45 protein-coding genes (1 of these 45 running past the window's edge) are annotated in these 57,671 nt (G+C 72.0%); 21 read left to right on the top strand and 24 right to left on the bottom strand.

Annotation, left to right across the window (positions count from 1 at the left end; translation table 11 throughout):
* On the bottom strand, positions 1 to 796 hold the 5' portion of the coding sequence (locus tag ACFYPJ_RS25175) for a sensor histidine kinase (RefSeq protein WP_389021329.1). 479 nt of this gene lie to the left of the window's left edge; only the first 796 of its 1,275 coding nucleotides appear in the window; the start codon lies at positions 794 to 796; its stop codon lies off the left edge, out of view.
* A gap of 183 nt (positions 797 to 979) precedes the next feature.
* Here ACFYPJ_RS25175 and ACFYPJ_RS25170 point away from each other — a divergent pair, with 183 nt between their 5' ends.
* Positions 980 to 3,517, top strand: coding sequence for an ABC transporter permease (locus tag ACFYPJ_RS25170; protein ID WP_389021327.1), 2,538 nt, complete (start codon positions 980 to 982; stop codon positions 3,515 to 3,517).
* Between the two features lie 182 nt (positions 3,518 to 3,699).
* Here the strand turns inward: ACFYPJ_RS25170 and ACFYPJ_RS25165 are convergent, their stop codons facing one another.
* From ACFYPJ_RS25165 to ACFYPJ_RS25155, 3 genes are all read right to left on the bottom strand, one after another.
* Positions 3,700 to 5,964 (bottom strand): ATP-binding protein, encoded by a 2,265-nt coding sequence (locus tag ACFYPJ_RS25165; protein WP_389021324.1) that lies wholly within the window; start codon positions 5,962 to 5,964, stop codon positions 3,700 to 3,702.
* 143 nt (positions 5,965 to 6,107) lie between these two features.
* Positions 6,108 to 8,912, bottom strand: a complete 2,805-nt coding sequence (locus ACFYPJ_RS25160) for a LuxR C-terminal-related transcriptional regulator (RefSeq protein ID WP_389021321.1) — start codon at positions 8,910 to 8,912, stop codon at positions 6,108 to 6,110.
* A 312-nt stretch (positions 8,913 to 9,224) separates the two neighbouring features.
* Positions 9,225 to 9,656, bottom strand: a complete 432-nt coding sequence (locus tag ACFYPJ_RS25155; RefSeq protein WP_389021319.1) for a DUF3806 domain-containing protein — start codon at positions 9,654 to 9,656, stop codon at positions 9,225 to 9,227.
* A 401-nt stretch (positions 9,657 to 10,057) separates the two neighbouring features.
* On the opposite strand from ACFYPJ_RS25155, the gene ACFYPJ_RS25150 reads away from it, so the two are divergent.
* Together ACFYPJ_RS25150 and ACFYPJ_RS25145 are read left to right on the top strand one after the other, a co-directional pair.
* Positions 10,058 to 10,435 (top strand): nuclear transport factor 2 family protein, encoded by a 378-nt coding sequence (locus ACFYPJ_RS25150; RefSeq protein ID WP_389021316.1) that lies wholly within the window; start codon positions 10,058 to 10,060, stop codon positions 10,433 to 10,435.
* Between the two features lie 24 nt (positions 10,436 to 10,459).
* A complete protein-coding gene (locus ACFYPJ_RS25145) occupies positions 10,460 to 11,017 on the top strand; it encodes a carboxymuconolactone decarboxylase family protein (protein ID WP_389021313.1) in 558 nt (185 codons plus the stop codon).
* Positions 11,018 to 11,093: 76 nt separating this feature from the next.
* On the opposite strand, the gene ACFYPJ_RS25140 is transcribed toward ACFYPJ_RS25145, so the two are convergent.
* Positions 11,094 to 11,480, bottom strand: coding sequence for a hypothetical protein (locus tag ACFYPJ_RS25140; RefSeq protein ID WP_389021310.1), 387 nt, complete (start codon positions 11,478 to 11,480; stop codon positions 11,094 to 11,096).
* 152 nt (positions 11,481 to 11,632) lie between these two features.
* The gene (locus ACFYPJ_RS25135) at positions 11,633 to 12,133 is read right to left on the bottom strand and encodes a MarR family winged helix-turn-helix transcriptional regulator (RefSeq protein WP_389021573.1); all 501 of its coding nucleotides are present in this window, start codon (positions 12,131 to 12,133) and stop codon (positions 11,633 to 11,635) included.
* Positions 12,134 to 12,445: 312 nt separating this feature from the next.
* Between ACFYPJ_RS25135 and ACFYPJ_RS25130 the strand changes: the two genes are divergently transcribed.
* A complete protein-coding gene (locus ACFYPJ_RS25130) occupies positions 12,446 to 13,018 on the top strand; it encodes a TetR/AcrR family transcriptional regulator (protein ID WP_389021307.1) in 573 nt (190 codons plus the stop codon).
* A gap of 279 nt (positions 13,019 to 13,297) precedes the next feature.
* Here the strand turns inward: ACFYPJ_RS25130 and ACFYPJ_RS25125 are convergent, their stop codons facing one another.
* Complete coding sequence (locus ACFYPJ_RS25125; RefSeq protein ID WP_389021304.1) at positions 13,298 to 13,669, bottom strand: winged helix-turn-helix transcriptional regulator; 372 nt, start codon at positions 13,667 to 13,669, stop codon at positions 13,298 to 13,300.
* 109 nt (positions 13,670 to 13,778) lie between these two features.
* Between ACFYPJ_RS25125 and ACFYPJ_RS25120 the strand changes: the two genes are divergently transcribed.
* Positions 13,779 to 14,618, top strand: a complete 840-nt coding sequence (locus ACFYPJ_RS25120) for an SDR family oxidoreductase (RefSeq protein WP_389021301.1) — start codon at positions 13,779 to 13,781, stop codon at positions 14,616 to 14,618.
* A 300-nt stretch (positions 14,619 to 14,918) separates the two neighbouring features.
* Here the strand turns inward: ACFYPJ_RS25120 and ACFYPJ_RS25115 are convergent, their stop codons facing one another.
* From ACFYPJ_RS25115 to ACFYPJ_RS25105, 3 genes are all read right to left on the bottom strand, one after another.
* On the bottom strand, positions 14,919 to 16,154 hold the full coding sequence (locus ACFYPJ_RS25115) for an epoxide hydrolase family protein (RefSeq protein ID WP_389021298.1): 1,236 nt from the start codon (positions 16,152 to 16,154) through the stop codon (positions 14,919 to 14,921).
* A 296-nt stretch (positions 16,155 to 16,450) separates the two neighbouring features.
* Positions 16,451 to 16,912 carry a nuclear transport factor 2 family protein gene (locus tag ACFYPJ_RS25110; protein WP_389021295.1) on the bottom strand — a complete coding sequence of 154 codons (462 nt, stop codon included), beginning with the start codon at positions 16,910 to 16,912 and terminating at the stop codon, positions 16,451 to 16,453.
* Between the two features lie 471 nt (positions 16,913 to 17,383).
* Complete coding sequence (locus ACFYPJ_RS25105) at positions 17,384 to 17,581, bottom strand: hypothetical protein (RefSeq protein ID WP_389021292.1); 198 nt, start codon at positions 17,579 to 17,581, stop codon at positions 17,384 to 17,386.
* A gap of 445 nt (positions 17,582 to 18,026) precedes the next feature.
* Between ACFYPJ_RS25105 and ACFYPJ_RS25100 the strand changes: the two genes are divergently transcribed.
* The 7 genes from ACFYPJ_RS25100 (at position 18,027) to ACFYPJ_RS25070 (ending at position 34,953) form a co-directional block, all read left to right on the top strand.
* On the top strand, positions 18,027 to 21,800 hold the full coding sequence (locus ACFYPJ_RS25100) for a S8 family serine peptidase (RefSeq protein ID WP_389021289.1): 3,774 nt from the start codon (positions 18,027 to 18,029) through the stop codon (positions 21,798 to 21,800).
* A 316-nt stretch (positions 21,801 to 22,116) separates the two neighbouring features.
* Positions 22,117 to 26,214, top strand: a complete 4,098-nt coding sequence (locus tag ACFYPJ_RS25095; RefSeq protein WP_389021286.1) for a discoidin domain-containing protein — start codon at positions 22,117 to 22,119, stop codon at positions 26,212 to 26,214.
* Positions 26,215 to 26,670: 456 nt separating this feature from the next.
* Entirely contained in the window at positions 26,671 to 28,086 is a 1,416-nt protein-coding gene (locus ACFYPJ_RS25090) for an amidase family protein (protein WP_389021283.1), read from the top strand.
* Positions 28,087 to 28,338: 252 nt separating this feature from the next.
* A complete protein-coding gene (locus ACFYPJ_RS25085; RefSeq protein WP_389021280.1) occupies positions 28,339 to 28,770 on the top strand; it encodes an Ohr family peroxiredoxin in 432 nt (143 codons plus the stop codon).
* A gap of 202 nt (positions 28,771 to 28,972) precedes the next feature.
* On the top strand, positions 28,973 to 29,617 hold the full coding sequence (locus tag ACFYPJ_RS25080; protein WP_389021277.1) for a TetR/AcrR family transcriptional regulator: 645 nt from the start codon (positions 28,973 to 28,975) through the stop codon (positions 29,615 to 29,617).
* A gap of 504 nt (positions 29,618 to 30,121) precedes the next feature.
* The gene (locus tag ACFYPJ_RS25075; RefSeq protein WP_389021274.1) at positions 30,122 to 33,784 is read left to right on the top strand and encodes a S8 family serine peptidase; all 3,663 of its coding nucleotides are present in this window, start codon (positions 30,122 to 30,124) and stop codon (positions 33,782 to 33,784) included.
* A gap of 251 nt (positions 33,785 to 34,035) precedes the next feature.
* Entirely contained in the window at positions 34,036 to 34,953 is a 918-nt protein-coding gene (locus tag ACFYPJ_RS25070) for a TIGR03619 family F420-dependent LLM class oxidoreductase (protein WP_389021271.1), read from the top strand.
* Between the two features lie 142 nt (positions 34,954 to 35,095).
* On the opposite strand, the gene ACFYPJ_RS25065 is transcribed toward ACFYPJ_RS25070, so the two are convergent.
* The 5 genes from ACFYPJ_RS25065 to ACFYPJ_RS25045 all read right to left on the bottom strand — a co-directional run bounded on the left by ACFYPJ_RS25065 (position 35,096) and on the right by ACFYPJ_RS25045 (position 38,959).
* Positions 35,096 to 35,719 carry an HAD-IA family hydrolase gene (locus tag ACFYPJ_RS25065; protein WP_389021268.1) on the bottom strand — a complete coding sequence of 208 codons (624 nt, stop codon included), beginning with the start codon at positions 35,717 to 35,719 and terminating at the stop codon, positions 35,096 to 35,098.
* Positions 35,720 to 35,728: 9 nt separating this feature from the next.
* Complete coding sequence (locus ACFYPJ_RS25060; RefSeq protein ID WP_389021265.1) at positions 35,729 to 35,956, bottom strand: hypothetical protein; 228 nt, start codon at positions 35,954 to 35,956, stop codon at positions 35,729 to 35,731.
* The gene (locus ACFYPJ_RS25055; RefSeq protein WP_389021262.1) at positions 35,953 to 37,395 is read right to left on the bottom strand and encodes a dihydrolipoyl dehydrogenase family protein; all 1,443 of its coding nucleotides are present in this window, start codon (positions 37,393 to 37,395) and stop codon (positions 35,953 to 35,955) included. The genes ACFYPJ_RS25060 and ACFYPJ_RS25055 overlap by 4 nt, the downstream gene beginning before the upstream one ends.
* Before the next feature lie 194 nt (positions 37,396 to 37,589).
* A complete protein-coding gene (locus ACFYPJ_RS25050; RefSeq protein ID WP_389021259.1) occupies positions 37,590 to 38,036 on the bottom strand; it encodes a VOC family protein in 447 nt (148 codons plus the stop codon).
* Positions 38,037 to 38,083: 47 nt separating this feature from the next.
* Positions 38,084 to 38,959: an alpha/beta fold hydrolase gene (locus ACFYPJ_RS25045; RefSeq protein ID WP_389021256.1), complete on the bottom strand. Its 876-nt coding sequence runs from the start codon at positions 38,957 to 38,959 to the stop codon at positions 38,084 to 38,086.
* A 576-nt stretch (positions 38,960 to 39,535) separates the two neighbouring features.
* Here ACFYPJ_RS25045 and ACFYPJ_RS25040 point away from each other — a divergent pair.
* On the top strand, positions 39,536 to 40,432 hold the full coding sequence (locus ACFYPJ_RS25040) for an SGNH/GDSL hydrolase family protein (protein ID WP_389021253.1): 897 nt from the start codon (positions 39,536 to 39,538) through the stop codon (positions 40,430 to 40,432).
* A 278-nt stretch (positions 40,433 to 40,710) separates the two neighbouring features.
* Here ACFYPJ_RS25040 and ACFYPJ_RS25035 read toward each other — a convergent pair whose 3' ends face one another.
* The 3 genes from ACFYPJ_RS25035 to ACFYPJ_RS25025 all read right to left on the bottom strand — a co-directional run bounded on the left by ACFYPJ_RS25035 (position 40,711) and on the right by ACFYPJ_RS25025 (position 43,901).
* Positions 40,711 to 41,676 carry an RNA polymerase sigma factor gene (locus ACFYPJ_RS25035; protein ID WP_389021250.1) on the bottom strand — a complete coding sequence of 322 codons (966 nt, stop codon included), beginning with the start codon at positions 41,674 to 41,676 and terminating at the stop codon, positions 40,711 to 40,713.
* A 170-nt stretch (positions 41,677 to 41,846) separates the two neighbouring features.
* On the bottom strand, positions 41,847 to 42,740 hold the full coding sequence (locus tag ACFYPJ_RS25030; protein ID WP_389021247.1) for a Bax inhibitor-1/YccA family protein: 894 nt from the start codon (positions 42,738 to 42,740) through the stop codon (positions 41,847 to 41,849).
* 276 nt (positions 42,741 to 43,016) lie between these two features.
* On the bottom strand, positions 43,017 to 43,901 hold the full coding sequence (locus ACFYPJ_RS25025) for an alpha/beta hydrolase (protein ID WP_389021244.1): 885 nt from the start codon (positions 43,899 to 43,901) through the stop codon (positions 43,017 to 43,019).
* Positions 43,902 to 44,505: 604 nt separating this feature from the next.
* Here ACFYPJ_RS25025 and ACFYPJ_RS25020 point away from each other — a divergent pair.
* From ACFYPJ_RS25020 to ACFYPJ_RS25000, 5 genes are all read left to right on the top strand, one after another.
* The gene (locus ACFYPJ_RS25020; RefSeq protein ID WP_389021241.1) at positions 44,506 to 45,567 is read left to right on the top strand and encodes an alpha/beta fold hydrolase; all 1,062 of its coding nucleotides are present in this window, start codon (positions 44,506 to 44,508) and stop codon (positions 45,565 to 45,567) included.
* A 244-nt stretch (positions 45,568 to 45,811) separates the two neighbouring features.
* Entirely contained in the window at positions 45,812 to 46,570 is a 759-nt protein-coding gene (locus ACFYPJ_RS25015) for a creatininase family protein (RefSeq protein ID WP_389021238.1), read from the top strand.
* A 195-nt stretch (positions 46,571 to 46,765) separates the two neighbouring features.
* Complete coding sequence (locus ACFYPJ_RS25010) at positions 46,766 to 47,362, top strand: TetR/AcrR family transcriptional regulator (protein WP_389021235.1); 597 nt, start codon at positions 46,766 to 46,768, stop codon at positions 47,360 to 47,362.
* A 388-nt stretch (positions 47,363 to 47,750) separates the two neighbouring features.
* Positions 47,751 to 48,980: an epoxide hydrolase family protein gene (locus ACFYPJ_RS25005; protein WP_389021232.1), complete on the top strand. Its 1,230-nt coding sequence runs from the start codon at positions 47,751 to 47,753 to the stop codon at positions 48,978 to 48,980.
* A 68-nt stretch (positions 48,981 to 49,048) separates the two neighbouring features.
* A complete protein-coding gene (locus ACFYPJ_RS25000) occupies positions 49,049 to 49,435 on the top strand; it encodes a nuclear transport factor 2 family protein (protein ID WP_389021229.1) in 387 nt (128 codons plus the stop codon).
* A 241-nt stretch (positions 49,436 to 49,676) separates the two neighbouring features.
* On the opposite strand, the gene ACFYPJ_RS24995 is transcribed toward ACFYPJ_RS25000, so the two are convergent.
* The gene (locus ACFYPJ_RS24995) at positions 49,677 to 50,291 is read right to left on the bottom strand and encodes a TetR/AcrR family transcriptional regulator (protein WP_389021226.1); all 615 of its coding nucleotides are present in this window, start codon (positions 50,289 to 50,291) and stop codon (positions 49,677 to 49,679) included.
* Between the two features lie 73 nt (positions 50,292 to 50,364).
* Between ACFYPJ_RS24995 and ACFYPJ_RS24990 the strand changes: the two genes are divergently transcribed.
* Positions 50,365 to 51,429: a hypothetical protein gene (locus tag ACFYPJ_RS24990; RefSeq protein ID WP_389021224.1), complete on the top strand. Its 1,065-nt coding sequence runs from the start codon at positions 50,365 to 50,367 to the stop codon at positions 51,427 to 51,429.
* Positions 51,430 to 51,504: 75 nt separating this feature from the next.
* Here ACFYPJ_RS24990 and ilvC read toward each other — a convergent pair whose 3' ends face one another.
* Entirely contained in the window at positions 51,505 to 52,503 is a 999-nt protein-coding gene (ilvC, locus tag ACFYPJ_RS24985) for a ketol-acid reductoisomerase (protein ID WP_389021221.1), read from the bottom strand.
* Between the two features lie 785 nt (positions 52,504 to 53,288).
* Between ilvC and ACFYPJ_RS24980 the strand changes: the two genes are divergently transcribed.
* A complete protein-coding gene (locus ACFYPJ_RS24980) occupies positions 53,289 to 54,254 on the top strand; it encodes a hypothetical protein (protein ID WP_389021218.1) in 966 nt (321 codons plus the stop codon).
* A gap of 202 nt (positions 54,255 to 54,456) precedes the next feature.
* On the opposite strand, the gene ACFYPJ_RS24975 is transcribed toward ACFYPJ_RS24980, so the two are convergent.
* Positions 54,457 to 55,005, bottom strand: a complete 549-nt coding sequence (locus ACFYPJ_RS24975) for a CGNR zinc finger domain-containing protein (RefSeq protein ID WP_389021215.1) — start codon at positions 55,003 to 55,005, stop codon at positions 54,457 to 54,459.
* A 182-nt stretch (positions 55,006 to 55,187) separates the two neighbouring features.
* Here ACFYPJ_RS24975 and ACFYPJ_RS24970 point away from each other — a divergent pair, with 182 nt between their 5' ends.
* Positions 55,188 to 55,613, top strand: coding sequence for a hypothetical protein (locus tag ACFYPJ_RS24970; protein WP_389021212.1), 426 nt, complete (start codon positions 55,188 to 55,190; stop codon positions 55,611 to 55,613).
* A gap of 216 nt (positions 55,614 to 55,829) precedes the next feature.
* Here the strand turns inward: ACFYPJ_RS24970 and ACFYPJ_RS24965 are convergent, their stop codons facing one another.
* The 3 genes from ACFYPJ_RS24965 to ACFYPJ_RS24955 form a co-directional block, all read right to left on the bottom strand.
* A complete protein-coding gene (locus ACFYPJ_RS24965) occupies positions 55,830 to 56,576 on the bottom strand; it encodes a hypothetical protein (RefSeq protein ID WP_389021209.1) in 747 nt (248 codons plus the stop codon).
* On the bottom strand, positions 56,569 to 57,099 hold the full coding sequence (locus ACFYPJ_RS24960) for a SigE family RNA polymerase sigma factor (protein WP_389021206.1): 531 nt from the start codon (positions 57,097 to 57,099) through the stop codon (positions 56,569 to 56,571). The genes ACFYPJ_RS24965 and ACFYPJ_RS24960 overlap by 8 nt, the downstream gene beginning before the upstream one ends.
* 371 nt (positions 57,100 to 57,470) lie before the next feature.
* The coding region (locus tag ACFYPJ_RS24955) for an SDR family oxidoreductase (protein ID WP_389018736.1) at positions 57,471 to 57,671 on the bottom strand (201 nt) is incomplete at its 5' end.

The raw sequence follows: 57,671 nt of genomic DNA, 5'->3' as shown, positions 1-57,671 counted from the left end.
GCAGGTCCCCGAGCCCGCCCGGCTCCGCCGTGGGCGCCGTCCCGTCCGGACTGCGCAGGACCGCCACCATGCCCCGCATCGACTGCATGGCCTGCGAGCCGGCCTCCTCGATGGCCGCGAGCATGCCGTCCAGTTCCTCGGGGCCCGGCGGGCGGCCGGCCGCCGTCGCGAACCGCACGGCCTTGGTCTGGGCGATGATCGCGGTCACGTGGTGGCCGACGAAATCGTGCAACTCCCGTGCGTAGTCGAGGCGTTGCGCCTGGAGTCCGGCTTCGTGCTGCTGCGCCCGGTACCGGTCGAGCAGCCGCAGGTACAGGCCGAGCACCGCCGCCAGCGCGAAGGCGAACCAGAGGGCCGGAACCACCAGTGGCGCCGTCGCACTCAACTCCTCCGGCGTCAGCCGCAGGACCAGTACCGTCAGGGCGGCCAGCGCTCCCCCGGCCAGGGCCACGGCCCGCAACGGCGGACGCAGCCGCACCGTGCGGACGACGACCAGCAGGAGGGCGCACGCCTCGACCATGCCGAAGGTCACCTCGGGCCGGGCCGCCACCTGGCTGTTCACCAGGGTCACCAGGCAGGACGCGCAGATCCCCGCGGCGGCGGCCGGCCCGAGCCGGTCCCGGCGCACGGTGACGGCCGCCAGGACGAGACCGCCGGACACCGTCCAGGCCGCGGCCAGCGGCACCGAACCGGTGTCCGCGCCCTCGGTCGCCACCGCGGCCAGCAGCAGCACCGCCGCGCACACCGCCGCGAGCCGCCTCCTGCCGCCCGCCGGAACGTCGAAGAACTGGTTCATGACCACGCAGGCTACGCGGATCCCGCCGTCCGCCGCCTCGGCCGAACGGCCGAGGCGCGACGGTCACCGGTGCCGGCATTCGGTCGTCCGGCTGATCCGCCGCGGCCCGGGCACGGCCAGGATCGGGACGTCCCGTCGTCCGCACGGCGTCGAGCCCAGACGCCCGCAGCGCTGGAAGGCCTCATGCTCCGTACCGTCGTCCGTTCCCTCTACCGCGACCGGCACCGTTTCGTGCTGCCCGCGCTGGCCGTGCTGATCGGGGTCGCCTGTGTCAGCGGCTCGCTGCTGTACACCCAGGCCCAGTCCCGGGCCGCCGCGCTCCTCCAGCGCGCCTCGCGCCCGGACGTCTCGGTGGAGGTACGCCCGGTCCGACCGGACGGCCCCGAGCCCGGCGAGACGGCCGCCGTACCGGACGAGGCACTGCGGGGGCGGCTCTCCGCCCTGCCCGGGGTGGCCGCCGCGCGCGGTACCTCGCAGGGGCGGGCCTTCCTCGTGGCCCGCGACGGCAGCCTGGTGGGGCCGGCGTCCGCCGCGGCCGGCGTGGACTTCGTACCGGACCGGCGCGGAGCCGATCCCCGCTACCCCCTGACGAGCGGCCGCGGCCCGCACGGCCCCGGCGAGGTGGCCGTCGACCGATCGGCCGCCCGGCGCGGCGGGTACCGCGTCGGTGACCAGGTGCGGATCGTCGTCGCCGGTCAGGTCCGCCCGGCCCGGCTCACCGGTGTCTTCACGGTGCACGACCCGCAGGTCGCGGCCGGCGGCACGCTCGTCGCGTTCGACCGGGCCACCGCCCTGGACCTCTTCGCGCCGGCGCCCGGTCAGTACCGGGCGGTGACCCTCACGGCCGGCGCCGGCACCTCCCCCGCGGCGCTCGCCGAGCGGGTCACGCGGGTCCTGCCGCACGGTCTGGAGGCGGTCACCCGTTCCCAGCTGGACGCGGAGGCCGCCCAGGCGCCCGACCGCAAGAAGCTCGGCACGCTCCTGCTCCTCTTCGCCGGCACCGCCCTGTTCGTCTCCGCGTTCCTGGTGGGCAACACCTTCACCATGCTGAGCGCCGTACGTGCCCGCGAGCATGCCCTGCTGCGCGTGGTGGGCGCGAGCCGTGGCCGGGTGCTGCGGACGGTGCTCGGCGAGGCGGTCCTCCTGGGCGCCGTGGCGGCCACCGCCGGATACGCGGTCGGCGTCGGCGTGGCCGCGGCGCTGACCAGGCTGTTCGCCTCGTCCGCCGGTGCCGCGGGCCCGGCGGCGCCGGACGTGTTCTCCCCCCTCCCGCTGCTGACGGCCCTCGGCGTCGGTGTGGCCCTCACCGCCGCCGCCGCATACGTGCCCGCGCTGCGGGCCTCCGCCGTCGCCCCGATCGCCGCGCTGCGCACCGAACTCCCCGCCGCGGCCGTGAAGTCGAAGCGCCGCGACCTGACCGGCCTCGGCGCCACCGGCGCGGGCGCGCTGCTGCTCGCCGCCGGCGGCGACCTCACGGTCCTGGCCGTCGCCCTGCCGGTGCTCCTGGCCGGGCTGATCCTGCTCACCCCGCGGATCGTGCAGGTCCTCGACGGCGTGCTGCGGGTCCCGCTGAGGTGCCTGGCCGGGGTGCGCGGGACGCTCGCGCTGGCCAACGTGCGCCGCAATCCCCGGCGCACCGCCGCGACCGCCGGGGCGCTGACCGTGTGCGCGGCGCTCGTCAGCGCGGTCACCGTGGCACTGTCCTCGCTGGGCGCCACGGCGGGACGGAACGCCGAGGCCGCCATGCCGACGGACCTCAGGATCACCGCGGTCGACTTCGCGGAGATCGGCGCGGACACGGCCGCGAAGGTGGCGCGGCTGCCGCACGTGGCCGCGGTCAGCGCGGTGCGCGAGGCCGGGTTCGGCCTCTCCGACGGTTCCGCGCTGTGGACCGCGGTCGTCGACCCCGGCGCCGTGGGCAAGGGCCGTCTCGCCGACCTGACTGTGCACGCCGGCAGCCTGGACGACCTGCCCCGGGGCATCGCGGTCACCCGGGACCTGGCCGCGGAGAACGGATGGCGGCTGGGCGACCTGGTCACCGGCAAGGAGCTGACCGACGAGGGAGACCCGGACGGCCCGGCACTGCGGCGCAGGGTCGTCGCGATCTACGACGGCCCCGAGGCCCTCGGGCCCGCGCTGCTCCCCGAGAGCGCCGTGCCCGTGGCCGATGCGGCGGACAGCGCCACGGTGACCTCGGTGCTGGTGCGCTCCGAGCCGGGGCACACCCCCGACCTGAAGGAGGAGATCCGCCGGGCACTGCACAATCCGCTGCTGCTGGTGCAGGACCGGGCGGACGCGGGACGCGACGCGTCCGCGGGGTACGCTCCGCTGCTGTCCGTCCTGTACGCGATGCTCAGCGTCACGGTCGTGGTCGCGGCACTGGGGGTGGCGAACACCATGGGCATGGCGGTGTTCGAGCGGACGCGCGAGATCGGTCTGCTGCGCGCGGTCGGTCTCGACCGCGCGGGTGTGCGCTCCCTGCTGCGGGTGGAGTCGGTGTTGGTGTCCTCGCTGGGATCCGGGCTGGGCATCCTGGCGGGCGCTGCGGCGGCGGTCGCGGCGGTGGCCGGCCAGGGGGGCGCGGTGATCTCGGTGCCGTGGGCGTCCCTGCTGGCACTCTTCGCCGGGGCGGGAGCCGTCGGTGTGCTCGCCGCGCTCGTCCCGGGGGTGCGGGCGGCAGCGGTCCCGGTGCCGCAGGCGGTCAGCGGGGAGGTGGGGTGAGGGGGCACAGGCGCCGAGGAGCGGGGGCGGAGGCGCCGGGGTGGCCCGGCGCGTCCGCCGGTAACGGAACCCGGCGGACCGCGTCCTGACGGCCGCGCCCTCTCGTCAGCCCCCTCGCCGGCATCCGCGCCCGTCCCGTCACTGTCTCTCGCCGGGCGCACGGAGCCGGCCGACGAGCCGGCTCAGCCGACGACCGGATGGGTCTCGGGATGCGGCAGGGGCAGAGCCGCCGCCTTGGTCCGCATCTCCGCGGCGCGCGCGATGCGAAGGGCGCTGAACAGTTCGGCGGACCGGCGCCAACTCGCCCTGGCCTGCTCGGTGTCCCCGCGCTCCAGGTGGGCGGCGGCGAGGTAGTCCAGTGCCTCGGCCTGGCTGTACGGGTCGTCGACCGCCTCGAAGATCTGCAACGCCTGGTGGTGGCCGGCGAACGCGGCGTCGAGGTCGCCCAGGCACTGCTGGGCGTAGCCGATGTTGCTCCAGGCCACCCCCTGGTTGCGGCGGTCCCCGACCTCGCCCAGGACGGCGAGCGCCTCCTCGCACAGGGCGATGGTCCGGCGGTGGTCGCCGAGCATGGCGAGGACCCAGCCCAGCTGGGTCAGGGCGAGGCCCATCTCGTGGCGCTGGTCGAGCGTGCGGGCGATCGACAGGGCCCGGCGGCCGTGCGGCAGGGCCTGCGTATAGCGCTTCTGGTGGGCGCGCGCCCAGCTGACGCTCCGCTCGGCACGGGCCCGCTGTTCCAGCGGGATCCGGTGCAGGTGCTTGAGGATCAGGGCGACGGGCTCGTCGGCCAGCCCGTACTGGCCCGTCTCGCACAGCGCACGCGCCAGATGCCGGCCGCTCCTGACGACGGCGACCGGGTCGTCGAGCACGAGGGCCGCGTCGAGGCCGATGCGCGAGGCCCAGATCTCCTCGGTCCAGCGGCCCGCGACCGCGTTGTAGGCCATCCATTCCTGCGTGACGTTGATGCGGTGGCCCAGCAGCCGGGGGTCCGCGAGAAGGCGTACGGCGGCGGCAGCGGCCGATTCCTCCTGGCGGAACCAGTCCAGCCCCTCCTCGCGGCTGTCGATCGCGACCTGCACCACGCCCGCCACCGGGGCGTCGGTCAGTTCGGACGTGAACTGGGTGGCGAACCGGTTGGCCGTACGGGCGTTGTCGTACAGGTAGTCCAGCAGGCGCGTCTCGGCGGCCAGGCGGTCGTCGTCCTCCTGCTCCATGAGTTCGACGCCGTAGGCGCGCACCAGGTCGTGCAGCACGTAGTGGCCCTCGGCGTCCCGGGACAGCAGGCTGGCCGAGATCAGCTCGTGCAGGTGCCTGCGGGCCGCGGGCAGTTCCACACCCGCGAGGGAGGCCGCCGCCTCGGCGGACACGGCCGGGCCGGGGTGCAGGGCCAGGTGCCGGAAGAACCGCGCGGTCTCCTCGGTGAGCGCCCGGTACGACCAGGAGAACACGGCCCGGACGTCGACCCGCCGGTCGTCGGCCGTCAGCGCGTCCAACCGCGGCCGGGCCCGGCGCAGTTCACGCACGCCCAGCCGCAGCGGCATCCCGGGCGTGCTGCTCAGCTGCGCGCCGACGACCGCGACCGCCAGCGGCAGGTACCCGCACAACGCGACCAGTTCGGCGGCGGCCTCGGGCTCCGCCCAGCACCGCTGCTGGCCGATCCGCGCCGCCAGCGCGGCCACCGCCTCGGCCGGTGTCCACACCTCCAGGCCGATCGGCGAGGCCCCCTCGCTCGCGACCAGTCCGGACAGCCGGTTGCGCGACGTGACGATGGTGAGGCATCCCACGGACGCCGGCAGCAGCGGTCTGACCTGCTGCGAGTCCCGGGCGTTGTCGAGTACGAGGATCAGCCGCCGGGACGCGGTCCGCTCCTTGAACAGGGCCGCCCGCTCCTCGGTACCGGACGGGATCTCGCTGCTGGGGACCCCCAGCGCGGTCAGAAACCCCCCGAGGGCCACCCCGGGCTCCAGCGGCCGGTCCGAGTCCTCGAAGCCCCGCAGGTTCACGAAGAGCTGGCCGTCCGGGTAATGCTCCGCGACCTCGTGCGCCCAGTGCACCGCCAGCGTCGTCTTGCCCACACCGGCCATGCCCGCCACCGCGGCGATCACGACATGTCCGCCGCCCACCGCGGCGCTCTGCGCCGTGACCCCGTGGGCGGCCCGCAGCGCCTCCTTGCGGCCGCGGAAGACCGCGGGGTCGGGCGGCAGTTGCTGCGGCACCCGCCGCACCCGCCGCACCGACGCCTGGACCAGCTGCCGGCGTGCCTCCGCGTCCAGGTCGAGGGCGTCCATCAGGTCGCCGAGGGTCGCCTGCCGCGGCAGACTGCGCCCCCGCTCCATGTCGCTGATCGCCCGGACACTCACTCCGGACACCCCGGAAAGGTCCTCCAGCGTCAGCAGCGACCGCTGCCGTGCCTCACGCAGCAGCCGGCCGAACGCCCGCTTGTCCATCCCCGTCCTCCCCGGTACCGCCGACGGCCCCTCCGCCCGTCGAACGTCAGGACGCGGCCACAAACGTAACATTCCAGGATCGCACACTTTCCGACACACTCACATGTTGGACCTGCGCCGACCCAGGGGGCGACACCCCTTCGTCACACCTTCAGTCTCTCGGCCAGCTGCATGCGTGAGGAGACACCCAGCTTCGGGAAGATCTGGTAGAGGTGCGAGGCCACGGTACGGGGGGACAGGCGGAGTTGCTCCCCGATGGCCCGGTTGGACAGGCCGCGGGCGGCGAGCCGGGCGATGGTGAGCTGCTGCGGCGACAGCACACGGGAGACCTCGTCGCCGATCGACTCGGATTCCGCTTCCGCCCCGCCGGTCGCCCTCAGTTCCAGGGCCGCCAGATCGGCGCGGGTACGGGCACCGAGCTTCCGGAAGACGTTCTCGGCCGTCGCGAGCGGCCCCCGCGACTCGACGACGCGGCGCCCGCGCCTGAGCCACGCGCCATAGCTGAACTGGGTCATTCCGTACAGCAGGGGCCATCCCTCGGCGCCGTCCCCGAGCGCCGCGCGGTAGCGGGCCTCCGCCTCCTCGTCCGGGGCGAGGGTCGCCTCCGCGTAGGTCAGGACCCGCGCGAGCAGCGGCCCCCGCCCGGTCCGGGTCATGCTCTCGACCTGTCCGACGACGTCCCTGGCGTCATCGAGCCGCCCCGCGGGCCGCGCCGCCTCCACCAGGAAGGCGAGCCCCCACAGCTGCTCGAAGGAGTACGGCGTCGTCAGCTCGGTGAACAGGGAACGCAGGTGGGCGTAGCCCTCGGCGTACCGTCCGGTGCCGGACGCCGTCAGCGCGCGGGTGAGTGCGGCCAGGCGCAGCTGTTTGCCGTAGCCGAGGTGCAGGGACGCCTCCTCGACCTCCGCGGCGCACTCCAGTGCCTTGTCGTGCCGGCCCTGCAACGCCTTGATGACGCCCTGGGCCCCGGTCGCCCTCGCCGCCCACCTCGTCTGTCCGGTCCGCAGGGCGACCGTCCGGGCCTCCTCGGTCATCGCCTCCGCGCTCTGCCACTGGCTGGCCAGCCAGACTTCCACCAGGGCCCTCGCCACGAGGATCTGCGGCAGGTGCAGGTGCCGTCCGGCGGCCCGGACGTCGGCCTCCGCCGCCTTCAGCAGCAGCGCCGCCCGGCCCAGGTCGCCCGTGAGGTGTGCCGTCTGGCCGAGCACGAAGCGGTCGGCCTGTCCGGGCGCGGGGTGCAGGGGGACCCGGCTCACCGCCAGCGGTTCGACCAACGCCATGATGGCGAGATCCCGTGCGTTCCACGGTCGCGGGCGCAGGTCCTCGACCGCCTCCACGACCGTGCGCCGTTCCGCGGGCCCGGCCTGTTGCCACCAGCACCGGCCGGCCGCGGCGTGCAGCAGTTTCTGCGCCAGCTCGGGATGCGAGGCGGCGACGGCGCGCGCCGCGGAGCAGAGTTCCGGTACCCGGTCCCGGCCCACGGAGGAGGTGCTCGGCATCAGATCGTGCAACCACAGCTGCACGGCACGACCGTATTCCCCGAGTTCGGGGACGTCGATCCCGCGGGCGTACCGGCGGGCCTGCTCCTCCAGACCTTGGTACGCCGCCAGTTCGGCGGCGCGCTGCAACCGGCCGGCGGCCCGCTCGGAGTCCGCGGAGAGCCGGGCCGCGCACTCCAGCGCGGCGAGGAAGGTCAGCACCGCGGTGCCCTGACAGGGCCCGTCCGCCAGGGCGTCCAGGCGTCCGGCGAGTTCTTCCTCGACGCCGGCCGTGCACTGGGCCGTGTGCCAGGCCGCGTGCAGCGGGCTCGTGACGCTCCGGCCGAGCGCCGCGTGGGCGGTCATCCGGCGCGCTGCCGACTCCAGGTGGAGGACGGCGACCCGCAGCAGCGGCTGGGCGAACCGCAGGCGGTCACCGTGATCGGCGACCAGCCCACGCCGCACGACCTCGTCCAGCCCGCTCCGTACGTCCTTGTCCAGCCCGCTCCGTACGACCTCGTCCGACCCGTGCTGCCCGGATTCGTCCAGGCCGCTCCGTGCGGCCGCGTCCACGCCGCTGCGGGCCGCGGCGTCACCGGCCAGCAGGCGGGTGCCGGCGCCGAGCACGTCCTGGGTCAGCGACGACATGCTCAGGGCGGCGACGAGCAGCACGCCGCGCGCCGGTGCCGACAGGTCGGCGAGGTCCTCCGCGTACGCCTCGGCCAGGCGCGGCGTGGCCGGCAGCATGCCGAGGCCCGCCGCGTCCATGAGGCCGGTGCCGTTCAGGGACAGTTCGGTGAGCGCGAGCGGATTCCCGGCCGCCACGGCGAGGACGAGTTCCTGTTCGGCGTACGAGGTGACCCGCCCGGACCGTTCGACGAGTTCGCGGGCCTGCGGATCCGAGAGCGGCCCCAGGGTGACGGCGAGCGCGTCCGGCGCGAGCGGGGCGGCGGGTTCCGCCCGCTGCGCGACGATCATCCCCACCTGTGTCCCGCCGCAGCGCCGGGCCATCTCGCGCAGGGTGTCCCGGCTCGCGTCATCGAGCCGGTCGAAGTCGTCCACGCACACGAGGACCGGCCCCGGTGCCGTCGCCAGCAGGCGCAGCGCGGCCACGGCCAGCTGCTGCGGCGCGGGCTGGGCGGCGCCGCCGAACGCCTCCTCCAGCACCGAGCGGTCCTGGGCCGGCACATCGGTGAGCCGGGCCAGCAGGGGATGGAGGAGGCCGTGCAGCGCCGCGTGCCGCAGTCCGCGTTCGGCCGGGGCCCAGGCGGTCGCCAGCACGGGTATGTCCAGCCGCTCCGCTTCCGTCCCGGCGAACTGCAGGAGGGCCGTCTTCCCCGTGCCCGCGTGCCCGCTCAGGTGGAGCACCCGGCCGCCGCCGGAGAGCGCCGCCGGCAGCGCGGCCACCAGTTCCTGGGCAGACCCGCGGCCGACCAGGTCCCTGTCGCCCGACCACATGTGTGCGCTCACCTCGTGCTCTCCCCCGCCCATCCTCCGACCGGCAGCGGGTGTGTCACCACACGACGGGGTGGCCACGTGCGGACCCGGTCCGGACGGTACGGACGGTTGCCCCGGCACTGCCGCGTCCGTCCCGCGCGCCGGTGTACGACAGCGATCGCGCTCCGTCCTGAGCTGGTCCTGAGATATGGGTGTGATTTTAACAGCGGTTCCGGATCGGCGGGCGGGACGAGCGGCCCGCGCCGGTGCCGCGGCGGGTGCGGCCGGCACCAGGGGCCCACTCTGCCGGGGTGCTCCGGGCTGCGCCCGGGTGCTGGTGCGACCTCAGCCGCGGGGGCCGTCCGCGGTGGGAACGGATCCCGGGTCGGCTCCGGCGTAGAGGTCGCGGATGCTGACGTCGGCCCCGTGTTCCAGACGGCGGAAGACCCAGTCGATGGGGTGGCACTCCCGGGTGTCGGGCAGTTCCACGACGAGCGGGACGGCGTGCTCGTCGTCGGACACCCGACGCCAGGCTCCGCCCGCGTGCCGGGTCAGTATCTCGCCGACGTAACAGCCGAAGCCGACGAGGGAGTCGGCCATCTCCTGCCCCGTGGCCCCGTCGGTCCGGAAACCGTCGACGATGTCCTCCACCAGACCGATGCTGTCGGGACTGTAGTCCAGCCGGGCGTAGCTGATGTCGGCTGCGGCCTCGACGATGGCAGCCGCACGGCGCGGCGCGCTGTCAGGCTCCAGGGGGTAGTTCAGGTGCAGCTGCATGTTCGTCCTCGGACCGTTGCCGTCAGTGCCTTCGAGGCTAGCTGGAGAACACCTGAGTGAACATGTTCTTTTGGTCTCGGCGGGCTACCCGGACAGGCACCGTTCGGCCAGTGCGCCAGGTGTTCCAAGCCGCCGGCCGGGTCGGCACGCCATGTGTTTCGCATCGCAGGCCGGGGTACGGCCGGCTCCGGCACCGCCCGCACGAGTGACCCACCGTACGACACACGTGTCGCCTTTCGGTGACGGATGGCACCGGCCGACGGGGCCGGGAGGACACCCTCGTAAAACCGGACCCGCGAGTCCGGTACTATCGGATTCCGATTACCGGACCCCAGGGTCCGGTACTTCTGCGCCCTTCCCCCGCGCGGAAGGAACACCCCGAGATGAAGGGACACCCCGAGATGAATCACGCACGTATCAGCGAAGCCCTCCGGGCCCTGGTCTTCGAGCCGGACCCGGACGTGCCGCTGCACGAGGTCCTGGACCGCTACTACGCCCCGGACTACACCCACCGCAGCGACGGAAGGACCATGGAACGCGCCGAATTCACGCAGCTGGTCGCGCGCTTCCGGACCCAGGTCACCGCGGGCACGGTGACCGTGCTCGACGAACTGCGCGACGGCTGCGCCTACGCCGAGCGGCACGTCTTCCGGATCACCCTGAGCGACGGCTCGGCCCAGCACCGGGAGATCGCCGTCTTCGGCACGCTCGCCGAGGACGGCCGTTTCCGGCACCTGAGCGAGACCGGCTTCGACACCGCCCCCGACGAGACCCGCTGATCCCCCCGACGATCGGAGTACGACATGCCCCGCCTGACCGACCCGGACCCCGCCTCGTTCCCGGCGGAGGTCCGCGAACTCCTCGATTCCCTGCCGCCCGACCCGATGGTCAGGATGATGTCCCACTCGGCGGGCACCGTGAAGCCGTTCGTCGGCTTCGCCAGAACGCTGTTCACGTCGCTGGAGCTACCGGACCGCGCACGTGAACTGGTGATCCTCACCGTGGCCCGGTACACCGGCAGTACGTTCGTCGAGGCCCAGCACACCCCCATCGCGGAGGCCGCCGGGGTCGACGAGCGGACCCGGCGGCTCATCCGCGACGGACGGCTCGACAGCCCCGACCTCACGCCCGCCGACCGCGCGCTGCTCCGGTTCACGGCCGAGGTGGTCCAGTGGCCTCGCGTCTACGACGAGGTGTTCGAGCAGGCCCGCACGTTCCTCACCGACCGCGAGCTGGTCGAGGTGCTTCAGGTGATCGGCTACTACTGGTCGTTCGGCCGGATCACCACCGTGCTGGACGTCGAGGTGACCAAGGTCTACGGCGACGAACAGGTGCTGAACACCCCGGACGGCGGCGCCTGACGCCAGACGGCGGCGCCAGACGTCGGACTCCGGCCCGAGCCGGGCGAGCGGTCGGTTCGGCCGGTGCGGCTTGCGGCTACGGGGTGGTGGCGAGCACCCGGTAACTGAAGAAACCGGACGCGACGTCGGTGCCGCTCTCCCGCAGGCCGTCCAGGCGGAGGAACGCGTCGGTGTACGGGGAATCGGGTACGCCGACCTCGCAGTCGGGCTTGAAATAGACGTCCATGTAACGGGTGAGTGAGAAGTTCTGCACCGAGTACATGGCCTGCGGCAGGGTGTGGCACTCGAAGTTCGAGGCGTCGACCCGGACTTCGGTACCACTGAAGTCGTGGTTCGAGTAGAACGCCACGCCGCCGATCTCGACGGCCGAGGCGGGCTGGGCCAGGCCGAGACCTGCGAACGCCGCCACTCCGGAGGTCACGGCCGCCATCCCCACGAGACGGCGCTTCCAACGACTGCTCATGTCGCACTCCCTGGTGTGTGTGTCGACTCCGCGGTGCTGGTACGCCCCACACACTTGTGCATTCAACGAATGGCGGGAAGCAGTGATTCGGACATTCACCCACACCAGAAACCGGAACCGAACATCTTTTTGCTCATTCCGTGATCACTCGGTCAGGTGGTGATCACTGATGTGCGGGGGGACCGGCCGTCGGCGGACGGCGCGGCGGGCCGGTCCGGCTCGTTCGAGGAGTCGTCAAAACTCGCCCGGAGCCGGCACATGAGCCGCGCCAGCTCGCCGACCTCGTCGTCGGTCCAGTCGCCCAGCCGGTCGGCGAGCAGCCGAGCGGTCCGTCGGTGCAGTTCGCCGAGCCAGTACCGGCCCTCGTGCGTCAGCCGCAGGATGCGCGACCGCCCGTCCGCCGGGTCGGGAGAACGATCGATCACGCCCTGCCCGACGAGCTGCGCGACCTGCCGGCTGGCAACCGATATGTCCACCCCGAGCAGATCCGCCAGCTCACCGATGCGCAGGTCGCCGTGGCGGCTGAGCAGCGCCAGCACGGCGACGGAGCCGTTGGTGCAGCCGTCCGGCAGGATGCGGCCCAGTTCCCGTCGCACCGCGCCGAAGGCGCTGAACTGGCGGATCAACTCCTCGTATCGCGCCGTATCGACCACGTACGCCTCCCATGTCATTGCTTCAAGCAGCCAATCATGTGATGACCACAGGACAAGCCGTCAGGTGCCTGCGGACGCATTCTCGCGGAGACACCTATCTCCCCAGGAGGCGAGTGCCGGAAAACACACACCGGCGCACACGTGCCTGCCGTTCCGCCTGCCCCGACTGCATCGCGCACGTGTGTGGCACTCTGCCCTCGCGTGTAGGCCCACCAGAAACATCCCCCGGGATCCCGTGCCGTGACCGCCGCTTAGACTATTGAACACATGTTTCTTCCAGACATCTCCCCGCGCCCCGATCGGAGGCCGTCGATGACGCAGAGCGCACCTCGCGCGTTGCGATGCGACGCTCAACTGAATCGCACCCGCATCATCGACTTCGCACGCGAGACCTTCGCGGAGACGCCCCAGGCGACCCTGAAGTCGATCGCCCGGGGCGCGGGAGTCGGTCAGGGGACGATGTACCGCCACTTCCCCACCTCCGACCACCTGCTGCTGGCGGTCTACTGGGCCGAGATCGACGAACTGGTCGACGCGGCGCCGCGCCTGTTGAAGCAGCACGAACCCGTCCTGGCGCTGCGGCTGTGGCTCCAGCGGCTGGCCGGCTACGGCAGTCTCGGCACGGCGGTGTCCCGGGCCGTGGCGGCAGCCACCCGCGCGGACCCGGACAGGCCCGCCTACCAGCAGATCAGTGCCGTGCTCGACGAGTTGCTCACCGCGTGCAGAAGGGCGCACCGGCTGCGGGACGGTGTCACCGCGCACGAGGTCCTGCTCCTCATGCAGTACGTCTGGGCCACCGACGACGGGGCCGACCGGCCGGAAAGGCCCGATACCGGCCTCCTGGACATCGTGATGGACGGCCTGTGCAGCCGGACCAGCGCCTGAGGACCGGTCAGGCCAAACAGTTCCTGGCGGCCAGTCAGGTCGTCACCGTTGCACTGTGTCTGACGGCCCGCCATTCCTCCGGTTCGCGTTCACCACGGCGGCCTTCGGGTCCGGGGGCCTTCTGGTGGGCGCGCAGGTTGAGGTGCCGCGTGTGCGCGGGCCGCTGGAGGCGCGTTCGGGGCGGCAAGAAGGCGCGCTGTGGGCGCAGGGCGAAAATCCGGCCCAGCGGGTCGTCCATCGCGGCACGGGGCACCAGCCGCTACCACCGCGCCCTCCCGGCTATCCCTCGCTGCGCGGCGCCAGCCGTCGTGTGATCCGGTCGAACAGATCCGTCAGCGGCTCGCCGACGTCCCGGCCGAACTCGGTCAGCCCGTAGGTGACCTGGGGCGGCGTCGTCGGCTCGACCTCCCGCCAGACCAGGCCGTCCTGGACCAGCGCACGCAGGGTCTGGGCGAGCATCTTCTCGCTGATCCCCCGGATGCTCTCGCGCAGCTCGTAGAACCGAAGGTCGTTGCTCCGCAAGGAGATCAGCACCCAGATGCCCCACCTGCTGGTCACGTGGTCGACCACATCGCGCGCGGGGCAGTCAGTGTGAAACACGTCATACCGCTCGGCCGCCCCGGCCTGTCTGTGCTGCACGCCTCCCGCCATGTCATGAGCTTACCCCGAGGTATGTCCTTACCAAAAGTTAGTCCGCGCTCCTAGCGTGCAGGTCACAGAGAACAGAAGGCCACGGGGAACATCCGACAAGGAGCTGATCATGATCACGGTGACTGGGGCGACCGGGAATATCGGCCGGCCGTTGACGCAGGCGCTGGCCGAGGCGGGCCGGCAGGTGACGGCGGTGTCACGGCACCCGGCGGCGGTACCGAACGGCGTCCGTCACATGGCGGCCGACCTGGCCGAGCCGAGCAGCCTCAAGCCCGCGCTGGACGGCGCGAAGGCGCTGTTCCTGCTGCTGTCCGGCGACCTGCACGCCACGGGAGCCAACCCTGCCGACATCATCGGCGAAGCTGCGGACAGCGGCGTTGGCCGGGTCGTCCTGCTCTCCACACTGGGCGTGGTGACCAGGCCCTTCGGCCCGACGCGGATCGCGATGCGCGCGCTGGAGGACACGTTGCGGGAGTCCGGCCTGGAGTGGGCCATCCTGCGGCCGGGCGGCTTCGCCTCCAACGCCCTGTGGTGGGCCGAGTCCGTCCGCGCGCAACAGGTCGTCGCCGCGCCCTTCGGTGACGTCGGGGTGCCGATCATCGACCCGGCGGACATCGCCGCGGTCGCGGCGGCCTGCCTGCTGGACGACCGGCACACCAGCGGCGCGTACGAGCTGACCGGCCCGGAGGTGATCACTCCGCGCGAGCAGGCGGAGGCCATCGCCGCCGCGCTGGGCTCGCCGGTGAGGTTCCACGAACTCACCCGCGACGAGGCCAAGGCCGCCATGGCCCAGAGCATGCCGGCGGAACTCGCCGACGACACCCTGGACATCCTCGGTTCCCCGAGCCCGGCCGAGCAGCGCGTCAGCCCGGACGTCGAGCGTGTCCTCGGCCGCGCCCCGCGCCCCTTCGCCGACTGGGCCGCCCGCAATGTCGCCGCGTTCCGCTGAAACCGGTCTGCACCGCCGGAACTCCTCCTCGTACCCGGCGACCCACTGCTGACAGCCGAGGGCCCTGACCCGAAGTTGACACCGGCGTGGCCTCCTGCCGGACCGGAACCGACACTGCTGCCGCAGTGAGTCGGCGTGCAGCCGAGCCCGTTGGCCCTACGAGCCCAAGAGGCCGTTTCCGCCCGCCGGCCCGCGGATCCCCTTCCATCGGTCCGGTCCGACGGCCCGCCAGAAGAACGGCGGCGGGCCTCCCGCCCCGGCCCCCCGGTCCCCGGCCTTCGGAGACCGGGGACCGCCGGGTCAGCGGAGCTTGCGGAACGTCGTCCGGATGTCCGAGGTGAAAGCCTCGGGGTTCTCGTAGTGGACGAAGTGGCCGCCCTTCATGTGGGCGTTGACGTTGACCACGTTGAAGGAACTTCGCGTGGGACCGTTCTCGAAGTGGGCGATGCGGTCTTCGACGGTGTTGACACCGGGCGGGTAGGCGTCGCCGAGGAGGAAAGTGAAGCCGGCCGGGGGCTCGACGACGGGCTGCCGGTCGTGCGAGGGCACCCACGGGTAGCGCACGGCGTTGCGGTACATGCGGATGGAGGTGCCGATGGACTGGGTCACCCAGAAGGTGGTGGCCTGGGTGAGGATGAAGTCGCGCGGGAAGTTCGCGTCGAAGTCGCCCCGCTTGTCGCTCCACTTCTTCCACCGCTGCAGCAGCCAGGCGAGCATGCCGACGGGCGAGTCGTTCAGACCGTGGCTGAGGGTGGACCCGTCCAGCATGTGGACCGCGACGTGCGAGACATACGTCTTGACGAGGTTCTCCAGGCCCGCCCGTAGCTCCGGCGAGGCGTCCGCGGGAATCTTGGCACCGTCGGTCAGGTCCCAGAACCGCTCATTGGCGAACTGGCCGGGAGGCATGTCGTGGCCGTAGTGCAGGCCGATGATGCTGTCGCCGTACTTGTGGCCGAGCGCGCTGGTGACGAGCGCGCCGTAGTCGGAGCCCGCCACCGCGTACTTCTCATGGCCCAGGACCTCGGTCATGAGGGCGTGCATGATGTCGGCGATCTTCCAGTAGTTCAGGTCGCCCCTGCCGACGGGGGTCGACCAGGCGAAGCCGGGCAGGTCCGGGATGATGACGTCGAACGAGTCGGCCGGGTCGCCGCCGTGGGCGGCGGGGTCGGTCAGCGGGCCGATGAGCGAGTAGCTGAACTCGCCCGGCCACGGCCAGCCGGGGAGGACGACGAGTGGGATCGGATTCGGTCCCTTGCCACGCTCGTACACGAAGTGCACGGGGGCGCCGTCGATCTCGACCTTGTGCTGGTTGAAGGAGTTGAGCCGCTGCTCCTGCGCACGCCAGTCGAAGCCGTCCGCCCAGTACTCCACGAGCGGCTTGAGGTAGGCGGTACTGATCCCGTAGTACTCCTCCTCGTTGTCCAGGTCGTCGAAGAAGCGGGTGCGCTTCAGGCGGTCCTTGAGGTCGTCGAGTACATCCTGGGAAACACTGATTTTGTACGGCTCCAGCGCGCTGGTCTTGCGGTCGTCGCTCACGGCGATGCTGCTTTCGTGTAGGGGGATGAAGGGCCCGGTGCGGGGCGCGATGCGAAGCGTGATGAGGGGCGAGCGAGGAATGGCCGCCCCGGGTCAACTATTCGTCGGGGCAGGTGTCATCGCCTGCCGAACCTGACGGGCCTGCCCAACCTGCCGAACTCGCCCAACCCGCCGAACCTGCCGGGTCTACCGGATCGGCCGGATCGGCCGGATCTACTGGGTCTGCCGAAGGGGGGTGCGGCGTGGCCACCGCCGGCCGTCGGGCCAGGCGTGGGGCAGGCCGCAGAAGACGCCGGTCAGTCGGTGAAGTCCAGGCGGAGCCGGGTCTGCTTGAGCTCGGCGATGTACCAGGAACCGTCCGTCTTGACGAAACGTGCGTGGTAGTGGCCGAAGCCGTGCATGCCCCGGAAGTGGATGGCCTCGGAGAGTTCGGCATCCGCGGGCCGGGTGACGATGTCCTCCATCGCCCATACACCGTGGGCGGCGGTCGGCGAGTCGACATCGATCTCGTCGGAGAACAGGTGGTGCACCAGGGTGACACCGGGCCCGCCGCTGGCGCCGACCGTGGCGGCGATCTTCTCCCGGCCCTCCATCCGGAGCCACACCGACCCGTCGGGCTTGTGCGGGGTGAAGGTGCCGTCGGGGGTGAACAGATCCGCCAAATCCTGCCAGCGCTGGTGATCCGCGTAACGGACGTAGCGAGCCATCAGGCGGCGAAGATCCTCGGTGATGCTCAGGCGCTCAGTGGTATCCATCATCAATCGTCCTTGCTCCAGTGCGGCAGACGGTCGTCACACCGATGCGACGATCCGACCGCACTTCCTGCGCGGCCGGACCGTCCCGGAGCGGACATGTACCCCGAAGTCGAACCATGTCCGAAGTCGACATATATTCCGGAGTCGACTCGCATGCCGAATCGACAGGTGTCTCCGAGTCGGCATGTGTCCCGATGTCGGGCCGTCGGCCGACCCGCTCGGCGATGGGGATCACCGGGAAATCCGAGGACTCCGGCGAAAACCCGGAGAAACCACGGACCCGGAGAGCTCCCACTTGGACCGTCTGGTCCATTCATTATGGAGTCGAGCCGAATGGACCCGCAAGTCCAGAAGAAGTGAGGCCGATCATATTCCGGACCGTGCGGTCCAGTCATCGCCACCGGAGGACGAACCGGGGCCGGCCCGGGGCGGGCGCCGCACGCCCGGCCTCTGCCGCCCTCAGGACCACAACCTCTACAGCCCCAGGTCGAGAGCCAGGCACGAGTAGTAGTTCCAGGCGCCTTCGGGGTTGTAAGAAGCCTTGGCTCCACCGCTCGACTCGGCGTCCACCTCTTGGACCATCTCCTCGTAGCGGACGCGCTCGGGGAGCTTGCCGTACCGCGCATGCCGTACCGCCGCCGCGGCGGCGTCCGTCGTCAGTGCCTCGTTCATGGCAGTTCTCCACTTCATCGGTGGGTGCTTCACGTCCTGTTCGACACCCTGACGACAGCCAGCTTGCCTCCGCCCGAATAACCTGTCAAGGCGGTTACGCGATGGGATCGGTCACGAATCGGCCAACCCCGGATGTCTCGTGTCCCGAAAACAACTGGGCTGCGCCCGCGTGCTCCGACCACCCCGACCCGCGCTCCGACCGCCACCTGTGCTCCGCCCCCGCCTCCGGCACACATGCCCTTGACCGAAGGCCCCCGAGCCACTGCCCGAAGATCCCCGAGCCCCTGCCCCAAGGGCCCGGTCACCGCATCCATCCGCACACGTGTCCCCGACCACATCACGTAGGGGACCGATCCAGGCAACCCAACAGCCATGCCGACCAGTTGACCTGTCGGGACACCTCGTCCCCCGCCCCCGGACCGGGGGCAGTGACAGGAAGGTAGTCATGAGAAGACTCAGAACGGCGGCGCTGCTGCTGGGAGTCGGCACGCTGGCGGGCATGGTCGCCGCGCCCGCCGACGCGTCGCCCCCGAAGCCCGTCGCCGGGCACTCGGGCGAGACGGCCGCCGGGCCCGTCGAAACGGTCACCCTGATCACGGGTGACACCGTCCGCTACCGGCGCGCGGGCGACACCGTACAGGTGATCGCCGGCACACCGGCCACGCGGCGGCCCGAGACGGCCTTCGTCCAGTTCACCGAGCACGGCCACGCATACGTCGTACCGAACGACGCCTGGGGCGCGTTCACCCGTGGCCAGGTCGACAAGGCGCTGTTCGACATCACCGGACTCGCGGCGCAGAGGCTCGACGACCGGCACACCGACCGCATCAAGGTGATCGTCACCGGCACGCCGGGCACCGCGCCGAAGACGGCGACGCCGGCCACCGCCGAGGTCACCAGGAGCCTGCCCCGGCTGGGCGCCCGGGCGCTGTCCACCGCGAAGTCCGACGCCACGTCCCTGTGGGCGGCCCTGACCGGCGAGGCGGGCGGCACGGCGGGCGCGCGCCGGGCCGTCCCCGCCCGCGGCACGAAGATCTGGCTGGACGGCGTCGTACACGCGTCGCTCGACGTGAGCGTGCCGCTGGTCGGCGCCCCCACCGCCTGGGAACGCGGCTTCACCGGCGACGGGGTGAAGGTCGCGGTGCTCGACACGGGCATCGCCTCAGGCCACCCCGACCTGGCCGGAAAGATCGACGCCGCGAAGAACTTCTCCGGCACGGACGACACCGAGGACCACGCCGGGCACGGCACACACGTGGCGTCCACCATCACCGGCAGCGGCGCAGCGTCGGGCGGCCGCTACCGGGGCATGGCACCCGGCGTCCGGCTGCTGAACGGCAAGGTGCTGGACGACTCCGGCAGGGGCACCGACTCCTCGATCCTCGCCGGCATGGAGTGGGCCGTCCAGCAGGGCGCCAAAGTGATCAACATGAGCCTGGGCGGCAACGACCCGAGCGACGGCACGGACCTGATGTCCACCGCGGTCAACGAGCTGTCCGCCGCGTCGGGCACCTTGTTCGTGGTGGCCGCGGGCAACTCCGGCGGGCCCGAGACGGTGACCTCTCCGGGCGCGGCGGACGCCGCGCTGACCGTGGCGAGCACCACCAAGCAGGACACCCTCAGCTCGTTCTCCAGCCGCGGCCCCCGGGCCGGCGACTTCGGCCTGAAGCCGGAGATCTCCGCACCCGGGGAGAACATCACGGCCGCCCGCGCCCCCGGCGCCTTCCCCGACCGGCCGGGCGACGCGGACTACGTGTCGCTGTCCGGTACGTCGATGGCCACCCCGCACGTCGCGGGTGCCGCCGCCCTCCTCGCGGGTGAACACCCCGACTGGGACGGGCAGCGGATCAAGGCCGCACTGACGGGTTCGGCGCGTGTGCTGGACGGCGTCGACGTGTTCGGCAACGGCGCGGGCCGCCTCGACGCGGCCCGCGCCACCGGCCAGTCCGTGCGCACGGTCACCCCGTCCCTGGGACTGGGCCGTATCCCGTGGCCGCACGACCCGGCGAAGCCCACCACCGCGCAGGTCAACTACGCCAACGACGGCGACAGCCCGGTCACCCTCGACCTGAGCCTGTCGGTCACCGACGAGGGCGGGTCACCCGCGCCGGCCGGCCTGTTCTCCGCCGAGCCGTCCGTCACCGTACCGGCGCACGGAACCGCGACCGCCACCGTGCGGGTCGCGGCCGGTGCCGAGTCCGTCGGCGCCTACGAGGGCCGGCTGACGGCCACTGCCGGGGACACCCGCCTGGTGACCCCGGTCAGCGCGCGGGTGCTGGAGCAGGTCCGCACCGTCACCGTGCAGGTGCTCGGCCGGTCCGGGCAGCCGCTGTCCGGCGGTGACGCGCCGGTCCTGCTGCAGAACGAGACCACCGGTGCCGTCTACTTCCCCGTGGGCGCGTCGGCCACCGTCGAGGTGGAGGTGCCCGACGGCACGTACCGCGTCCTCGGCATGGGGCTCTCGCCCTCGTCGTACGACTGGTCGGCGACCTACGTCGCGCAGGCCGGACTGCACGTCGACGGGGACCGCTCGATCACTCTGGACACCCGTGAGGCCAAGCCCGTCACGGTCGGTCTCGACGACCCGGCGGCCCGGCCCGACATGTACACCGCGTACACCACCCTCCAGTCGGACGTCGGCGGACCGGACGACACGTCCCGGGCCCTCGTGGCGGGCAACTTCGAAGAACAGTACGTGCTGTCCACGCAGGCCGTCCCCGGGGTGACCCTCTCCTACGGCGCCACCTGGGCCCCGCCGCAGAACCGGGTGATCTCGGTCGGCGACGACCCCTTCGAGGCCACGTTCGTGGACGACCCCCAGGCCGAGGGCTACGAGGGCGACGTCACCGCCGAGGTGGCGGACATCGGCGAGGAGACCGATCCGGACCGGGTCGGCGATGTCGCCGGCAAGGTCGTCCTCATCGCACCTGACGACGTGTCCGATCCGGGGGAGGCGCCGACGCAGGAGCAGTTCACCACCCTGCTGACCGCTCTGAAGGCCAAGGGCGCCCGGCTGGTGCTCAGTTACGACTACATCGCCGGCACCGGGGTCCTGCCGGTGCTGAACCTCTTCGCGCCCAAGGACATCCAGCGGCTGCGCGACCGGCTGGCAGCCGGCCAGACCCAGGTGCACGTGGTCGGCCGGCCGGCCGGCCCGGCCATGTACGCCCTGTTCAGCTCGGTGGGCTCGAAGCTGCCCGACGGACAGTCCTGGCACTTCGACCGGGCCGCGCTCGCCCGCGTGGACGCCGCCTACCGCGCCCCGGCCGGCGACGGCCGGCGCACCCTCAGTCAGGTGCTCACCTTCTCGGACCCGCTGACCGGCGCGTCCGGCAGCATCGAGCCGCGGGTGCTGCTCCCGCAGACCCGCGTGGAGTACTTCTCGCCGGGGGTGTCCTGGACCCCGCAACTGCTCGAAGGGCTGACTCCCGACTGGCGGTACGTGGCGACCGAGTCGGCGGCACCGGTCACGTACCGCGCCGGACAGCGCACGGCCGGTGTGTGGGGGGCGGCGCCCTTCGGGCCCCGGCTGTCGCGGGCCGTACCGGACGGCGCGGGGGGCGAACCGCTGCCCGCCGCCTACCGGGACGGGGACCGGCTGGTCACCGACTTCCCGGTGTTCAGCAGCGCCGGCTTCGGCCGGGTGATGACGCCCGGCACCGACTTCGACAGCGGTGAGGTGCTGGAACGGGGCACGACCAGGCTGTTGCGCGGTGAGACGGAGGTGGCCGCCGACGACACGCCGGGCGTGGCCGACTTCGCGCTGCCCGCGGCGACGGACACCTACCGGCTGGTCGTCACCGGCACCCGGCCGTCCGCGCTGTCCACGGACGTGCGGTCGGAGTGGACCTTCACCAGCGGCCACACCGAGGACGGCACACCGGCCCCGCTGGACCTGCTGGACCTCGGGTTCGCGCTGCCGCTCGACGGGCACAACACGGCGGCCGCCGGAACGAAGGTCACCGGCACCGTGACGGTGCGGCACCAGCCGGGCGCGACGGGAACCGCCCCGGTCCGCACGGTCGGCGTCGACGTGTCCTACGACGACGGCAGGAGCTGGCGTCCCGCCGCCGTCAAGGCGGCCGGGGACGGCACCTGGTCGCTGGTGATACCCGCGGGCGGCCGGGCGGGCGGCCGGGCCACCCTCCGGGCGAGCGCCGTGGACGGGGCCGGCAACCAGGTGCGGCAGACGCTCACACGGGCCTACGGCCTGCGCTGAGCAGGTGACGTGTGTCCTGTCCCGGCCTCCGGGACAGGACACACGTACCCGGCCGGCCACCGGCCGACCGACGACAGGTGCCGTGGATCTGACGTGTGGGTGGCGGTCCCGGGTCACCCGCCCCTGGACCGGCTCCGCTTGGGCCGCGCGGGCCGCCCGCCGGGTGCGGTGCCGGTTATCCCACATGTGCATGAGTCTTGACACGACGGCCCCTCTCACCACAGCCTATGGCAACGTTGTCAAAGCCGCGGACGGCACGGTCGCACCCGAACCGGCCGTCCCGTCGGCATGGTCTTTCTGATTGGACGTTTTGCTCATGGACGAGCAGCAGAGTCCGTCGCGCCGGCCCTCCCGGCGTGCCGTCGTCACCACCGGCACGACCCTGCTGGCGGGCTTCGGACTGGGCGTGGTGCTTCCGGCCGCAGAGGCCGCCGCAGGGACCCAGCAGCCCCGCACCGCCGCACCCGCACCCGCACCGGGTGAGATCGCCACGTTCCGTCCCGTGGAGGTCTCCTCGCAGGCGTACGCGCCCGCCGCGGCCGAGTTCGCGGTGGACGGGGTCCCGGCGCAGGGGGTCCGCGGCACCGGCTGGCGGGCCGGGGACGGCGACCCGCAGTGGATATCGGTGGACCTCCAGTCGGACTGCCTGGTCAGCCGGGTCCGGCTGACCTTCGAGGCGGACGCCGGCGACCCGGTGTTCACGCCCCCGGCGACCGGCAACCCGGCGCAGGGCACCACGGGCAAGGAGATCCTGTCGAGCTACGCGCGGGAGTTCGTCGTCGAGACGTCCCGGGACCGGAAGTCCTGGACGAGCCTGTACCGCACCACCGCCGGCACCGGCGGCGTCGTCGACATCCCGCTGACCCGCCCGGTGACCGCCCGCTGGGTGCGGATGACGGCCCGCAAGCGCTCCAGCGCCAACCCGCTGGGCCTCAACGGCTTCGAGGTGTACGGCACGGTGGGCGGGCACCGCCCGGACGCCACCGGCTGGACGGACTGGGGCACCCGGCACACCACTCCCCCGAAGCTGGCCGTCGCCGCCGACGGCACGGTGCCGCTGGAGTCCGGCTGGGCGCTGACCATGGACGACTGGACCGACGCCGCCGGCGGCGACCTGTCGAAGGCGGGCGTGGACACCAGCCGCTGGCTGCCCGCGACGGTCCCCGGCACCGTCCTCGGCTCGCTCGTCGACCAGGGCAAGCTGCCCGACCCGGTCGCGGGCCTGAACAACCTGCACGTCCCCGAGGCGCTGTCCCGCCACTCCTGGTGGTACCGCCGGGACTTCGAGGTGCCGCGCGGCCTGCGCACCGGCGCCGGCCGGCATGTGTGGCTGGAGTTCGACGGCGTCAACCACCGGGCCGATATCTGGCTGAACGGCCGCGACGTGGGCAGCGTGACGTTCCCCTTCGCCCGCTTCGCCCACGACGTCACCGAGCACCTGGCCGGATCGTCCACCGACCGGCACGCGCTGGCCGTGCGGATCACGCCGATGCCGGTGCCCGGCAGCCCCGGCGACAAGGGTCCGGCGGGCGAGGCGTGGGTGGACGCGGGCGCCGAGCAGATGAACCGCAACTCGCCCACGTACCTGGCCTCCTCGGGCTGGGACTGGATGCCGGCCGTCCGCGACCGCGGCGCGGGCATCTGGAACCATGTGCGGCTGCGCTCCACCGGGCACCTCGTGATCGGCGACGCGCGGGTGGACACCTCGCTGCCGGGGCTCCCCGACCTCTCGGTCGCCGAGCTGACGGTGACCGTCCCGGTCCGCAACGCCGACTCCGCCGACCACCGGGCCGTCGTCTCCGCGTCGTTCGGCGACGTACGGGTCTCCCGGGCCGTCACCGTCCCCGCGGGTGAGAGCGTCGAGGTGGTCTTCACCCCCGACGCCTACGGTGCGCTGCGCGTCCGCGATCCCGAGCTGTGGTGGCCCAACGGTCTGGGCGAGGCCCATCTGCACGAGCTGACCGTCGTCGCCGAGGCCGACGGCACGGAGAGCGACCGGCGCACCACCCGCTTCGGCATCCGGCAGTTCGGCTACGAGTACGACATCCCGCTGCCCTTCGTGCCCTCGGCCGACGCGTACACCCAGTCCGTGGACATCGGCGCGCAGCGGGCCCGGCATGTCCGGGTCAGGTGCCTGACCAGGGCGACCGGCTGGGGCAGTTCGCTGTGGACGCTGTCGGTCTTCGACAAGGCGCGTCCGGGCACCGACCTCGCCCTGCACGCGGCGGCCGAGGCGTCCAGCGCGGACGAGGACGGCCACGGCGCGGGCAACGTCACCGACGGCGACCCGGCCACCCGCTGGTCCTCGACCTTCGAGGACGACCAGTGGATCCGGGTGGACCTCGGCTCGGAGCAGTCCTTCGACCGCGTCGACCTGGTGTGGGAGCAGGCGTACGCGCGGACCTACGTGGTGCAGGTGTCCTCGGACGGGTCCACCTGGACGGACGCGAAGTCCGTGGACAACTCGGCGGTGCCGCTGCCGTTCAACAGCGGTGACGCGAGCCTGCGGGTGTCGGACTTCGACGCCGTGAACGCCCGCTTCGTACGGATCGAGTGCGGAGTGCGCAACACCAGCTGGGGCAACTCGCTGTGGTCCCTCGCCGTCATCGACAGCACCGAGGCGGGCACCGACCTCGCCCTGCACCAGCCGGCCACCGCCTCCAGCGACGCGGACGGCCACCTGCCCGAGCACGCCACCGACGGCGACCCGGGCACCCGCTGGTCCTCCGCCTACGAGGACCACCAGTGGCTCCAGGTCGACCTGGGCGCCTCACGGCGCTTCGACCGGGTGGCCGTCCTGTGGGAGCAGGCGTACCCGAAGACGTACACCGTCCGGGTCTCCGCCGACGGCGACACCTGGACCGACGTGACGACCGTGTCCAACACACCCGACCCGCTGAAGATCAGTGTGAACGGTGTCCGGGTGATGGTGCGCGGCGGCAACTGGGGCTGGGACGAACTGCTGCGCCGGATGCCCGCGGAGCGGATGGACACGGCGGTGCGCATGCACCGGGACATGAACTTCACGATGATCCGCAACTGGGTGGGCAGCTGCGACCGCGAGGAGTTCTTCGCGGCCTGCGACCGCTACGGCATCCTGGTGTGGAACGACTTCCCCAACGCCTGGGGCATGGACGTACCGGACCACGACGCGTACAACGCCATCGCCCGGGACACCGTGCTGCGCTACCGCATCCACCCCTCGGTGGCGGTGTGGTGCGGTGCCAACGAGGGCAACCCGCCCGCCGCGATCGACCAGGGCATGCGCGAGGCCGTGCAGCGGCAGGCGCCCGGCATCCTCTACCAGAGCAACTCCGCGGGCGGCATCGCCACCGGCGGCGGTCCCTACGGCTGGGTGGAGCCGGAGCGGTACTTCGACCCGGCGACCTACGGCAGCAAGAACTTCGGTTTCCACACCGAGATCGGCATGCCGGTCGTCTCCACCGCCGAGAGCACCCGCGCCATGACGGGTGACGAGCCGGAGTGGCCGATCCGCGGCGCCTGGTACTACCACGACTGGAGCGAGCGCGGGAACCAGGCACCGCAGAACTACAAGGCGGCGATCGAGACCCGCCTCGGCACCGCCCGGGACCTCGACGACTTCGCGCGCAAGGCGCAGTTCGTCAACTACGAGAACGCCCGTGCCATGTTCGAGGCGTGGAACGCCCACCTGTGGGACGACGCCAGCGGCCTCATGCTGTGGATGTCCCACCCCGCCTGGCACAGCACGGTGTGGCAGACCTACGACTACGACTTCGACGTCAACGGCATGTACTACGGGGTGCGCTCCGGCTGCGAACCCCTGCACGTCCAGGCCGATCCGGTGAACTGGCAGGTCATCGCGGTCAATCACACGCGTACGAAGCTGGCGGGCGCGCTGGTCACCGCCGAGGTGTACGACCTCTCGGGCCGCAGAGCGGCGGCGTCCAGGAGCGCCCGGGTGGACGTCGGGTCCACGGCCACCGCGGCGGCGTTCACCGCGGCGTTCACCGACGACCTGCCCGACCTGCACCTGCTGCGGCTGACGCTGCAGGACAGCCGGGGCGGGCTGCTGTCCCGCAACACCTACTGGCGCCACCGCACGCCGGAGGCGATGCGGGCGCTCGGTTCCGCCGGGCGGGCCACGCTGTCGGTGTCCGCCGGCCGGGTCAGCCGCACGGACGACGGCCGGCAGCTCACCGCGACCGTCCGCAACCGCGGTTCCGTGGTCGCCGCCATGGTCCGTCTGTCGCTGCTGGACGAGGACGGCGGCGGCCGGGTCCTGCCGACGCTGTACGAGGACAACTACCTGTGGCTGCTGCCCGGCGAGAGCCGCACGGTCACCGTGTCCTGGCCCGACCGCGCCCTGCCCTCCGGGCAGCCCCTGCTGCGGGCGGAGGGGTACAACACGCGGGCGGTCACGGCGCGGGTCTGAGCCGTGCGGGCCCGAACCGTGCGGGCCTGAGCCGTGCGGGCCGCGTACCGGAACGGTAGCCTCGGGAAAGAGGTGAACCCGACCGGTACGCGGCCCGTCGTGCAAGTGACAGCGCTCCGCGGCGGACCGGCGACGTACGTTCCGGGTGCCGTCATCGGTACGGTGCCCGGGAAGCGGCCGGGCCACCCGCCGCGGCCGCGGGCCACGGTCAGGGCCGCACCGGCGCGGCCCGCACCCCGTACCGGAACTTCGCACACGTACCTGGCATGCTTGCGCCGTACCGTGCCGTGCCATGACCTGCCGTGGCCTGTCGTGTCACGCCCTGCCGGGCCGCCGACCGACTGGACGCTGTCCCGTCCGTTGGGGCCCGGCTGTCGGTGGGCCCGGCTGTCGGTGGGCCCGGCCGTCGGGGTGGGTCCCGGCCGTATCACTCCCGACGACGAAGGAGACGCAGCCATGGCGCCAGGGGAGAGCGCAACCGACCGGACGACCGCACAGGAGACGGTGCGCGCGGCGCTCGCTCGCGCCGCCGACGCCGAGGGCCTGAACGCGTTCATCACCCTCGACGGGGAACGGGCGCTCGAAGAGGCCGCCCGGCATGACGAATCGGCTTCACGGAACGGCGAATCGGCTGCCCGGCAGGACGGCGGCACCGGGCGCTGGTGCCTCGTCGTGAAGGACAACATCCACGTCGCGGGGCTGCCCAACACGGCGGGCACCCCGGCCCTCAAGGACTTCGTGCCGCGCCTGGACGCACCCGTGGTGCGGTCCCTGCGCGACGCGGGCGCGATCGTGCTGGGGAAGACGAACATGCACGAGCTGGCGCTCGGGGTCACCTCCGGCAACCGGGCGTTCGGCGCCGTCGGCAATGCCGCCGATCCCGGCCTGTTCGCCGGTGGCAGCAGCGGCGGCACCGCGGCGGCGGTGGCCGCCGGGATCGTCGACGCCGGGCTCGGCACCGACACCGGTGGCTCCGTGACCATCCCGGCGGCCCTCAACGGCGTCTACGGCCTGCGCCCGAGCGCGGGACGTCACCCTTCGGCCGCGATCACCCCCCTGTCCACCACCCGGGACACACCCGGCCCGCTGGCCCGCACACTCGACCGGCTCGTGGCGCTGGACACCCTGATCACCGGGGAGAGCGCGATCACACCGGAACCGGGCCGCCGCATCCGGCTCGGCCTGCCGCGCCAGGTGTTCGCCGAGGACCTCGATCCGGTGGTGCGCGCCGCCTGGGACGAGGCCGTGGACCGCCTCACCACCGAGCACACCGAATGGGTCCCCGTGGACACCGGGCACCTGGTCGAGTACGACGCCCGCGTGGGACTGCTCCTGGTCCTCGGTGAGTTCGCCGGTGCCTTCACCCGTTACCTGGCCGAACACCGCGTCGGGCGGACGCTGGACGACGTCCTCGACGCGGTGAGCGACCCCGCCGTCGCGGAACTGCTCAGGGCCGGCGCGCTGCCCGCCGGCCCGGGACACGCCGGGCCCGCCGCCCTGGAACGGGCGTTGCTCGAACGCCGCGAGATGCAGGCCGCGTACACGGAGCTGTTCGGCGGCTCCGGGCTGGACGCGCTGGTCAGCCCCACCGTGCCGGTCTGTGCCCGGCCGCTCCACCAGCACGAGGACACCCTGCCCCTCAACGGCCGCGAAGTGCCCACCTTCCCCACCCTGATCCGCAACACCTCCCCCGCCGCCACGGCCGGTCTGCCCTCGGTGACTCTGCCGCTGCCGGTCACCGCCTCCCCTCCGGTGGGCCTCCAGCTCATCGGCCCGCGGATGGCGGACCGGACGCTGCTGGCCGTGGCCGCGTGTGTCGACACCCTGCTGCGTGCGGACACTGTCGGCGTCGCGGGCCGAGTCACCGGCTGAATCCCGGACCGAGTTCCGCGGCGACCAGCACACGGGCACCTGACGGCCCGGACGGGAACACGCCGCAAGGCGCCCCCGTCCGGGCCGGCTGCGTACTTGCCTGCTGCCTGCTGCCTGCTGCCGCACACGTGTCACCCCCTTCCCCCTAACCCGCTTGACAGGTGATTGCACACATGGCCATACTCATCACCAGTTAAACCGGTGACGGCGGATGCGGGCACCGGACACCCAGCACGCGAGGAGACAACAGCCATGGCAGTCAGCTACACCGGTGTCGTCACGGTGACCGGCGAAGGACGCAACGGAGGCCGCGTCGAGTCCGGCGACGGACAGCTGCAGACCTCGCTCGCCATTCCCAAGGAGTTCGGCGGCGCCGGCGGCGCCACCAACCCGGAGCAACTCTTCGCCGCCGGCTGGGGCGCCTGCTTCCTCGGCGCAGTCCGCCGAGCCGCCGCCCAGCGCAAGATCACCCTCAAGAGCACCGCCATCACGGTCGAGGCGACCCTCACCCACGGCGACGACGGCGAGTTCACCCTCGGCGCCGTCCTCAACCTCGAACTCGGTGGCGTCGACCAGGCCACCGCCACCACCCTGGCCCACGCCGCCCACCAGCTCTGCCCCTACTCCAAGGCCACCCGCGGCAACATCCCCGTCACCATCAACGCCACCGCCGTAGCCGCCTGACCCCGCCGGCGTACGCCCGGGCTTCGGAGCGCCGTTGAGGAGGCTCCCGGGGGCCCGGGCACGCGGCCAGGGGACGCGTCGTCCCCCGACCGGAGTATTACGGCGTAATAGCCGCGCCGCCCCGAACCCCACGGGGACCGGCGCGGCCGCGCGCAGTGGGCGGCATATATTGAGGGGTCAGTCGTCGCACAAAGAGGAAAGCATGTGCCCGCTCCCCGGTGGCCAGCGAAGACCCTACCGAGTCGGCAGACGCGCCGAGACGGCGGCGGAGACCCGGGCGGCGATCCTCGACTCCGCCCTGCGGCTGTTCGTGGAACACGGCTACGGCAAAGTCACCATCGGTGACATCGCGCAGGAGTCCGGGGTGGCCGTGCCCACGGTGTACGCGAGCACCGGGGGCAAGTCGACGATCCTGACGACCCTCATCGAGCGGGGAGTCGACGACCCGGTCGTCGAACGCACCCTCGCGACACTGCGCACGACGACGGATCCCCGGGCGGCGATCAGCACCGTGGCACACGGGGTACGCCTCGACAACGAGAAGCACCTCGACATCGCTCTGGTGATCATCTCCGCCGCCGAAGTGGACCAGTCGGCAGCGGAGACACTCGCCCACATCGTCCGAGCCTACCGGCAGGCGCTCGGGGTCCTCGCCGAACGGCTGGCGGAGCTGGGGGCGCTGCGGCCGGACGTGGATCTCCCGCGCGCGACCGACATGCTCTGGTTCCTCCTCGGTTTCGGCTCCTGGCGGCTTTTCGTGACGGAGCACGGCTGGTCCTGGGACGACACCGAGACCTGGCTGACGGAACAGGTGTCGGCGGCCCTGCTCACCACACCCGCGAACTGACGCCGGCCGGCGGGCAGGTCACACGGCGCCAGGTTGTTCCGGTCGCCGCATCACGACCAACTTGGTGACCAGGCGCTGGCAGGTGTCGCCTGTCTGGTGCACTGTGCGGCACTCCCCCGTGACGATCCCCCGGTCCGGCGTGCGCGCGACGGGATGACCTCACCTGCCCCGCCGCACGGCAGACCGGCGCCGAGGAACCGAAAGCGGCGAACCGACACCCGCGAACACCCCGACGGCGTACGACCGGCAGTGCGACGGCCGCTGCCCGCGCCCCGACCCCGCGGCAGATGCCCCGGCCCCCTGACAGATCCTCGTGCCGGACGGTGGCCGTTGTGCGTCATGGCGCACGTCCGCCAGCGACGCACGGCGCCGCAGTGGCCGGAACGCGGCACACAATGCTCGGCAAATCTGTGACCCAACCGTTGATGGAGGTTTGCCTTGTCGCGTCCGCCATTTCGCAGACGTGTGCTGTCGGTCGTAAGCGCCGCCGTCGCACTGGCCGCGGTGTCACCCGCCCCAGCCTCCGTGGCCTCGTCCCCACCCGACCGCGCCGTCGCTTCAGCCATCGCCCCGCCGACCGCCGACCCGGCCCGCACCGTCACCTTGGTGACCGGGGACAAGGTCATCACCACCGGGGGTGCCGACGGTACCCGGCTCGTCCAGGGGCCGGACGGCCGGTACACCGGCTTCCAGACACACCGGTCCGGCAAGGACACCTACGTCTATCCGGACAGCGCCCTGCCGTATGTGGCGGCCGGGCTCCTCGACCGCGAACTCTTCAACGTCACCCGGCTGCTGGCGGACGGTTACGACGACGCACACACCGACCGGCTGCCGCTGATCGTCACCTACACCGACGCGGCGGCCCGGGCCCGGAAGCTGCCCGTGCCCCGGGGAGCGCGCACGGTGCGGACGCTGGACAGCATCCAGGGTGCCGCGCTGGGCGCGGACCGCTCGGACGCGTTCTGGACGTCGATCACGGGGACGTCCGGCGGTTTTGGCGCGGCCGGCCGGTCGGCCGGTGCACGGCCCCGTCTCACCGGCGGCATAGCCAAGGTCTGGCTGGACGGCAAGGTGAAGGCGGACCTCGCCGAGAGCACCGCCCAGATCGGTGCTCCGCAGGTGTGGGCGTCGGGGAACACCGGCGCGGGCGTGGACGTCGCGGTCCTCGACACCGGCGTGGACGCGGAACACCCCGACCTCGCCGGACGCATCGCCGCCGTCACGGACTTCGTCCCCGGCGAGTCGGCCGTGGACGGCAACGGCCACGGCACCCACGTGGCCTCCACCATCGCCGGCACCGGTGCCGCCTCCGACGGCAAGGAGAAGGGGGTCGCCCCGGGAGCCCGGCTGCACATCGGCAAGGTGCTCTCCGACGACGGCGGCGGCCAGGACTCCTGGATCCTCGCCGGCATGGAGTGGGCGGCCCGCGACCAGCACGCCAAGATCATCAGCATGAGCCTGGGCGGCCAGCCCACGGACGGGACCGACCCGTTGAGCACCGCGGTGAACAACCTCAGCAAAGAGACCGGTGCGCTGTTCACCATCGCCGCGGGCAACTCGGGTCCCGACAGCTACTCGGTGGGCGCTCCGGGCGCGGCGGACGAGGCGCTGACCGTCGGCGCCGTGGACGGATCCGACGCCCTCGCCGACTTCTCCAGCCGCGGTCCCCGGGCCGGTGACGGCGCCGTCAAGCCCGACCTGACCGCGCCGGGCGTGGACATCCTGGCGGCCCGTTCGCACTACGCCAAGGGCTCGGGCGCCTACCAGACGCTGAGCGGTACCTCGATGGCCACCCCGCACGTCGCGGGCGCCGCCGCGCTGCTGGCCGCCGCACACCCCGACTGGACGGCACGGCAGTTGAAGAACGCCCTGGTCAGCACGGCCAAGGCGAGCCCGGGGCGCAGCCCGTTCGAGGGCGGCACGGGGCGGGTCGACAGCGCCACGACGACGACCGCCGAGGTGTACGCCACCGGCAGCGTCAACTTCGGTTACCACAGCTGGCCGACACCGGCCGGCGCGACCGCCGACCGCGAGGTGACCTACACCAACGACGGCGACGATCCGGTGACCCTGGATCTCCAGGCCGGCAGCACGAACCCGACGGACGGCGCCTTCACCGTGTCGGCCCCGCAGTTGACCGTGCCCGCGCACGGCACCGCCGCGGTCACCGTGCGCGCCCACTACGACGAACTGCCCACGGATCCCATGGTGGGCGGCTTCCTGACGGCGACCGACCCGTCCGGTTCGGTCCACACCCGCACCTCCCTGAGCGTCGGCAAGCAGGGCGAGCGGCACCGGCTGACGCTGGAGGCGAAGGACCGCAGCGGGCGGCCGCTCGGCGGCACCGTCATCGTGACCGGCCGGAAGATGTGGCTGCCCGTGCTGGTCGACGACTCCGGCACCATCGACCTGCAGCTGCCGCCGGGGTCGTACACCGCCTGGCTCGACACGCCCCTCGAAGGCGCCCACGGGCCGCACTCCCTCGGTCGCGGGCTGCTGGCGGTCACCGACATCGACCTGAGCCAGGACCGTACCGCCGTCCTCGACGGGACCAAGGCCCGGCGGGTCGAGGCGGTCGCTCCCCGGTCGAGCACCCTCGACAGCTTCCGCCTCGACGCCTACCGCGGCTTCGCCGACGACGACTGGTCCGCGTCCTCGCGCTGGTCGGACCCGGGCGACGACAGCCTCTGGGCGGTGCCCACCGGACGGAAGGTCGCCGAGGGCGACTTCGTGCTCGGCACCCGCTGGCGGCTGGCGCAGCCCGCCCTGACGGTGGCCGCCGGCGACCGCGCCTACGACGACCTCCGCGTGCACCGGGGCGCGCAGCCGCTGCCGGCCGGACGGCACCGCCTCGACGCGGTGTTCGCCGGTGACGGCACGGCCGCCGCGTACGCCTCGCTCGACGTCCGGGACAAGGCGGCCCTGGTCCGCCGCACCGACGCCGTGACCGTCGAGGAGCAGGCCGCCGCCGCGCACGCCGCGGGCGCCCGCCTGCTGCTGGTGGTGCACGACGGCGACGGCCGCCTGCAGCCCTGGGACGACTCCCCCTGGGCGCCCTCCGGCCCCGCCCCGCTGCCCGTCGCCACCCTGACCCAGGACGAGGGCGACCAGCTGATCTCGCGGACCGGGCACGAGCGGGTCCGGCTCGACGTCACCTCCCACCCGACGACCGAGTACGTGTACGACCTGACGCACGACTACCGGGGCTCCGTTCCGGCGGACCTGACCTACCGGGCCGAGCAGCGTGACCTGGCCCGCGTCGACGTCGCCTTCCGCAACTTCCGGGCCGGCCGCGCGCTGGAGTCCCGCGACGACGTCACCACGTTCGGCGGCAGCGCCCTGAACCCGTCCGACGCCCCCGCCCAGGGCACCCGCACGGACTGGGTGACGGCGGGCGAACCGTGGTCGGACCACGCCCTGATCTCCAGCGAGCAGCAGCAGTACGCGCCGCAGGAGACCTACCGCGCGGGGAGCGTCCACGGCGTCCAGTGGTTCGGGCCCGTCCAGCGGCCCCGTCTCCTGGACGGCAACGCGCCGGTCCGCCAGGACGACACGCTGTACGTCACTGTCCCCGGCTGGGGCGACTCGGGCACCGCCCACCTCGGCGGCACCTACGGCAACTTCGGCGCCGACAACACCGTCGCGCTGTACCAGGGCGACAAGCTCGTCGCGCAGAGCAACCGCTATCAGCTCTCCGTGGCGGTCAAGGCGCTGGACGCGGCTGTGCTCCCCTACCGTCTGGTGTCGGACAACGCCCGCGACGCCTGGCCCGGCCCCTACTCCACGCGCACGCGCACCGCATGGGGCTTCACCTCCGGGGCGGGCGCGGCGGGCGCCCAGGTCCAACTGCCGCTGATCCAGCTCGACTACGGCGTCGACACCGACTCCGCGGGCCGGGCCCCTCGGAAGTCGGGGCTGACCGTCACCGCCTCCCACCTCTCCGGGTCCGCGGGCACCGCCGCCATCGGCGAGGTCGGCCTTGAGGTGTCGTACGACGACGGTGCCACCTGGCACCGGACGGCCCTGCAGCACCGGGGCACCGGCTGGTACACCCGGCTGGACGCGCCGCGCGACGCCCAGTACGTCACCCTGCGCACCACCGCCCGCGACGCGCGCGGCAACACCGTGGAACAGAGCATCACCCGGGCCTTCGGCCTGAAGTAGCGCACCGGCGTCGGTGTGAACCCGGGCGGCGGCCCGTTCCGTTCACCCGGTGAGGGGGTCTCGGCCTTGCACATGTGCATCGCCGGGACCCCTGCCGCGTTCGGGGCGCCAACCGCATGCGCGACCCTCGACGCATGTGTCAACACCCGCACACATACAATCAGACACCACACATCCGCATTCCATTGCACACCATCTACACCCGCACGAATCCCCCCTTATCCATCCGTACCGTACAACGAGGAAGAGACATGCGACTGGGTCTGGCACTGCCCACCTTCGGCACCGACGCTCACGCGGACGGCGTCATCAGGGTCAGCCGCAGCGCGGAGGACCTGGGATACGACTCCCTGTGGACGGGAGACCGGGTGCTCGCGCCCCGCAGGCCGAGCGCGCCCTATCCGAGCCGGGACGGGGTGATGCCACGGTCCTACGAGAACCACATGGACCCGCTGACCAGCCTCACCTTCGCCGCCGCCCACACCAGCCGGGTCCGGCTGGGCACCAGCACGCTGAACGGCCTGTGGCAGCCGCCGCTGATGCTCGCCCGGTCGCTGACCACCCTCGACGTACTCAGCCGCGGCCGGCTGGACGTCGGCTTCGGCCTCGGCTGGATGCCCGAAGAGTACTCCGCGGTGGGCGTGCCCTGGGAAGGCCGGGGCGCACGGCTCGACGAGACGCTGGACATCCTGGAGACGTACTGGGCCACGGACGAGTTCATGCACCGGGGTGCGCTGTTCACCGTTCCGCACACGGTCGTCGGGCTGAAGCCCGAGCAGCGGCCCGGGCCCCCCGTCCTGCTGGCCGCGTTCACCCCCGCCGGACTGCGCCGGGTCGCCCGGCGGGCCAGCGGCTGGCTGCCCACGGCCATGCCGCTGCACCGGCTCATGAGCATGTGGAAGACGATCCTGGAGGAGGCCGAGACCTCCGGGCGCAACCCCGCGGACCTGCACATGGCGCTGCGGGTGAACCTGGCGCTGACGGACGTGCGGGCCGAGCCCGAGCAGGTGCCCCGGTCGGGCACGCTCGACCAGTACATCGACTACGCGCGCGCCGCCGCCGAGGCGGGTGTGCACGAACTCTTCATCGACCTCGGGCAGTCACCCGCGACCCTCGACGAACGCATGGAGATGGCGGGCCGCTTCGTCGACGGCGTACGGGCCGGCTGAGCGCCCGCCCCGTCGTGGGCGTACGGGCCGGGCCGGGGCCCAGCTCGCACGGGCTCGCGGCGGCGGTGCGGACACGGGCTCGTGCGCGCACCGCCGTGCCCGGACCGCCCGTGCCCGCACGCTCCCGCGGCCGGGCGGACCCTCAGGTCCCGGTGGCCAGGGGCACCCCGAGGAGGTTCTCCAGTTCGGCGATCGTCCGCGCCGGCTCCTTCGCGTGCACCGTGGCGAAACCCAGTTCCGCGGCGGGCGCGAGGTACTGCTCGGTGTCGTCGACGAACACACACTGGTCCGCGGTCAGATCGAGCGACTTGAGCACCAGCCGGAAGATCTCCGGTTCGGGCTTGCGCAGGCCGTGGTCCTCGGATATCACCACGGCGTCGTAGTCCAGGTCGTATCCGGCATAGAGGTTCCACGGCCGGGTGCCGACCGAGTTGGAGAGGATCCCGACCCGCACTCCGGCCCGGCGCGCGGCGGCGGCCGCGGTGATGAGCGAGACCTCCGGGCGCAGATCGGCGAAGATGCGGCCCATCAGGTTGTCCGGCGCGACGCCGATCCGTTCGGCGGCTGCGGTGTTCCACTGCGTCTGGGTGAGCGTGCCCCGTTCCAGTTCCTCGGTCCGCCGGATCATCTCCGGGTCCAGGTACAGGGAGGTGAGCAAGGTGCCCTCGGGCAGCCCCGCACGTTTCTCGAAGGCGAGCGCGGCCGGGAACAAGGGTGTGGTCAGCACACCGCCGAAATCGAGGACGAGGCCCTTGCGGTAGGTCATGGGCAGACTCTAGACGGCGGCCGGCCGGACGTCCGAGGCGAGGTGGGCGGGCGGCGCGGCCGACACGTGTGCACGACGGGTGTGCGTGACCTGCGTGCACGGCAGCGTGCACGGCATGCTGGGGCCTGCGTGCCGGCGCGGGATGTGCCGCACCGCCCGGTGGTCCCGTACGGTCCGGCACACGGCGGCGGACGGCAGCAGGACCGTGCCGGTGGCGGGGCCGGCGCGGTGGCTCACCCCCGGTAGTTCTCCAGCAGCCGCAGCCACACCTCGCTGATCGTGGGGAACGCCGGGACGGCATGCCAGAGCCGGTCGAGGGGTGCCTCGGTGGTGATGGCGATGGTCGCCGAGTGCAGGAGTTCGGCGACGCCGGGTCCGGCGAAGGTGGCACCGACCACGCACTGCCGCTCGGGGTCGATGAGGACCCGGGCCGTGCCGCGGTAGCCGGGGTCGTGCTGGACCGCACCGGCCACGTTGCCGATCTCGTAGTCGACGACGTCGACGCGGCGCCCGGTCCGCGCGGCCTCGGCGGTGGTCAGGCCGACCGCCGCGACCTCGGGGTCGGTGAAGACGACCTGCGGGACGGCCGCGGTGTCGGCGGTGCTGGTGTGGGCGCTCCAGCGCCCGGTGTCGAGGGGAGTGCCGTGCGCTCGGGCGGCGATGACGGCGCCCGCGATGCGGGCCTGGTACTTGCCCTGATGGGTGAAGAGTGCGCGGTTGTTCACGTCGCCGACCGCGTAGAGCCACTCGCCCGGTACGGCGGTGACGGTCAGGGTGTCGTCCGCGGTGAGCCAGTCGCCGGGTGTGAGGCCGACGGTCTCCAGACCGATGTCGTCGGTGCGCGGTGCGCGGCCGGTCGCGTACAGCAGGGCGTCGGCCGTGAACCGGGAGCCGTCGGACAGTGTGAGGTCGATGTCGCCGTCCGGTCCGCCGCGCCGCAGCGCGGCGCTGACGGTGGTGTCGAAGCGCAGGTCGACACCGGCCGCACGCAGCCGCTCGGCGACCAGTTCACCCGCGAAGGGCTCCATGCGGGGCAGCAGCGCGCCGCCGCGGACGACCAGGGTGACCTGACTCCCCAGCGCCTGCCAGGCGGTGGCCATCTCGACGCCGACCACGCCCGCGCCCACGATCACGAGGTGCCTGGGCGGCTGCTTCGCGCTGGTGGCCTCCCGGCTGGTCCAGGGGCGCAGGCCGTCGAGTCCGGGCAGGTCGGGCAGTGCCGCGCGGCTGCCGGTGCACACGGCGACGGCGTGCCGGGCCTGGAGCAGGACGGTGTCCCCGCTGGGAGTGCGCACGCTGACCCGGCGGGGTCCGGCCAGCCGGCCGTGTCCGCGCAGCAGGTCGATGCCGGCCGACTTCAGCCACTGCACCTGGCCCTCGTCGTCCCAGTCCGCCGACATCCGGTCGCGGTGCGCCAGCACGGCCGTGGTGTCCAGCGGCCCCGCCACCGCCGGGTTCAGGCCGGGGACCCGGCTGGCCTCGGCGCGCAGCAGCGCGGGCCGCAGCAGCGCCTTGCTGGGTTCGCAGGCCCAGTACGAGCATTCGCCGCCGACGAGTTCGCTCTCCACGATGACGGTGCTCAGGCCCGCGGCGACGGCACGGTCGGCGACGTTCTCGCCCACCGGTCCCGCGCCGATCACCACGACGTCGTAGGTACGGCTGTCTTCGGTCGTCACGGTTCCTCCATGGGGATGGGACGAGAGATGCGGGTGAGGTTCAGGTGAAGAGAAGTGCGGATGGGGACAGTGAGGGGGATGGGGTCCGAGGGCCGGGGCCGGAGGCCGGGGGCCGGCCGATCGGCCGGGGCGCTCGGGGCGCCGGGGCGGCCGATGTGACGGCCGGCCGCCCCCAGGTGCCTCCGCGGGCTCCGTCAGCGACCGGGCAGGCGTTCGGTGACCTCTTGCAGGAACCACTCGTTGCCGTCCGGGTCGGCGAAGGAGGCGAAGGAGCCGTAGCTCGCGCGCTCCGCCGAGAGCCCGGGGACCCGGTATGCCTGGCCGGCGTGGTGGAAGGCGCCGGTGGCGTCGTGGAAGGGACCGCTGACGTCGACACCGCGGCCGGTCAGTTCCGCGTGCGCCTGCTCGATGTCGGACACGATCAGGTGCAGACCCTGAACCGAACCCGCCGGGGCGGTCGTCAGGCCCTCGCCGAAGATGACCGAGCACGCCGAGCCCGGCGGGGTCACCTGGACGATCCGGTAACCGTCGTTGATCGGGAAGTCCGCGTCGAGGCGGAAGCCGAGCTTGTCGACGTAGAAGTCCTTGGCCTTGTCGACGTCGGAGACCGGGATGACGACGACTTCGAGTTTGAGTTCCATGGTGGTGCTCCCTTTCCGGGATCGTGATCGGGTGGTTTCGGGGCTCGTCACCGGGTGGCGCGCGCGGCTTCCTCGATGACCCGGGTGACGATGCCGGGCCGGGAGACGGCGACGGAGTGGGAGGCGGCGACCTCGGTGACCTGGGCGTGCGCCCGCTTGGCCATGAAGCGCTGTACGGACGCCGGGATGTTCAGGTCCTGGGTGGTGACGATGTCCCAGCTGGGGATGGTCTTCCAGGCGGCGACGGTCGCCTTCTCCTCCAGCGCGGCCTGCGCGATGGGCCGCTGGGTGGCGGCGGCGAGGGCGGCCTCGTTGCGGGGGACGTCCGCGGCGAACTGGTGGCGGAACTTGTCCTGCTGGATGTAGAGGTCGGTGCCCTTGGTGCCGTCGGGGCCGGTCACCGGGACCGGGTCGAGGGCGTCGGGGAGCGTGGAGCCCGGGTACTTGTTCGTCAGCTCCAGCGCGGACTCACCGGGCGCGGGCAGGAACGCCGCCACATAGACGAGGCCCTTGACCTCCGGGTCGTTCGCGGCAGCCTCGCTGATCACGGAGCCGCCGTAGGAGTGGCCGACGAGGATCTTGGGGCCCTTGACATGGTCGAGGACGCTGCGCAGGGCGGTGGCGTCGTTGTGCGGGCCGCGCAGCGGGTTCGCGGCGGCGACGACGGGATAGCCGTCGGCCCGCAGGCGGCTGATCACACCGTTCCAGCTGGAGGCATCCGCGAACGCGCCGTGCTCCAGCACGATGGTGGGCTTCGCCCGGCCCTTGCCGGCCTGCTGGCCGGCGTCGGCGTTCGCGGTGCCGACCAGAGTGAAGGACCCGATCGCGATGCCGGCCACGGCGGCCGCTCCGACGCCGGTGAGTATCCGCCGCTTGCCTGCGCGCTTGATGTCGAACACGAGAAACCCTCTCCAGAAGTGCATGGAAACGATGTGGACCGGATGCCACCGGGGCCCGCTGGACGCACGGGCACCTGAGGCAAGAGAGGCCGTAACCCCCTTGGGTGGTTATTAATCTGTCAGAGGTCGAGTCACCCGTCAAGTCGGTGACGAAGTCGGCGACGGATCCTCCTCGCCTTTCCCCTCGCAGGGCCGTCCACGGGACCGCTACGGCGCCACTCTCGCCCGCTCCGCCACCGCCCTGCATCAGTCACATGACGGTCAGCCGGGACGCCCGCGCCCTCCCCGTGGCACTCACACGTGTTAAGCCATTCGACGCATCCGCACCCGACGCATACACGCACACGGCCGCGCGAGGAAAGCAACCAATTCGTTACCGAAGTTGTTGATCTTCCGTGCCCACGGGATACGTCCCTTAAGTGGGGGCTGCAACTGCGCCCGTCCGCCCGACCGTTGACCGCATCACGGGCAACCGGGCGACGCGGTGCCGAGCCCACCCCCACCGGGCTCCGGACACCGGACACCGCGCCCGGGTCGACAGCCGTGCCGACCCGTGCCCCGGCTCCCTCCGGACGACCCGCGACCTCGAAAGGAACCACTTTGACAAAACGCCTTTCCTCCTCCGGTGCGGCCCGCGCCCTGGCGGTGGGTGCCGCCCTGATCAGTGGCGTCGCCACCCTGGCCACGGCCCACCCGGCTCTGGCGAGCACGACCACTCACTCGCACCGCGTGGACTACGTCGCACTCGGGGACTCCTACGCCTCCGCGCCGCTCGTCCCCGAACAGATCGACGCCAACTGCCTGCGCTCCAGCCGCAACTACGCGTCGCTGGTGGCCCAGTCGGCGGGGGCCATGCTGACGGACGTCACCTGCTCGGGGGCGACCACCGCGGAGATGACCGCCGCGCAGGGCACGGCGCCGGCCCAGTTCGACGCGCTCGACCGGCACACCGACCTGGTCACCGTCACCATCGGCGGCAACGACATCGGCTTCAGCACCGTGCTCGGCACCTGCGCGAAGCTGTCGGCCACCGACCCGGCCGGCTCGCCCTGCCGGGACCACCTCACTGGTTCGGGCACCGACCAGGTGACGGAGTCGATCTCCGCCACCGCGCCGAAGGTCGCGAAGGTGCTCCGCGGCATCCACCAGCGCGCCCCGTACGCCAAGGTCGTGGTGGTCGGCTACCCGGACCTGTTCCCCGAGGACGGCGTCGGGTGCACCAGCGCCTCGGTGCCGCTGGCCGCGGGCGACTTCTCCTACCTCCGGGACAAGGAGAAGGAACTGAACGGGATGCTCGCGCGCCAGGCGCGGCTCGGCCTGGCGCAGTTCGTGAACACCTACGATGCGACGATCGGGCACGACATCTGCCGGCCTGTCGGCGAACGGTGGATCGAGACCTTCGCCCCGCAGACCCCGGCGGCGCCGCTGCACCCCAACGCGGAGGGCGAGAGCGCGATGGCCACAGCCGTCGAGCGGACCCTGACGCGCCACTGGTGACGCGAACACCAGGGACGCGGACGACAGCGACGCGAACACCAGCGACGTGAACGGCAATGACGTGAACGACATTGACCCGTACGACGCTTGGGCGCATCGCGGCGATACGCGGGACGCTCACCCGTACGGATCGACAGGTGCGACGGTGACATCCCGCAAGGGCTGATCCGATGGCGAAGCCCGGCCGGAGACTATCCGGCCGGGCTTTTCCCGTCGGGGCCCGTCGTCGGGGCCCATCGGAGGCCCATCAGGGGCGTCCGGCCGGGACCCGCAGTTGTTCAGGCCGCGACGTCTTCGCGCACCGGGTCGGGGCGCGGTGTGTGGTACAGGGACACCCGGTCGATCCGGCCGCCGTCCAGCGTCATGATCCAGGCGACGCCGGGCGGGCAGTGGTCCGGCGCGTCCGGCGGGTTGATGAGGTCCATCTCCCAGACGATCAGCGACCGTCCGGCAATCACGTGCGCGGGACGCTGGCGGACCCCGGCGGACAGGTCGAGGTCCATGCCCGCAAGGAGCAGCCCGGTTCCGCCGAGCCGCTGCCGGCCGCTCAGCAGGGACACCTCGGGCGAGTAGCGGTCCGCGACCACCTTGCCGAACTCGCCGCGCTCCGCCGCGGCCAGCGTCTCGTGCGCCTCCAGCCAACTGGCGGCGGTCCGCCGCCGCGTGTCCTCGTGTCCCCCGGCCGCGGTGGCCTCCAGGGTCCGGACCAGCGCCGTCCGCGCCTGGCTGAGCCGGCTGCGGACCGTACCGACCGGGATCGCGCACGCCTCGGCGATCTGCTGATAGGAACTGACCCCCGTGGAGAAGTAGCGGAGTACGACGGGCAGCCGCAGCGCCGGGGACAGTTCCTCGACGGCCGTCCAGATCCAGTCCCGCAGGGCGTGCCCGTCAAGCACCCGTTCGGGCGTGGTCAGCAGCGGCGGCAGGGGTACCTCCTCCACCGGCTCGGTCCGCCGTGCGCTGCGCAGCACCTTCCGGCACCGGTTGCGCACCACCATCCGCAGCCACGGGCCCACTGCGGCCGGGTCGCGGACCTCGCCCACGCCCCGGAGCGCCGCCAGCGCGGCGTCCTGCATCACGTCGTCCACATCGGGGCCGGGTCCCAGCAGACTCAGCGCGACCGCCCGCATACCGGGGCGGTGGCGTTCCAGCAGCAGTCCCAGCGCGCTCGCCTCGCCCTGCTGCGCCGCCAGAGTCAGCGCCGCGTCCTCGGCGCGCGCAGCCTCCATCAGCAGCGTGCTCATACCCGCCCTTTCTCCGCCCGTTCCCTCCCACGCCGGTACCCGGAAGGCGGCACATACGTATCAGGGAGTATGCCGTTGTCGTCCTGACCGAGCCCAACGGGCCCCGGCGCGTCGGCCGACGCCACCGGGGCCTGCCGCCCGCCCTCGCGAGGGGGCCGGGCGCGTGGGTCTCAATTGTCGCTCTGGAGGATCGACAGCACCCGGAGTGCTTCGAGGTAGATCCATACCAGGGTGGTGGTGAGGCCGAAGGCCGCGAGCCAGGACTCCTCGCGCGGGGCGCCGTAGGCGATGCCGTCCTCCACCTGCTTGAAGTCCAGGGCCAGGAACGCCGCGCCGAGCACGATGCCGATGATACCGAACAGGACGCCGAGGCCCCCGCTGTGGAAGCCCAGGCCGTTGCCGGCACCGAAGGCGGAGAAGATCAGGTCAACGACCATGAGCAGCAGGAAGCCGGTCGCCGCTGCCAGCACGAATCCGTAGAACCGGCGGGTCACACGTATCCAGCGTCGCTTGTAGGCGATGAGCACGCCCGCGGAGACGGCCATGGTGCCCAGGACCGCCTGGACGACGACACCCGGTGCGATCCAGGTCGAGGTGGCGTTGGAGACGACTCCGAGGAAGACGCCTTCGAAGGCCGCGTATCCGAGGATCAGTGCCGGGGAGGGGCGGCGCTTGAACGCCTGGATCATGGAGAGGACGAAGGCGACCAGGGCGGCGGCGAAGCCGATGCCGTAGGACCGGCCGATGCCGGTGCTGTCCACGGGCAGCAGGACCCAGGACAGGACGGCGGTGAGCACGACCGTGCCCAGCGTGATGCCGGTCCGGACCACGACGTCGTCGATGGTCATCGTGGTGCGGTCGGCCCGGGTGTCCTTGTCGAGGTACGAATGCGCCGGGGCCGGCTGGGCGTAGGGGTTGACCGGAGCGGACCCGGAAGGGTCCGACAGGTCCGGGCCGGCGGCGAAGCCGGCGCCCACCGGCTGGAGTCGCCGGTCGGCTCGACCGTGCGAGCCGTCGTCGCGGTTGAAGCCCAGCCGGGAGAAGACCGGATTGCTGCTGCGCATGGCGTTCCCTCCGGGGCCGTGGTTTCTTCGCGGCCCGCGTCGTGTGTCGAGTGGGTGCGGACGGTGTCGCCACCGGGTCGGTACCACTCCGTTCGCGTAACCACTTTGACAGGTGACGGAATCCGGCGCAAGGCATGTCACCGGTTTGACTGGTAACGAAATGGCGGCGAAGACGCCGCGGCCGGGGAGCCGGGTCCGGGCGGCGGGCCGGGCGGTCGGGGAGCCAGGTCCGGGCCGGCCGGTCAGGGAGCCTGGGCCGGCCGACGAGCGCGGCGGCTACGGCTGATCCCCGTGGATGCCGTGTCCGGCGAGCCAGGCAAGGACGTGGTCGGCGACCGCGCGCCAGCCCTTGTCGATGGTCAGCGAGTGTGCCCGGTCGGGGAACTGCTTCAGGTCGCTGGGGGCCGTCGAGTCGCCGTACAGCTTGTACACGGCACGTGTGACGTCGTCGGGCACCATGCGGTCCTCCTGCCCGGAGACGAGCAGCAGCGGACCGCGCTCGGCGTTGCCCGTGTCCACGACCCGCCGGGGATGCGGCCTGCCGTCCACCTCCCCCAGGTCGGACAGCAGCCGCCGCGACGAGGGGATGACGTAGTGCCGGAACAACTCCGTCGACTCCTCCTCGGGCACGGCGCCGGCGAAGGAGTCGCGGAACTGCTCGGCGCTCAGCATCACCGGGCCTGCCTCGCCCGCCCGGTCGCCGGACGCGGGGGAGCCGGGCTCGGGGGAACCGGAGGCAGGAGAACCGGACGCGGGGGAACCCGGCACACCCGGCACAGAGGAGTACCCGCCCTGCCCGGTGAACGCCGTCACCGGCGGGACGCCCGCGATCGGCGCGGGGGCGATGGCGACCGCGGCCCGGCCCAGCCCGGCACCGAGGAGGTGCTGCGCGACGAGCCCGCCGACCGAGTGCCCGATGATCACGGGCGGGGTGTCGCAGGAGCGGACGATCCGCGCATAGTGGTCCGTGAGGGCGTCGAGTCCGAGCTGCCGCAGCGTCGCCTCGGGCAGCCTGCGTGCTTCGCCGACGGTGGCGGGCTCGCCCGGCCAGCCCGGGGCGATGACGTCGAAACCGTGACTGGTGAACCGGTCGGCCCACGACCGCCAGGACAGTGCGTGCAGCCACGGCCCGTGGATGAGGATGACGGGAATTCGGGTCACGGCACGTTCCCTCCGTGGGGATGGTTGGCCACCGGGTACGAAAGTGGGGGTGAGGGATCAAGAATCGTTCATCCGCACGTCTGCGCGGAACAGTCGAATGACTTAATGTCGCTGGTCCCGGGCGGTACGGACCGGCCCTGGCCCGGCCTGCACGGAAGCCCGCACCCACCCCGGGGGCCTCTCGCGCCCATCGGTGCTCGCGGCACACCCATCGGTGCTCGCGGCACACCCATCGGTGCTCGCGGCACACCCATCGGTGCTCGCGGCACACCCATCGGTGCTCGCCGCGCCGTCGGATCTGGCCCGGACGTCTCGGACCGCACCGGACCGCACTGCACCGGGCCGGGCCGGGTCACACCGTCAACTGACTGATGTGTGGCCAAGGGGGCGTGGACGAAAGTTTGGGCACAGCGGGACTCCGTACGGAAGCGGCCGTCCGACCCGGCGGCGAAGATCGAGTCGCGCACCTTGCCATCACCCCCTTGAATGGTGATGGGCGGGCGTGAAAGAGTCGTGACGCCGGTCGTGACGACCCAGGCACATGTCCCGTCGGAAAACCCTGCGCCACGCAGGGAGCACACCTGAGACGCATGGAAGGCTTGACATGATCAACAGGCGTACCTTCAACAAGGCGATGGGTCTGGGCACGGGAGCGGCCGCCGTCTCACTGGCCGGCATGCAGGGCGTTTCGAACGCCTCCGCGACCGCGCCGAACCACTCCGGCAGGGCTCCCGTCGTACCGGCGGTCACTCCGGGCACGCACACCTCTTTCCCCGCGCTGAAGCAGGTCAAGGCCGGTCTGCTGAACGTCGGTTACGCCGAGCTGGGCCCCGCCCACGGCCCCGTGGTCATCTGCCTGCACGGCTGGCCCTACGACATCCACAGCTACGTCGACGTCGCTCCGCTGCTGGCGGACCAGGGCTACCGCGTGATCGTTCCCTACCTCCGCGGGCACGGCACGACGCGTTTCCTGTCCTCCCGCACGTTCCGCAACGCCCAGCAGTCGGTGGTCGCCCTGGACATCATCGCGCTGATGGACTCCCTCAAGATCGACAAGGCCGTGATCGCCGGTTTCGACTGGGGTTCCCGCACCGGCGACATCCTCGCGGCCCTGTGGCCCGAGCGCGTCAAGGCCCTGGTCTCGGTGAGCGGCTACCTCATCACCAACCGCAAGGCCCAGTTGGAGCCGATCGCACCGGTCGCCGAGCACACCTGGTGGTACCAGTACTACTTCGCCACCGAGCGCGGCAAGAAGGCCATGGAGAACCCGAAGCTCCGCCACGACCTGACCAAGCTCGTGTGGCAACTCGTCTCGCCGACCTGGCATTTCGACGACGCCACCTTCGAGCGCACCGAGGCCGCCTTCGACAACCCCGACTACGCCGCGATCGTCATCCACAACTACCGCTGGCGGCTGGACCTGGCCGAGGGCGAACGCCGCTACGACCGCTACGAGGACCGGCTGGCCCTGGGGCCCTCGATCGCGGTGCCCACCATCACCATGGACCCCGAGTTCGACCCGTTCACGGCGCCGGGCAACGGCACCGCGTACCGCGACAAGTTCACCGGGAAGTACGAGCACCGCACGGTGGCCGTGGGGCACAACCTGCCCCAGGAGGCGCCGACGGCGTTCGCCCAGGCCGTCGTCGACGTGGACCACTTCTGACGGATCCGGGGCCGGCCGCACAGAGCCGGCCCCGCCAGCCGACCCCACCCCCGCCGCCCATCGCAGCGCCGTACGTCGCAGCGCAGCGCCCCACATCACATCGCAGCGCCGACGCCGCACGTCACACATCGCACCGCCGCATGACACACGCCGCGCGCCACACGTCACACCCCACGTATCACATGCTGCGTGTCACACGTCACATGGCACAGCAGCAGACACCCCTCACAGAAAGCACGCCGTCATGACCGAAGTCCTGTGGAACCACCTGACCGCACCCGAGTTGCGCGCACTCGCCGACGAGGACGCAGTGGTCCTGCTGCCGGTGGGCGCCACCGAGCAACACGGCCCGCACCTGCCCACCGGTGTCGACGACTTCCTCGCCGCCGATGTCTGCCGCCAGGCGGCGCTGCTCGCCTCGCCGCACACCTCCGTAGTGGTCACCCCCTCCGTGTGGTCCGGCCTGTCCGAGCACCACATGGCCTTCGGCGGCACCTTCACCCTCTCGCTGGCCACGCTGCACGCACTGCTGCGGGACATCTGCCGCTCCATCTGGCGTGCCGGGTTCACCCGCATCCTCATCGTGAACGGGCACGCCGGGAACATGACCGCGCTGCACGCCCTCACCGCCGAACTGACCGCCGAACTGCCGGCGCGGATCGCTCTCACCAACTACTTCACCGTGGCCAAGGACCTGGTCCGCGACTGCCTGGAGGTGCAGGGCGGCCTGATGCACGCATGCGAGGGTGAAACCTCGATGATGCTGGCCGCCCGGCCGGAGCTGGTCCGCACCGAGCACCTGGGCGAGGCCCACGGTCCCGAAATCACTCTGCCCGCCGAGTCGACCGAACCGGTGTACCTGACCGTGCCGTTCGAACGCATCACCGCCTCCGGGGTAGCGGGCCACGGCGACGCGGCGACCGCCGCGAAGGGGGAGAAGATGCTCTCCGGCCTCGCGCAGGCACTGGCCGACGCCATCGGCCGGGACCCGTGGCAGTCCTGACCCGCTGGGCGGTGGCCACGACGACGCCCCCGTCCACGGCCGGCGCGTCGCGCATCTGCCGACGGCCGGACCCCACCCCCTGAGTCTCGCCGCCCGCTGCGTCAGCCACACAGGACACCTCACCTACACCCCCATCCACCCCTTATGTCCCATTTTGCTGGACTGATGAGTCCAAACGAGTGCGATGATGGAAGCATGAACAAAGGGATGACAGCGAAGGGCAGGGCGACACGCCGGCGCATCATCGTCGCCGCGGCACTTCTGACCAGGGAGAAGGGCGCCGCCGAGACCACGCTCGACGACGTACGGGCAGCCACGGCGACCAGCAAGAGCCAGTTGTTCCACTACTTCCCCGACGGCAGGTCGGACATCCTCGCGGCCGTGGCCGAGTATGAGGCCGGGCAGGTGCTGGAGGCACAGCAGCCGTTCCTCAGCGACCTTTCCACGTGGGAGTCCTGGCAGGGGTGGCAGCAGGCGGTACTGGACCACTACACGGAGCTGGGACAGAAATGCCCCCTCGGCAGCCTCACCGCCGAACTGGGCAAGTCGTCCCCACAGGCCCGCACCATCGTCTCCGCCCTGTACGACGAGTGGGAGGCGGCCCTGGTGCGCGGGGTGGCGGCACTGACGACCGACGAGGGAGAGGCGGCGCGGCGCCGCGCGCGAAGCATCCTGGCGGCGGTCCAGGGCGGCGTCGTGATGCTCCAGGCGACCGGGCGCACGGACTATCTGGAGGCGGCGGTGACCACGGCGACCGGCCCGCTTCAGCTCGCCGGCGCGGGTGCCGCGTAGGCATCCACCAAGAATGGACTTGACAGTCCTTTTTTAACGAGCCAAGATTGGACCATGTCTTCCAATCTTGGCTCGATGCTTTCCGGGAGGCCTGCCGATCGGCAGGGGTGAGGCGAGTCCGCCCCAGTCCCCGCCCGCCGGCCCGCGGCAGAAGCAGGACCCGCGGGACGAGCCCGCCGCCGCGGACCAGGACACCCCCGGCTCGCCACCCCGGTCCTCTGTCCCTGAACGACCCACGGACCCCGGCGCCCCGCACGCGTATCCACTGCCCCGCGCATGACCGGCCCACCGGCGACCCGCCCCCGTCCGCCTCGGTCCTCCCCCGCATCACCTACATCACACCCGCGCAGCACCACCCCCGCCGCGCCACTCAAGAAAGACTCCCGCGATGTCCGCCAAGCCCTTCCCCCTGACCCCCGCGCCCATCCATGTCCCCGACGACGTGCTCGTCGACCTCAAGGAGCGCCTGCAGCGCACCCGTTACGCCGTCGACGCGGGCAACCGGGACTGGTACTACGGTGTGGACGGCGCGTACCTGAAGGAACTGATCGACTACTGGATCGACACGTACGACTGGCGCGCGGCGGAGGCCGGGCTCAACCGGTTCGAGCAGTACCGGGTCGAGGTCGACGGCGTACCGATCCACTTCATGCGCAGGGCGGGTGTCGGCCCCGACCCGAAGCCGATGCTCGTCTCCGGCGGCTGGCCCTGGTCCGTCGCGATGGCCACCAAGATCATCGACAAGCTCGCCGATCCGGGTGCCCACGGCGGGGACCCGGCCGAGGCGTTCGACGTGATCGTGCCCTCGCTGCCCGGCTTCGGCTGGTCCACGCCGCTGCCCGACAACCCGGACATGAACTTCTGGAAGATCGCCGACCTGTTCCACAAGCTGATGACCGAGGTCCTCGGCTACGAGAAGTACGCCGCCACCGGCTCCGACATGGGCTCCCTGGTGACCGCGCAGCTCGGCCACAAGTACTACGACTCGCTGTACGCCATCCACCTCGGCTCGCCGATCCCGCTGAACATGTTCAACGGCGAGCGGGCCTGGGACCTCACCGGCGGCCGGACGATCCCCGAGGGCACACCCGACGACATCCGCGCCGGGATCCTCTCCTTCCAGAAGCGCTTCGTCGCCCATGTCGCCGTGCACGTCCTCGACTCCAGCACCCTCGGCCACGCGCTGAGCGACTCCCCGGCCGGCCTGCTGGCCTGGATCCTCGAACGGTGGACCAACTGGAGCGACAACGACGGCCACGTCGAGAACGTCTTCACCAAGGACGACCTCCTCACCAACGTGATGATCTACTGGGTCACCAACTCGATCAGCACGTCGATGCGGCTGTACGCCAACGCCAACCGCCATCCCTGGACCCCGTCCCACGACCTCACCCCGCCGGTCCAGGCACCCACCGGCATCACCCTGGTCGGCTACGAGAACCCGCCCGGCGTGACCACCGAGAACCGGGTGCAGGACTTCCTGGACAGCCCCCGGGCGCCCTGGTTCAACCACGTCAACGTCACCGCACACCCGCGCGGCGGCCACTTCGTGTACTGGGAGGTGCCCGACGCCTGGGTCGACGACGTGCGTCGCACCTTCCGCGGCCGTACCGACTGACGGCCCACCCGGGCTCAGGGCCCTTCACCTCAACCACACCCACATGTAACCGGATAGGACCGAACACCATGACGGACAACCCGACCAGCGTCGACAACGGCACGATCATCACGGAATTCCTGGCACTGTTCACCCAGCGGGACGCCGGCAAACTCGCTCCCTACTTCGACGAGGACATCGTCTTCGAGAACTACGGCGATCCCGCGATCAAGGGCCGTGACCGTCTTGTCAGCATGTGGGCCGGTGTCTTCGCCAACATGGCGAAGGTCGACTTCACGACCGTCCACCAGGCGGTCGACGGCGACATCGTCATCGCCGAACAGATCCACGGCCTCGCCCTGCCCGGCCGCCCGCTCGCCCCGATCAGGAACATGGCGGTCTACCGGCTGCGAGACGGCCGGATCATCGAGTGGCGCGACTACACCAACTCCGAGTACGCCCGCACACTCCTGTGACGCCACGGCCCCGCACCGTCTCCGCGTCCGTCGTCACGTCCGTCCCCCACTCCCCCGGCCCGCCCGGACCCGGCCGTACGGATCGGAGAACCGGCCAGGGACCGCAGCCACCGCAGGTGCCGCAGGGACCGCAGGGACCCGGTCCCGGAACAGCACCCGCTGACTGGGGCGGGGAGGACGGCACGACACTGCCCGGCTGACGCCCGGCCCAGCCCCAGCTGCTGGGCGGCGCTGCATGGCATCAGAGGCCGATGCCGCGTCCGCGCACCAAGGGCAGGAAGACCTCGACCACGATCTCCGTCAGTACCTCGTCGGGCACCTCCGGCAGGCCGCGCAGGGCGTATTCGCCGCGCAACAGCATCATCGGGACCGACGCCACGCGCGGATGCGCCGCCCCGGCCGCCGCTTCGCCCCGGGCCACGGCCCGCTCCAGCAGGATCAGCCACGCCGCGTCCGTGCCGCTGCCACCGGCCTGTTCCCGCAGCAGCGCGAGCAGGTCGGGGTCGTCGGCCGCCGCGGCGAGCAGGTCACGCAGTACGACCCCCTGCGGTGACGACCACGTGGTGTGCGCGGCGCGCAGCAGCGCCAGCGCGTCGCCGCGCAGCGTCCCGGTGTCCGGGACCTGCAACTCGGCGTCGGCCAGGCAGCGGTAGGCCGCGACGCCGAGTGCCGCGCGGGTCGGCCAGCGCCGGTAGATCGCGTTCTTGTTGGTACCCGCGCGCTGCGCGACCCGGTCCATCGTCATGCCCGCGTAGCCGACGGTCCGCAGTTCCTCGGCCGCCGCCCGCAGGATCGCCTCCTCCAACGCCGCCCCCCGACGCCGGGTCGCGGTGCCGCGTCGCTGGTCAGGCGCCATCGTGGACCTTCCTTCCCGAGGTACGGTACTCTCCGTACCCTAAATACGGTCGCAGATCGACAGGATCGGAGCAGTGGTGCGCGCCTTCGGCATCAACTACGACACCGGTTTCGCCTCAGGCGGGACCACGACCCACGAACCGTTCCTCCCGCACATTGTCCAGCGCGAGATGCGGGTGATCCGCGAGGACCTGCGCTGCGACGCGGTTCGCATCACCGGCGGCCACGCCGACCGCCTGGAGATCGCCGCCCGCGCGGCCGCCGACGCGGGGCTGGAGGTGTGGTATTCGCCGTTCACCAACGGCCTGACCCAGGACGAACTCCTGGCGTTCCTCGTCGACGCCGCCGAACGTGCCGAGCGCCTGCGCCGCGACGGCGCGCGCGTCGTCTTCCTCACCGGTTCCGAGATCAGCCTGTTCACCGACGGCTTCCTGCCCGGCGCCACGTTGGGGGAACGGTCGGCGAACCTGGCCGACCCGACCGCCTTCCGCGCCCTGCTCCCCCAACTGCACGCCACGCTCAACGCGTTCCTCGCCCGAGTCCTCACCGAGGTCCGCGCCCGCTTCGGCGGCCCGATCGGCTACGCGTCCGTCGCCTTCGAGGGCGTGGACTGGACACCCTTCGACATCGCCGCCACCGATGCCGGCTACCGGGACGCGACCACCGCCGGCACGTTCACCGACGCCCTGCGCGCGCAGGTGGCACGGGGCAAGCCGCTCGGCATCACCGAATTCGGCTGCGGCACCTTCCGCGGCGCCGTCGACATGGGCGGTCGCGGGGACTCGATCGTCGAATGGGGCGAGAACGCGCGGCCGGTGCGGCTGGCCGCCGGAACGGTGCGCGACGAGCAGGAACAGGCGTCCTACGTCCGGGAGATGCTCGACATCTACGGCGCGGCCGGAGTCGACGCCGCGTTCGTCTACACCTTCGCCCGCCGGGACCTGGCGACCACGGCCCTCGACGACCCGGAGCGCGACTTCGACGCGGCCAGCTTCGGTGTGGTCAGGGTCCTGCCGGCCGGCGCAGCCGACGGGCCCAACGCGGAGTTGGGATGGGAGCCCAAGGCCGCCTTCCACGTCCTGGCCGAGTTCGGCCGGGCCCGGAAGGAGCAGGCTGCCGAGGAAGCGGCCGAGGTGTGACGACACGAACGTGCTCCGGCCCGCCGCCTCCCGGACAGAGGCGGCGGGCCGGAGCACGCTGTGCGGACTCGGGGCTCACGCCCCCTCGTTCACCCAGCTCATCAGCTTGCGCAGTTCGCTGCCCGTGGTCGCGAGCAGGCTCTCGGCGTCCTGCTTCTTGTACTCGTTGTACCTCTTCAGACCGCCGTGGTACTCGTCCATCCAGTTCTTCGCGAACGAGCCGTCCTGGATCTCGGCCAGGATCTTCTTCATCTCCGCACGCGTGGCGTCCGTGACGATCCGCGGACCGGTCACGTAGTCGCCCCACTCGGCGGTCTCCGAGATCGACCAGCGCATCTTCTCCAGACCGCCCTCGTACATGAGGTCCACGATCAGCTTCAGCTCGTGCAGGCACTCGAAGTAGGCGATCTCCGGCTGGTAGCCCGCCTCGGTCAGGGTCTCGAAGCCCGCCTTCACCAGCGCCGTAGTACCACCGGCCAGCACCGCCTGCTCACCGAACAGGTCGGTCTCCGTCTCCTCCGTGAACGTCGTGCGGATCACACCCGCCCGCGTGCCCCCGATGCCCTTCGCGTACGAGAGCGCGAGGTCCAGCCCCTTGCCCGTCGCGTCCTGCTCCACCGCCACCAGACACGGAACGCCGCGGCCTTCCTCGTACTGACGGCGCACCAGGTGGCCCGGGCCCTTCGGCGCGACCATGCACACGTCCACCCCGGCCGGGGGCTTGACGAAACCGAAGCGGATGTTGAAGCCGTGGCCGAAGAACAGCGCGTCGCCGTCCTTCAGATGCGGCGCGATGGACTCCTCGTACACCTGGCCCTGGACCGGGTCCGGCACCAGGATCATGATGACGTCCGCCTCGGCGGCGGCCTCGGCGACGGTCACCACGCGCAGGCCCTGCTCCTCGGCCTTCGCCCGGGACTTGGAGCCCTCGTGCAGGCCGACCCGGACGTCGACACCCGAGTCGCGCAGCGACAGGGCGTGCGCGTGGCCCTGGCTGCCGTAGCCGATGACCGCGACCTTGCGGCCCTGGATGACGGACAGGTCGGCGTCGGCGTCGTAGAACAGCGTGGGCATGGTTGTCTTCCTCTTCAGGTCGTGTGGTGGTGGGATGTGCCCCGGCGCACAAGCCAGGTGTCTCCGGCGGGGCATGCGGGGGCGGGTTTCTGCGGCCCGGGTTTCCAGGTCGCGGTTCGACCATGCCGGGGTTTTCGCCGGACGAGTCATCCGGTTCTGAGGCACATGTGTGTGCGGAACCGTCAGAAGAACCGTACTGCATCGCGCCGGCCGGCCGTCCGACCGGCTGATGGCTGAAGCAAACCTCACCCCACCGTCGTGACGACCGCCACGAGTTGGCAGCGCCGCCCCGTCCAGCGCCGTTCCATCGCGCACCGTGACGGCACTCACATGAACTTCGTGCCACTGCCCTACGTGGCTAAAGTGAGCACATGCGAACAGGTGTCGGTCGATGAGGACCGTACACACCTCCCCCACCTCACGCACCCGCACCACGCGGGAAGAATCCCTCCACTCGGCCCGCGTCGGCCGGCCGCCGTGCGCCACGCGGCGGGGACCGATCCAGAAAAGCTGACACACCATGACGACGGCAGGACCGACCGCGGGCCCGGAGCCACTGCTGTCCGGCCGTTCGCCGTGTCGGCTGCCCGGCGCGCTGATCACTGCGCATGTCGCGGCGTTCACCGACGTGTTCGCCCCGATGACCGAGGACTTCCCCGTCCGGCGTTCTTCTGCGCCTCGCCCGGGGCGAGGCGCAGAAGAACGCCGTACTCACGACGCGGGAGCTCATCGGTGCCGGGGCACCGGTGCCGGGCACCCGACGGACGACAAGGAACACGAGGGCCATGACAGAGCCGTGCGAGCGGACGACGACACGCACCCGCGAGGACCGTCCGCGGCCGGCACTCGGGCCCGGCGCCGACCCGGGCCGGGTGTTCGAGGCGTACGAGCACGACGGCTACGCCGATCCCGGGGAGGCGTGGGCCTCGTTCACGGCCGCCTGGAACTGGGCCTCCCCGCTCCCCCGCTCCGTACCGCTGGCGGGTCCCGACGGCCCTCCGGTCGCCCGGCCGGTCCCGGGCGGGTACGCGCTGTGCGGACAGTGGCGGCTGCCGGGTGACACCGCGGTCGGGCCCTGGCTGGCGCTGCCGCTCGCCGCTTCACCGGAGGCGGCCCGCGAGGAGGCCACCGGAACCCGTCCGGACCGGCCCGACGTCTTCGTGATCGCGTCGAAGGTACTGCCCCGGCAGGCCACCCACGGCCTGCGTGCCGTGCGTTCCCCGGCCGGCCCGGACACCGAGTTCCGGCTCGACGACGTCCACGTACCGTCTGGTTTCACCACCCACTCCGCCGGCACGGCGCTGCCGGCACGGGACGGCGGGTTCCTGTGGACCGCGGTGGCCGGTCTGGCGCTGGGCGCCGCGAACCGGCTGACGGACGAGCTGGCCGCGCTGGGTCCGAGCCCGGTGGCCGGGCCCGCCGCCTCCCCCGCCGCGGCTGCCGCCGAGCTGTCGGGGCTGCTGAGCGCGGAGCGGCTGGGGTTCACGGCGGAGTTGCACAACCGCCCCGGGCTGGGGCAGGTCATCTCCCTCGCGGCCCGTGAACCCCTGGCGGACCGGGTCAGGCGTGCGGCCCGGCTGGTGCACCACGTGGTGATGGCGGCCTACGAGAGGGCGATCCCCTTCCCCACGGACGGCGGGCACAATCCGCTGGCCTCACTCGTCACGGACAGCGCCGCGATCCTCCACCACCTGCGGTACACGGTGGATCTCCGGCTGGTGGAAGACGCCGAGTCCCGTACGGGAAAGTAAGGGGTCCCGTACGGGAAGGTGACGGGCCCGTACGGGAAGGTGACGGGCCCGTACGGGAGGGTGATACGTGACGACCATCGCGTACCTGGGTGAACCCGGCTCCCCGTCGTCGGCCGCCGCACCACCTGCCGCGCCGCCTGCCGGAGCGCGCGAGGTGAACCTGCGCCGGAGGCCGGCCGGCCTCCGGGCGGCTTCCGGCCGGTCAGGCCTTCACGGTGTGCTGGCGCGCTCGGTAGGCGGCAGCCTTGACCCGGTTGCCGCAGGTCCGCATGGCGCACCACTCCCGCCGATGGCCGCGCGAGCGGTCGAGGTAGACCTGGGTGCACTCGGGGCGGGAACACTCGCGCAGCAGCGCCTCCTGGTCACCGCCGAGGATCTCCACCGCTTCGCGGGCGAGGGCCGCGAGACCTTGGGAGACCGAGCCGGTACGGGTCAGCCCGTCGGGACCGAGTCGCAGCGTCACGGGCAGGCCCGAAGCCTGGAGGTTCAGCTCGGCGACCGCCTCGGCGGGCAGTGGCCGGTCGTTCAGGCGGGCCGCGACCAGGGAATAGATCGACTCGCGCAGCTCAATGGCGATGGCGAGGTCGGCCTCGTTCGCGCCGGGAGCCAGATCGAGCATCCCGGCTTCCACGAACCAGTCGTCGAGCATGTCGGGGCTCGCGAGCTTCTCCAGCGGCGCGACGTTGCGTCGCGCTCGCCGGGTGCCGACGAAATCGAGCGGAAGTGTCCCGCAGGGAAATGCATGAGTCACGTAACCATACTGGCCAGTTATTCGCGTAGATGCAATACCCCCGCGCTCGATTCACGCTCAGATCATCACCCGATTGACAGGTTACGTCGCGCCGTGCCAAAGTCGTCACCAGCCAAACCGGTTACTTCGACGGTCGACCGCAACCGCGGTCCCGACCACACCCGATATGAGGGGGCTCTCCCATGGCAGTCGTCCGTTTTCACCTCGTCTCTTCCCTCCGTCCCGAGCAGGCCCTCGCGGTGCTGACCGACTTCGGTCCCGGCCGCGCCGAGAACTGGCCCAGCATCGACGCCGACCACTTCACCGTCCACGAGCTGGGCGAGAACTGGGCCGAAGTGACCGAAGGGACCAGCTCCGCGTGGGAGCGGGCGCGCTACCAGTGGGATGCCGCCAAGGTCACCGTCACCACACTCGACTCGAAGCTGTTCGGGGCGGGCGGCGGCTGGACCTTCCAGCTGACGCCCGAGGGCGAGGGCACCCGCGTCGACGTGGAACTCACCCGCGAGCCCGCCACGTTCAAGGGGAAGGTACTGGCCTCCATGCTCCCCCTCGTCGCCACGGGGTCCCTGCGCAAGTCCTTCGCCAGCGCGCTGAAGGCCACGGCGTGATCGATTGCCGCGCGATCGGTCGTCGTGCGGCGGGTCGTCGTGTGGCCGGTCGCCGTGTGGCCGGTCGCCGTGTACAGGCCGTCACGCGATCAGTCGCCATGTGATCCGCCGTCATGTGACCAACCGCGGCGGCCCGGAGCCCGGAGGTCGGTTCCCGGTCCGCCCGGAGGTCGCTTCGTGGTCCGCCCGGAGGTCGCTTCGTGGTCCGCCCTGAGGTCACTGCCCGGCCCGCCCGAAGCTCTTGGTCAGGATCTCCCTGACGGTGGCGGCCGTCCGCTTCGTCGGCTGTTTCAGGCATGCCATGACGCGTACGTCGTAGGTCCGCCCGTAAGGGCCGGGGTGGGCACGTGCCCAGCCGAAGATCTCCTGGTCCCCTCCCAGCGCCGCACAGCCCTCGGCCGGGCTGTGCGCGGCGCCCACCCGCAGCGGAGCCTCGGGGGCCGTCCAACGGGCCGCCCCGTCACCGTAGCGGAACGCCATGAGCACCCCTCCGGTCTCCAGCTTCCGCAACGGCCGGCACTGCGTCAGCAGGTCGTCCTGGGCCGTGACACAGTCCGCGGGGGCGGGCCGGCGCAGGGCCTGGCTGGCCGCGAAGCCTACGGACGTGCCGTGGGCGTCCGTCGCCGTCAGCGTGCGCCAGCCGTCGGGCAAGACGACCCTGAGGGGCCGGGACCGGTCCATGAGCGTGGCGACGGGTGCCAGGGACGCCGCAGGCACCGTGTGGCTCCAGTCGGGCCCCGAGGACGCCGGTCCGCGGGCCCCGACGGTGAACGCCACCGCGGCGACGGCCAGCGCGGCCAGCCCGCCCGCCGCCGCGACCCTGCGCCGTCTGCGCAGTCGTACGCGCCCCCGCACCCTGGCCATGCGATCGGCAGGGGCGACCAGCCTCGGCACTCCCTCCTCCAAGAGCAGACGGAGTCCCGCTTCCGTGTCGTCCCACGGCCCTTCAGGTGTGTCAGGCATGTGTCTCGCTCCCTTCCGTCAACCCGGGTACGGCCGCCAACCACAGCCGTAACGTGTTCAGCGCTCTGGCGGCCTGGCTCTTGACGGTCCCAGGGCGACAGCCCAGCACCTGAGCGGTCTCCTCCACGCTCAGACCCTCGAAGTACCGCAGCACCACGACGGCCCGCTGCCGCGGCGGCAGCCGCCTGACCACCAGCGACAGCGAGTGCTCCAGGTCGACCGAGGCGAACGGGTCCCCGGGGGCCGTCTCATCGGGCACCTCGCCGTGCGGTATCTCGCCCCGCCAGCGCCGCTGCCACCACGACGCATAGGTGTTGACCAGCGCCTTTCGGATGTACGCCTCGGGGTTCTCCCCCGACAGCCGGCGCCACTTGGGCCACACCCTGGCCAGCACGGTCTGCAACAGGTCCTCCGCCAGGTGTGCGTCCCCGGTCAGCATCCAGGCGACCCGGAGCAGCCTCGCCCCGCGCGCCGCCACGAACTCCTCGAAGTCCGGGCCCGCCTGGTGCGCCGTCGCCATCATGCTCCGTCCACTCCCGTCGCAATTCACTGTCCCCGCAGGTCAAGCGCGCGCTCTTGAGCGGTAGGAGGCAGCTGAGCCGGAAACTGCGGGCGGGAGTTCGGGCAGGAGTTGCGGACCAGCTCCGTCCACTGGGCACGTCCTGGGCAGGAGGGGCCGACAGGTGTGCGCCGGGTTTCGACACGTATCGCCTCGCCGTCCGTACACACGGTGCCGGGGCACTGGATCAACGACGAGCAGCGTAACCGGCTCGCGGAACCTGTGCCAGACCCCGTTTCAGGACGGCGTTTCAGACCGTCGGCTCCTTCCGACGGCTCCGACGGCTAGCGTGCCGGTGCCGGGTCGGGACCGGCGGCGTATTGTCCGCGTCCCGCTCAGAACGCGGACCGGATGAGTCCGCCGTCGACGCGGATGGTGGCGCCGCTGACGTACTGGGCGTATTCGCTGCACAGGTACGCCACCGCCGCCGCGATCTCGTCCGGCTCGCCGAAGCGCTCCTGGTCGTTCGGGATGAGGGCGTTGACGGCGTTGGGCCCGATCTCCTCCCAGGTCTCACCCCAGCCGCGGGCGGGGCC

The sequence above is a fragment of the Streptomyces sp. NPDC006012 genome (assembly GCF_042871185.1).
GTDB lineage: Bacteria > Actinomycetota > Actinomycetes > Streptomycetales > Streptomycetaceae > Streptomyces.
The sequence above is the reverse complement of the archived record's forward strand: the minus strand, read 5'-3'. Positions and strand labels throughout refer to the sequence as shown.

Bases quoted from the DNA above. Each gene is read 5' to 3' on its own strand.
- ACFYPJ_RS25170 (WP_389021327.1), top strand. From the start codon at position 980: ATGCTCCGTACCGTCGTCCGTTCCCTCTACCGCGACCGGCACCGTTTC.
- ACFYPJ_RS25165 (WP_389021324.1), bottom strand. From the start codon at position 5,964: ATGGACAAGCGGGCGTTCGGCCGGCTGCTGCGTGAGGCACGGCAGCGG.
- ACFYPJ_RS25155 (WP_389021319.1), bottom strand. From the start codon at position 9,656: ATGCAGCTGCACCTGAACTACCCCCTGGAGCCTGACAGCGCGCCGCGC.
- ACFYPJ_RS25150 (WP_389021316.1), top strand. From the start codon at position 10,058: ATGAATCACGCACGTATCAGCGAAGCCCTCCGGGCCCTGGTCTTCGAG.
- ACFYPJ_RS25145 (WP_389021313.1), top strand. From the start codon at position 10,460: ATGCCCCGCCTGACCGACCCGGACCCCGCCTCGTTCCCGGCGGAGGTC.
- ACFYPJ_RS25140 (WP_389021310.1), bottom strand. From the start codon at position 11,480: ATGAGCAGTCGTTGGAAGCGCCGTCTCGTGGGGATGGCGGCCGTGACC.
- ACFYPJ_RS25130 (WP_389021307.1), top strand. From the start codon at position 12,446: ATGACGCAGAGCGCACCTCGCGCGTTGCGATGCGACGCTCAACTGAAT.
- ACFYPJ_RS25125 (WP_389021304.1), bottom strand. From the start codon at position 13,669: ATGGCGGGAGGCGTGCAGCACAGACAGGCCGGGGCGGCCGAGCGGTAT.
- ACFYPJ_RS25120 (WP_389021301.1), top strand. From the start codon at position 13,779: ATGATCACGGTGACTGGGGCGACCGGGAATATCGGCCGGCCGTTGACG.
- ACFYPJ_RS25110 (WP_389021295.1), bottom strand. From the start codon at position 16,912: ATGATGGATACCACTGAGCGCCTGAGCATCACCGAGGATCTTCGCCGC.
- ACFYPJ_RS25105 (WP_389021292.1), bottom strand. From the start codon at position 17,581: ATGAACGAGGCACTGACGACGGACGCCGCCGCGGCGGCGGTACGGCAT.
- ACFYPJ_RS25100 (WP_389021289.1), top strand. From the start codon at position 18,027: ATGAGAAGACTCAGAACGGCGGCGCTGCTGCTGGGAGTCGGCACGCTG.
- ACFYPJ_RS25095 (WP_389021286.1), top strand. From the start codon at position 22,117: ATGGACGAGCAGCAGAGTCCGTCGCGCCGGCCCTCCCGGCGTGCCGTC.
- ACFYPJ_RS25090 (WP_389021283.1), top strand. From the start codon at position 26,671: ATGGCGCCAGGGGAGAGCGCAACCGACCGGACGACCGCACAGGAGACG.
- ACFYPJ_RS25085 (WP_389021280.1), top strand. From the start codon at position 28,339: ATGGCAGTCAGCTACACCGGTGTCGTCACGGTGACCGGCGAAGGACGC.
- ACFYPJ_RS25080 (WP_389021277.1), top strand. From the start codon at position 28,973: ATGTGCCCGCTCCCCGGTGGCCAGCGAAGACCCTACCGAGTCGGCAGA.
- ACFYPJ_RS25070 (WP_389021271.1), top strand. From the start codon at position 34,036: ATGCGACTGGGTCTGGCACTGCCCACCTTCGGCACCGACGCTCACGCG.
- ACFYPJ_RS25065 (WP_389021268.1), bottom strand. From the start codon at position 35,719: ATGACCTACCGCAAGGGCCTCGTCCTCGATTTCGGCGGTGTGCTGACC.
- ACFYPJ_RS25050 (WP_389021259.1), bottom strand. From the start codon at position 38,036: ATGGAACTCAAACTCGAAGTCGTCGTCATCCCGGTCTCCGACGTCGAC.
- ACFYPJ_RS25045 (WP_389021256.1), bottom strand. From the start codon at position 38,959: ATGCACTTCTGGAGAGGGTTTCTCGTGTTCGACATCAAGCGCGCAGGC.
- ACFYPJ_RS25035 (WP_389021250.1), bottom strand. From the start codon at position 41,676: ATGAGCACGCTGCTGATGGAGGCTGCGCGCGCCGAGGACGCGGCGCTG.
- ACFYPJ_RS25030 (WP_389021247.1), bottom strand. From the start codon at position 42,740: ATGCGCAGCAGCAATCCGGTCTTCTCCCGGCTGGGCTTCAACCGCGAC.
- ACFYPJ_RS25020 (WP_389021241.1), top strand. From the start codon at position 44,506: ATGATCAACAGGCGTACCTTCAACAAGGCGATGGGTCTGGGCACGGGA.
- ACFYPJ_RS25015 (WP_389021238.1), top strand. From the start codon at position 45,812: ATGACCGAAGTCCTGTGGAACCACCTGACCGCACCCGAGTTGCGCGCA.
- ACFYPJ_RS25010 (WP_389021235.1), top strand. From the start codon at position 46,766: ATGAACAAAGGGATGACAGCGAAGGGCAGGGCGACACGCCGGCGCATC.
- ACFYPJ_RS25005 (WP_389021232.1), top strand. From the start codon at position 47,751: ATGTCCGCCAAGCCCTTCCCCCTGACCCCCGCGCCCATCCATGTCCCC.
- ACFYPJ_RS25000 (WP_389021229.1), top strand. From the start codon at position 49,049: ATGACGGACAACCCGACCAGCGTCGACAACGGCACGATCATCACGGAA.
- ACFYPJ_RS24995 (WP_389021226.1), bottom strand. From the start codon at position 50,291: ATGGCGCCTGACCAGCGACGCGGCACCGCGACCCGGCGTCGGGGGGCG.
- ilvC (WP_389021221.1), bottom strand. From the start codon at position 52,503: ATGCCCACGCTGTTCTACGACGCCGACGCCGACCTGTCCGTCATCCAG.
- ACFYPJ_RS24980 (WP_389021218.1), top strand. From the start codon at position 53,289: ATGACAGAGCCGTGCGAGCGGACGACGACACGCACCCGCGAGGACCGT.
- ACFYPJ_RS24970 (WP_389021212.1), top strand. From the start codon at position 55,188: ATGGCAGTCGTCCGTTTTCACCTCGTCTCTTCCCTCCGTCCCGAGCAG.
- ACFYPJ_RS24965 (WP_389021209.1), bottom strand. From the start codon at position 56,576: ATGCCTGACACACCTGAAGGGCCGTGGGACGACACGGAAGCGGGACTC.
- ACFYPJ_RS24960 (WP_389021206.1), bottom strand. From the start codon at position 57,099: ATGATGGCGACGGCGCACCAGGCGGGCCCGGACTTCGAGGAGTTCGTG.